Below are 57,671 nucleotides of genomic sequence, written 5' to 3'. Positions count from 1 at the left end.
GCCAGCATCCCGAAAAACGCCCCCAAGCCGCGTACCCTGCTCGATGCGGGCGCCGTGCCGGAAACGGAAGTGACCGTCATCATGGATGGCAACCACACCACCTTCACGATGGACAAGGACAAGGAATCCATCCTCGATGCGGGCCTGCGCCATGGCATCGACATGCGCTACTCGTGCAAGGGCGGCGTATGCTCGACCTGCCGCTGCAAGATCCTCGACGGCAAGGTCGAAATGGACGTCAACTACGCGCTGGAAGACTATGAAGTGGCGCGCGGCTTTGTCCTCAGCTGCCAGAGTTTTCCGCTCACCGACAAAGTCGTGGTCGACTTCGACCAGGCAGAATAAAGCCGGCGCAGGGCTAACGTGACGCCCTGCCGTACCCATTAAAAAGCGAGACGCCATGAGCTACCAGAACATCCTCTTTACCATCGAGCAGGGCATCGCCACGCTGACCCTGAACCGTCCCGACAAGCTCAATAGCTTTACCCAGGCCATGCACGAGGAAGTGCGCGACGCGATTGCGAAAGTAAACGCCGACAGCTCCGTGCGCGTGTTCGTGCTGACGGGCGCGGGCCGCGGCTTTTGCGCGGGCCAGGATTTGTCCGACCGCGCCGTCGAACCAGGCTCGAAGGGCGTGGACCTGGGCGAGTCGGTGGAAAAAAACTACGCGCCGCTGGTGCTGGCCTTGAAGGCCTTGGCGATGCCCGTCATTTGCGCCGTCAATGGCGTGGCGGCAGGTGCGGGCGCCAACCTGGCGCTGGCCTGCGACATCGTCATCGCCGGCAAGTCGGCCAGTTTCGTGGAAGTGTTTTGCAAGCTGGGCCTGATCCCGGACACGGGCGGCACCTTCTTCCTGCCACGCCTGATCGGTTCGGCGCGCGCCATGGGCCTGGCCATGCTGGGCGAAAAACTGACGGCGGAAAAGGCCGAGGACTGGGGGTTGATCTGGAAATGCGTGGACGACGCGCAGCTGGCCGAAGAAACGCGCAAGCTGGCCGTGCACTTTTCCACGGCGCCGACCAAGGGCCTGGCGTTCACCAAGCAGGCGCTGGCCGCCAGCGGCGCCAACACCCTGCCGCAGCAGCTGGCGCTGGAAGCGCGCATGATGAGCGAACTCGGTAACAGCGACGATTACCGCGAAGGCGTGGCCGCCTTCATGGAAAAGCGCGCACCGCAATTCAAGGGACACTGATATGACCGAATTGGCAAACAAACTGGCAAACAACAGCATCATCGCCGTCATCGGCAGCGGCGCCATGGGCGCCGGCATCGCACAGGTGGCCGCGGCAGCCGGCTACAGGGTCAAACTGTACGACACGCGCGCGGAAGCGTTGAGCAAGGCGCTGGCCGACATCGGCAAGATGTATGCGAAGCTGGCCGAAAAGGGCCGCATGACGGCTGACGAAGCCACGGCCGCCACGGCGCGCCTGCAGGCGGCAGGCAGCCTGGCCGACGTGGCAGATGCCGCACTGGTGGTGGAAGCCATCGTGGAAAACCTCGACGTCAAGCGCGGCCTGTTCGCCGAACTGGAGGCCGTGGTCAGCGACGATTGCATCCTGGCGACGAACACGTCGTCGATCTCCGTCACGGCAATCGCCGCCAAGCTGCGCCGCCCTGAACGCCTGGTCGGCATGCACTTCTTTAATCCCGTGCCCCTGATGGCGCTGGTCGAAGTGATCAGTGGATTGGCCACCAGCGAGCAAGTCGCCGCCACCGTGTATGACACGTCCATCGCCTGGGGCAAGAACCCCGTGCATGCCAAATCGACACCCGGCTTCATTGTCAACAGAGTGGCGCGTCCGTTTTACGCGGAAGGCTGGCGTTTGCTGAGCGAGCAGGCGGGCGACCCCGCCACCATCGACGCGGTGCTGCGCGAAGCGGGCGGTTTCCGCATGGGGCCCTTCGAGTTGATGGACCTGATCGGCCACGACGTCAATTTCTCCGTCACGCAATCCGTGTTCGGCGCCTATTTCAACGACCCCCGTTTCACGCCGTCCGTGCTGCAACAGGAAATGGTCAACGCCGGTTTCCTGGGCCGCAAATCGGGCCGTGGCTTTTACCTGTACGGCGAAGGCGCTCCTGCCCCTGTGGCGAAGGCGGAAAGCGCGCAAACGACCCCGGAATTCGTCGCCCTGTCGGCTGCCATCGGCGGCGATGGCCGTGGCCACAGCGGCGTCATTCGCAGCCTGGTGCAGCGGCTGGAGCAGGCGGGCATCACCGTCAGCCGCCGCGTGACGCAGGAAGGCCAGGCTCACGACGAGGCGCCGGCCCTGCATTGCCATGGCGCCGCGATTTATCTCACGGACGGCCGCAGCGCCACCCAGCGCGCACACGACAACCAGCATCCGGACACGGTGCTGTTCGACCTGGCACTCGATTACGCCGGAGCCAGGCGCATTGCCGTGGCCCGTGCCGACCAGTGCAGCGATGCCGCCTACGCCGCCGTCGTGGGCCTGTTCCAGGCGGCCGGCTTTATCGTCACGCGCCTGGATGATGTGCCTGGACTGGCCGTCATGCGCACGGTCGCCATGCTGGCCAACGAGGCGGCCGACGCCGTCAACCAGGGCGTGTGCACGGTGGCTGCCGTCGATATCGCCATGCAGAAAGGCGTCAATTATCCGCGCGGACCGCTGGCCTGGGCCGATGCGGTGGGCGTCGCGCACATCGTGACCGTGCTGCAGCACCTGGCCCAAGGCTATGGCGAAGACCGCTACCGTGTCTCGCCGCTGCTGCGCCGCAAACTTGCCACTGGAGCCCGGTTTTATGCCGAATGAAGATCACAACATGACGGCACAAGCGTTGGCGCAGGCGGCTGCCGCCTCCATGCTGTCGCGCGATAACGCCACCGCTGCCATGGGCATCGCCCTGGCCGAGGTGGGACCCGGCCATGCGCGCATGACGATGACGGTGCGAGCCGACATGCTCAACGGCCACCAGACCTGCCACGGCGGCTTTATCTTTGCCCTGGCCGACAGCGCTTTTGCGTTTGCCTGCAACAGCTACAACCTCAATACCGTAGGCGCGGGCTGCACCATCGACTACCTGGCGCCGGGCCGCGAGGGCGACGTGCTGACGGCGCACGCCGTCGAACAGGCGCTGGCCGGCAAGAGCGGCGTCTACGACGTCAAAGTCAGCAACCAGGATGGCCGCGCCATCGCGCTCTTTCGCGGCAAGTCGATCCGCGTGGCGGGTGAAGTCATTATCGGTTGAGGTTACAAGTGAGCTTACAAGAGCAGCTTTGAACTGCCAGTACCGATTGAATAGTTAAGGAATTAAACAGGAGACAATGATGGTCCAACGTACGCCTTCCCCAAATGAGCTCGAGCCGATCGAGCGCGCCAGCAAGGATGAACTGCAGGCGCTGCAGCTCGAACGCATGAAATGGACGCTCAAGCACGCGTATGACAACGTGCCCCATTACCGCGCCGCTTTTGACGAAGCGGGCGTGCATCCGGACGACCTGAAGTCGCTGTCCGATCTGTCGAAATTCCCGTTCACCGATAAAAAAGTCTTGCGCGATAATTACCCGTTCGGCCTGTTTGCCGTGCCGCGCGAGCAAGTGGTGCGCATCCACGCGTCGAGCGGCACCACGGGCAAGGCCACGGTGGTTGGCTACACGCAGAACGACATCGATACCTGGGCCAATGTGGTGGCGCGCTCGATCCGCGCCGGCGGCGGCCGCGCGGGCGACATGGTGCATATCTGCTACGGCTACGGCCTGTTCACGGGCGGCCTGGGTGCGCACTATGGCGCCGAACGCCTGGGCTGCACGGTCATCCCGATGTCCGGTGGCCAGACGGAAAAGCAGGTGCAATTGATCCAGGATTTCAAGCCCTCCATCATCATGGTCACGCCGTCGTATATGCTCAACATCATCGAGGAATTCACGCGCCAGGGTCTCGATCCGGCTGAATCGTCGCTGAAGGTGGGTATCTTCGGTGCCGAGCCGTGGACGGACGCGATGCGTTCGGAAATCGAAGCGCGCGCCGGCATCGATGCCGTCGACATTTATGGCCTGTCCGAAGTGATGGGGCCTGGCGTGGCATCCGAATGCATCGAAAGCAAGGACGGTCCCGTCATCTGGGAAGACCATTTTTACCCGGAGATCATCGATCCGGAAACGGGCGAAGTACTACCGGACGGTGCAGAAGGCGAGCTGGTCTTCACTTCGCTGTCGAAAGAAGCGCTGCCCATCATCCGCTACCGCACGCGCGACCTGACCCGTTTGCTGCCGCCGACGTCGCGCTCGATGCGCCGCATCGGCAAGATCACGGGGCGCTCCGACGACATGCTGATCATCCGCGGCGTGAACGTCTTCCCCACGCAGATCGAAGAGCTGATTTTGAAGATGCCGAAGCTGGCGCCGCAATACCAGCTGGTGGTCACGCGCGACGGCCACCTCGACAAGCTTGAAGTGGTCGCCGAGCTGCGCATCGACCTGACGTCCACCGTCTCGGCTAGTGAAACGGACGCCCTGGCGCGCGAGCTGGAACACCGCATCAAGACGCACGTGGGCGTGAGTACGCGCGTGCGCCTGGTGGCCGCTGCCGGCATCGAACGCACCTTGACGGGCAAGGCCCGCCGCGTGGTCGACCAGCGCCCGAAGATTTTCTCCTGATAGCCCGAACAAGGAACCAAACATGAACGATGCTTTTATCTGTGACTTTGTCCGCACTCCGTTCGGCCGCTATGGCGGCGCGCTGTCCAGCGTGCGCGCGGACGACCTGGGCGCGCTGCCGATTGCCGCGCTGATCGCCCGCAACCCGTCCGTCGACTGGTCCGCCATCGACGACGTATTTTACGGCTGCGCCAACCAGGCGGGTGAAGACAACCGCAACGTGGGCCGCATGGCCGCGCTGCTGGCTGGCTTGCCTGCTGCCGTACCCGCCAATACCATCAACCGCCTGTGCGGTTCCAGCCTGGATGCCGTCGGCATGGCTGCCCGCTCCATCAAGGCGGGCGAGGCGGAGCTGATCATTGCCGGTGGTGTGGAAAGCATGACGCGCGCTCCTTTCGTGATGGGCAAGGCCGACAGCGCGTTTTCGCGCGCGGCGAAAATCGAAGACACGACCCTGGGCTGGCGCTTCGTCAACGGCAAGATGAAAACGCAGTACGGCATCGACACCATGCCGGAAACGGCGGAAAACGTGGCCGTGGAATTTGGCATCAGCCGCGCCGATCAGGATGCTCTGGCACTGCGCAGCCAGCAACGCTGGGCTGCCGCCCATGCGGCCGGCGTGTTCGAGCGTGAAATCGTGCCTGTCGCCGTGCCGCAGAAAAAGGGCGAGCCGAAGATGGTGACGATGGATGAACATCCGCGCCCCGACACCTCGCTGGACATGCTGGCAAAGCTTAAGGGCGTGGTCAAGCCGGATGGCACGGTCACGGCCGGCAATGCCTCGGGCTTGAACGATGGTGCCTGCGCCATCCTGCTGGCGTCCGCCGCCGCCGTGGATAAATACAAATTGACGCCACGTGCAAAAGTACTGGGCATGGCCACGGCAGGCCTGGCACCGCGCATCATGGGTTTTGGTCCCTCGCCCGCCTCGCGCAAGGTGCTGGCCCAGACTGGCCTCACCATCGAACAGATGGATGTCATCGAACTCAATGAAGCGTTTGCGGCGCAGGCGCTGGCCGTCACGCGCGACCTGGGTCTGGCGGACGATGCGGCCCACGTGAACCCGAATGGCGGCGCGATAGCCATCGGCCATCCGCTGGGCGCATCGGGTGCGCGCCTGGTGATGGCGGCCCTGAACCAGCTGGAACGGACTAGCGGGCGCTATGCACTGTGCACCATGTGCATCGGCGTGGGGCAGGGTATTGCCGTCGTGATTGAACGCGTATAACAAAGTAAAAAAAAAAGGCGCAGGCTTGCAAAAAAGCGCCAACCCTACATTGACCGTAGTGCCAACCTGGTGGAGACCACAATGATTGCCAATATCTTCAAGAAAACCCTGATCGCCGGCGTGCTGGCCATGTCCGCCGCGGGCGCGTATGCGGCCGAGAACATCAAGATCGGTTCCGTGCTGTCCGTCACGGGACCGGCCGCCTTCCTGGGCGACCCTGAACTGAAAACCCTGCAGCTGTATATCGAGAAAATCAACGCAGCCGGCGGCGTGCTGGGGCGCAAGCTGGAACTGGTGCACTACGATGACGGCAGCGATGCGGCCAAGGCCAACGGCTTCACGAAACGCCTGATCGAGTCCGACAAGGTCGACGTGCTGATCGGCGGCACCACCACCGGCGCGACGATGGCGATGGCACCGCTGGTGGATCGCGCCAGCATGCCGTTCATTTCGCTGGCCGGCGCCGTGGTGATCATCGATCCCGTGAAAAAATGGGTATTCAAGACGCCGCATACGGACCGCATGGCGGCCGAGAAGGTGTTCGAGGACATGAAGAAGCGTGGCATCAGCAAGGTGGGCCTGCTGTCTGAAACGAGCGGCTTCGGCGCCTCGGGCCGCAAGGAATCGCAGATCGTCGCCTCAAAATATGGCATCACTCTGGTGGCCGATGAAACCTACGGTCCGAAAGACACGGACATCACGGCGAAGCTCACGCGCATCAAGAACACGGCTGGGGTGCAAGCCGTATTCGTGTTCGGCCTTGGCCAGGGGCCGGCGGTCGTGACCAAGAACTACGGCCAGCTGGGCATGTCCGCGCTGCCGCTGTACCAGTCGCATGGCGTGGCGTCGGACGAGTATCTGAAGTTGTCGGGCAAGGCCGCCGAAGGCGTGCGTCTGCCAACGCCGGCGCTGCTGATCGGCGCCATGCTGCCGGACAGCGATGCGCAAAAGGCCATCGTGGTCGGCTACGACAAGACGTATAAAGAGCGCTACAAGATCGATCCGTCGACCTTTGGCGGCTATGCCTTGGACGCCTTGAACCTGTCGGTGGACGCCATCAAGCGCGCCGGGGGAACGGACCGCGAAAAAGTGCGTATGGCGCTGGAACAGACCAAGGGTTTTGTGGGCACCACCGGTGTCTTCAACATGTCGGCCAAGGACCACATGGGCCTGGACCTGTCGGCGTTCCGCATGGTGGAAGTGAAGAACGGCGAATGGCAATTGTCGAAATAATGTAAGCCAGAAGTAGCTGCGCGGACTGCCCTCGAAGTCGGTCCGCGCGTAGCCGAACATAATGGAGACACCATGGAAGTCGCTCAATTTCTACAATTTCTGTATTCCGGGATGACGGTCGGTTCCGCCTACGCGCTGGCGGCGCTGGGCTTTACCATCATCTACAACACCAGCGGCGTGATCAACTTCGCCCAGGGCGAGTTCATCATGCTGGGCGGGATGCTGGCCGCCGTGATGTCCGCCGCTGGCGTGCCGCTGCCGCTGGCCATCATCCTGGCCGTCATCGCCACGGGCCTGGTTGGCCTGTTGATGGAAAAAACCGTGATCGAGCCGGCGCAGAACGCGCAGGTCATCACCCTCTTGATCATCACCATCGGCGCCTCGCTGGTGCTGCGCGGCCTGGTGCAAATCTGGCTGGGCAAGGATACGCATACACTGCCTGCCTTTTCCGGCGACGCACCGATCGAATTCCTGGGCGCCAGCCTGCTGCCGCAAAGCCTGTGGGTGCTGGGTGTCACCGTCGTCATCGTGCGGGTGCTGGGCTGGTTTTTTGGCCGTACGCTGATGGGCAAGGCCATGCTGGCCACCTCGCACAACAAGCTGGCGGCGCAACTGGTGGGCATCAACACGCGCAAGGTGCTGCTGTTTTCGTTCGGCCTGTCGGCCCTGCTGGGTGCGGCCGGCGGCATCCTGGTCGCACCGATCACCTATACGTCGTATGACGCGGGCATCATGCTGGGCCTGAAAGGCTTTGTCGCCGCCGTACTCGGTGGCCTGGGTGGTGGTGCCGGCGCGATTGCCGGTGGCCTCATTCTCGGCATTGCCGAAGCCATGACGGCCGGTTACATCTCTTCGGCCTACAAGGACGCCGTGCCTTTTGTGCTGATCTTATTGATTCTGTTCTTCCTGCCGCAAGGCTTGTTTGGCGCTAAAAATTCGGAGCGAGTATGAAGACGTTCTTTACCCGTTCGCGCCATGGCGGGCTGCTGGTGCTGGCCCTGGTGCTGGCCATCCTGCCGCTGTTTCTCACCAACGCGTTCTACTATGACGTGGCGATCCGCATCGCGCTCAACGCCATCGTCGTCATTGGCCTGAACCTGCTGATGGGCTACACGGGCCAGATCAGCCTGGGCCACGCGGGTTTCTATGGCCTGGGCGCGTATGCGTCGGCCGTGCTGACCACGCATTACGGCTGGCCGCCGCTGGCCGCGCTGGCGGCGGGCGCCGTCGCTACTGGTCTGCTGGCGCTTTTGTTAGCCCGCCCTGTACTGAAGCTCAAGGGCCATACCCTGGCCATGGCGACCCTGGGGCTGGGCATCATCATTTCCATCGTCATCAACAACGAGACGCAATGGACTGGTGGTCCCGATGGCATCGGCGTGCCCGCCTTCACGGTGGCAGGCCTGGAAATCGCCGGTGAAAAATCGTGGTACCTGGTGTGCGCCGTGCTGCTGTTGCTCGTCACCTGGCTGGGCCTGAACCTGATCGACTCGCCCGTTGGGCGCGCGCTGCAGGCCATCCACGGTTCGGAAGTGGCGGCCCGCGTGGTCGGCGTCGACACCACCCGCTTCAAGGTGCGGGTGTTCGTGCTGTCGGCCGTCATCGCCAGCATTGCAGGGAGCATCAGCGCCCACTACATCGGTTTTATTACGCCTAACCTGGCCGGCTTCTTCCACTCCATCGAGCTGGTGACGATGGTCGTGGTGGGTGGCATGGCATCGATCTTCGGTTCTATCATCGGCGCGGCCCTGTTGACGATCCTGCCGCAACTGCTGTCCAGTTTTGAAGGCTGGGAAACGGTGGTGTTCGGCGCGATCCTGATGGCCACCATGATCTTCATGCCGAAAGGCCTGGTACCTAGCCTGGCCAGCCGTTCGCGCAAGCGGGCCGCCACGCCCAAGGCGCCCGTCAAATCCGCGCAGGAGGTGTGAGATGTTGACGATTAATAATCTGAGCAAGAGCTTTGGCGGCGTGCACGCGGTGCAGGACGTGAGCTTCACCGTCAAGGAAGGCAATATCCACTCCGTGATCGGGCCGAACGGCGCCGGCAAGACGACCTTGTTCAATTTGATCACGGGCGTCTACACGCCGACCAAGGGCGAGATTTTGCTGAATGGCGAAAACGTGGCTGCCATGCCGCCCGATGCGCTGGCGCGGCGTGGCATGAGCCGCACTTTCCAGAATCTACAGGTCTGCATGAACATGACGGCCATCGCCAATGTGATGGTGGGCGCGCATCTGCGCCTGAACCAGAACCTGTTTTCCTCCATGCTGCGTTTGCCGTCCGTGCGTCGTGCCGATGCGGCCTGCCGCGACGAGGCGGCCAGCCTGATGGAGTTTGTCGGCGTGGGGCGGCATATCGACGACGAGGCGGGACAGATGTCGTATGGGGCATTAAAACGCCTGGAAATCGCGCGCGCGCTGGCGGCCAAGCCGAAAGTGCTGCTGCTCGATGAACCGGCGGCTGGTTTGAACCATACCGAGACGGGCGAGATCGAAGCATTGATACGCAAGGTGGCGCAATCGGGCGTGACGGTGGTGCTGGTCGAGCATGACATGAAACTGGTGATGAATCTGTCAGACCATATTCTGGTGCTCGACTATGGCAAGAAGCTGGCCGAAGGGACCGCCGCCGAAGTGCGCGCCAATCCCGACGTGGTGGCGGCATATCTGGGAGTGGCTGCATGATGCAAAATGAAATTCAGGCTCCGCTGGTGCTCGATATCAAAGGGTTGACCAACCATTACGGCCGCATCCAGGCCCTGCACGGCATCGACCTGCAGGTGCGCCAGGGCCAGTTGGTGGCGCTGGTGGGCGCCAACGGCGCCGGCAAGACGACCCTGTTGCGGGCGATTTCGGGCGTGCAGCCGATCAGCGCGGGCAGCATCGCTTTCGCCGGCCAGGACGTCAGTCGCATGAGTGCGGACAGACGCGTGCGTGCCGGCATTTGCCAGGTGCCGGAAGGGCGGCAAGTGTTCGGCCCCATGACGGTGGAAGACAACTTGCGCCTGGGCGCCTTCACGCGCCCCGCACAGGACGTGGCGGGTGACATGGAGCGCATGTACGGACTGTTTCCCATCTTGAAGGAAAAGCGGCTGCTGCTGGCCGGCACGCTGTCCGGTGGACAGCAGCAGATGCTGGCCATGGCGCGCGCGCTGATGGGCCGCCCGCAACTGCTGCTGCTTGATGAGCCCAGCATGGGCCTGGCGCCCTTGCTGATCGCCGAAATCTTCCGCATCGTGGCCGAGTTGCGCGACCAGGGCATCACCATCTTCCTCGTCGAGCAGAACGCGCACGCCGCCCTGTCGATTGCCGACGTGGGCTATGTGATCGAGACTGGGGCCATCACCTTGTCCGGTCCCGGTCCCGAATTGCTGCATAACGAGCAGGTACAAAGCGCCTATCTGGGCATGTAAGGAGTCTGTATGGTCAAAGTGTATGAAATCAACGGCCTCACCCCCGTCGTCCACCCCAGCGCCTATGTGCATCCGAGTGCGGTATTGATCGGCGACGTGATCGTCGGCCCGCGCTGCTATATCGGTCCGCTTGCCTCGATCCGCGGCGACTTCGGCCGCCTGATCCTGGAAGAGGGCGCGAATTTGCAGGATACCTGCGTCATGCACGGTTTCCCCGGCTGCGACACGGTGGTCGAGACCGATGGCCACATCGGCCACGGTGCCGTGCTGCATGGCTGCCGCATCGGCCGCAACGCGCTGGTCGGCATGAACGCCGTGGTGATGGATAACGCCATCATCGGCGAGGAATCCATCGTCGCCGCCATGAGTTTCGTCAAGGCCGGCATGATCGTCGCGCCGCGCAGCATGGTCGTGGGTACGCCGGCCAAGGTGATACGGTTGCTCACCGACGATGAAATCAAATGGAAAAGCTCGGGCACCAGCCAGTATCACGAACTGGCCGTGCGCTCGATGCAGACGATGCGCGAAGTGGACGCCCTGACGGAAGTTGAGGCGAACCGCCAACGCCTCAATTTTGAATCCGCATTGCCGCTGCATTTGCACAAGAACGCCGCAGCGCAGTAAGCACGCAGTAAACCAACATAGGAGTAGTACACATGGTTCACATATCCACCCTGCAAAGCCTGATCGCCGGCCGCTGGCTGGGCGAAAACGCCGCCGTGCCCCTGCATAGCGCCTTGAACAACCGCGTGATCTATCACACGCATGCCGAGAAGATCGACTTCGACGAAGCCGTCACGTATGCCCGCAAGACGGGCGTGCCGGGTCTGATGGCGCTGGACTTCCAGCAGCGCGCCGCACGCTTGAAGGCGCTGGCCCTGTACCTGGTCGAGCGCAAGGAAGAACTGTATGCGATTTCGCACCTGTCGGGCGCCACGCGCGCCGACAGCTGGGTCGACATCGAGGGCGGCACGGGCACTCTGTTCGCCTACGCCAGCATGGGCAGCCATGAGCTGCCATCGTCGAACGTGCTGCACGAAGGCCCGGCCATCGCGCTGGGCAAGAAGGGCGGCTTCGCCGGCACGCACATCCTGGTGCCGCGCGGTGGCCTGGCCGTGCATATCAACGCTTTCAATTTCCCCATCTGGGGCTTGCTGGAAAAATTCGCGCCGAGTTTTCTCGCCGCCATGCCCTGTATCGCCAAGCCGGCCACGGCGACGAGCTATCTGACGCAAGCCGTCGTACGCATGATGCATGAATCGGGCTTGCTGCCGGCTGGCAGTTTGCAACTGGTGATCGGCTCCACGGGCGACTTGCTGGACCGTTTGAATGGACAGGACTTCGTCACGTTCACGGGATCGGCCGCCACGGCTGCCAAGCTGCGCACCAATCCGAACCTGATCGCCCAGTCCGTGCCCTTCAATGGCGAGGCCGATTCTCTCAACTGCGCCATCCTGGCGCCGGACGTCACGCCCGACGATGTGGAGTTCGACCTGTTCGTCAAGGAAGTCGTGCGCGAAATGACGGGCAAGTCGGGCCAGAAGTGCACGGCGATTCGCCGCATCATCGTGCCCGAGCACCTGATGGATGCCGTCGGCAGGCGCTTGCGCGAGCGCCTGGCCAAGGTGGTGGTGGGCGATCCGTCCATCGAAGGCGTGCGCATGGGCGCGCTGGCCTCGAAAGAGCAGCAGAACGATGTGGCGGAGCGGGTTGCTACGCTCTCGCAGGGTAATGAGGTGGTGTTTGGCGCGGCCGACGGCTTCCATCCCCTGGGTGATGGGGCACAGGATGGCAGCTTCTTTTCGCCGACCCTGCTGCTGTGCCGCGATGCCTTCGGCAACGACGCCGTGCATGATGTGGAGGCGTTCGGCCCCGTCAGCACCATGATGGGCTACACGGATATCGACGAGGCGCTGGCGCTGGCCGCGCGCGGCAAGGGCAGCCTGGTGAGTACGCTGGTGACGCGCGATCCGAAGATCGCCGCGCGCATGGTGCCGCAGGTGGCGGCCACGCATGGTCGCGTACACGTGCTCGAGCGCGTGGCCTCTGTCGATTCGACGGGCCACGGTTCGCCATTGCCGCAACTGAAGCACGGCGGCCCTGGCCGCGCGGGCGGCGGCGAAGAGCTGGGCGGCGTGCGCGCCGTGCGCCACTACCTGCAACGGGCAGCGGTGCAAGGTTCTCCGACCATGCTGGCGGCGATCACCGGCGAATACGTGCGCGGCGCGGACGTCAACGAAAGCCCGATCCACCCGTTCCGCAAGCATTTCGAGGATTTGAAGACGGGCGACTCGCTGCTCACGCACCGCCGCACCGTCAGCGAAGCGGACATCGTCGCCTTTGGCGGCATCTCGGGCGACTTCTTCTACATGCACTTCGACGAAATCGCGGCCAAGGAATCGCAGTTCGGCAAGCGCATCGCCCACGGCTATTTCGTGCTGTCGGCTGCCGCCGGCCTGTTCGTCTCGCCCGGCGTCGGCCCCGTGCTGGCCAACTATGGCCTGGATAACCTGCGCTTCGTTGCCCCCGTCGCCATCGGCGACACCATCCGTGCCCGGCTGACCTGCAAGCGCAAGGTCGACCGCAATCGCAAGGACGTGTTTGGCGTAGGCCAGGGCGTGGTCGCGTGGGACGTGCAGGTGACGAACCAGAACGAGGAACTGGTGGCCAGCTACGACATTTTGACCCTGGTGTCGAAGCGCGAATAAAGGTTTCTGGCAGGACCGGTTTGAACGGCGCCACCCGCGATTTTTGAGCGGATGGCGTTTTTTTTTAGCCGAGTTCTTTTTGTCTTGATTTATGCATAAGTGTATGAAAAATATAGCGAAAGTGTGGTTTTTCCCGCCTGCCCTTTAGATAAAATCCTCTAGAAAGCGTGTTTTTTGCATGAAAAATGGCGGAATCGTTAATTGCCTCAAGAAAACTTTCCAACGTAAAACCTTTTCTCTGTAGCATGGTTCCACTCACTGGTCACACCGTCATTCACGCCATGCATGGCGACGGCGGCGCAAAAAGGACCCGGCCTGTTATGGCCGGTGAGCCATCGACCTCGAGCCCAACTCCACGATTAACGTTCACCGCTACGGGTATTTAATTACTATGAATAAACACGTCCTGATTTTCCTGCTGGCCATGCCTCTGGCCATCAGCCATGCCTATGCCGAAGATGCTGCCAGCGGCCCTACCGTCAAGATCAGTGGTTACGGCACGGCCGCGCTGACCATGGCCGATACCGACAACGCGCAGTTCGCGCGTCCGAACCAGGCTGCCGGTGCGGGCCGCACTGCCCGCACCGGTGTCGATTCCAACCTGGGCTTGCAGGCGAACGTCACCGTCAACCCGTGGCTGTCGGCCACCGTGCAAGGCCTGGCGCGCAAGGATGGCGAGGATGATTTTGGCGCCGAACTTGCCTGGGCTTTTGCCAAGGCCAAGGTGTCGGACAGCTTCAGCGTGCGCGTTGGCCGCATGGGCCTGCCCATCTTCATGATTTCCGATTACCGTAACGTGGGCTATGCCAACACCATGCTGCGCCCGCCGGGAGAAATGTATTCGCAGGTGCCCCTCAACAGCATTGACGGCATCGACGGCACCTACCAGTTCAGCGCGGGCGACACCAGCATCACCACGCAGTTGGCGCTGGGCCGCACCAAGGCCACCCTGGCGACAGGGCCGGATTCGACCGTGCACGTGGAAGGCAAGTCCATCGTCGCTCTCAACGTGGTGGCCGAACATGGTCCCTTGACCCTGCGCTTCGGCCGTGCCGAAACCAAACTGACCATCGACGATTCCACCAGCCAGAATGCGCTGATCGGGGCTTTGCGCGCGGCTGGCGCCGGCTACAAGTTCGCCCAGCTGGGTGCCCTGGCCGACGCGCTGGTGGTGAAGGACAAGAAGGCATCATTCACTTCCGTGGGCATGGGCCTGGACTGGAACAATGTCCTGGTGCAGTCCGAGTATGCCAAGCGCAAGACGGACAGTTATATCAGCGACAGCACCTCGTGGTACGTGATGGGCGGCTACCACATCGGCGCCTTTTTGCCGTATTACAGCCATGCCAGCCTGAAGGCCGATGAGCGGGTGAATAACACCGTTCCGGCTGCCTGCCCGGCCGGTTATCCAGCCGCCTGCACGCCGACACTGCGCGCGCTGTCGGCCGGCGTCAATACCATGGCCAACACGCGCAACCAGCTGGAGCAATCGACGGACAGCATCGGCGTGCGCTGGGACTTTCACCGTTCGGCCGCCTTGAAGGTGCAGATCGACCGCATCAAGCCTAAGAATGGCCAGGGCCTGTTCGTGCAAGCCAAGCCGGGTTTCAGCGGCCCCGTCACGGTGGTGGCTGCCGCCATCGATTTCGTTTTCTAAGGAGCGCCGCATGAAACCATTTATTTTACATATGGCTGCCTTGCTCGCCTTGTCGATGAGCGTTCCCGCCATGGCCGAAGTGGTCGTGGTGGTCAATCCCAAAAGCGCCGCCGGCGCCATGACGAATGAACAGGTAGCGCAGTTCTTCCTCGGTAAATCGACGGCCATGACGCCGATCGACCAGCCGGAAGCTGCCGCCGTGCGCGCCGAGTTCTACAAGAAGGTGACGGACAAGGAACCGTCGCAGGCCAAGGCCCTGTGGTCCAAGCTGGTCTTCACGGGCAAGGCGACCTTGCCGAAAGAGGTGGCCAATAGCGCCGACGTGAAAAAGGCCGTGGCCGCCGATCCGAAAGCCATCGGCTATATCGAGAAGAGTGCCGTCGACGGCACCGTCAAAGTAGTGTTGACGGCGCCATAAAGCCGGCTCGGGCCGCGCGCCATGCGGCGGCCCGATAATTCATCAGAATCAGGAGACAGCAATGAGCATCAAACGCAAGATATGGGCGCTGCCCGTCGTCTCGGCCGTGATCTTCGGCCTGGGACTGGCCGTCAGTGCCTACCTGTCTACGGCCGCGCTCAATTCCATTCACGCCACTGAAAGCGCCGACTATCCCGTGCTCGACATGGCCAAGTCGCTGACGCTGGACGTGGCCTCCGTCGGTGATGGCTTGCGCGACGCCGTCAGCGAAGGCGACAAGGAGCGCATCGCGCAAGTCGATGGCCAGGCCGTCAAGCTGCGCGCCAAGCTGGCCGCCTTTGCGGCCATTCCCGGCCAGCGCGAGCACGGCCAGCAACTGGCGAAGGAGTTCGACGCCTACTATGTGCCGGCCCTGAGTGCGGCGCGCATTATGCTGGAGATGGAGCAGGGCGACCCGCAAGCCACCGTGGCCCGCATGCAGGGCGCGCTGGCGGCCCTGAGTGCCGACCTGGCCAAAACCAACGAGCAGGCGCAATTGCAATTCAAGGATGGCATCGCCCGCAGCGCGGCAAATGTGCGCCATGCCCTCAATACCAGCATCGCTGTGGCGCTGGCCGTCATTGTTTGCCTGGCGGCCGTGTCGCACTTTGTTGTGCGCGCCATCTGGCAGCAACTCGGCGGCGAGCCGGAATATGCGCGCCAGATCGCGCGCGCCGTGGCCGATGGCGACCTGTCGATGGAGATTGCCACCGAGGCGGGCGACCAGGCCAGTCTGCTGGCGGCCTTGAAGGAGATGCGCGGAAAATTGGGCGGCATGGTGGCCGATATCAAGGCTTCTGCTGAAACCATCCAGGTGGCCAGCGCGGAAATCGCGCAAGGCAATGCGGACCTGGCCGCGCGCACGGAGTCGCAGGCGGGCAGCTTGGACCAGACGGCGCGCGCCATGGATAGCCTGACGGTGACCGTGCGCGACAACGCGGCCAATGCGGGCCAGGCGCATGAACTGGTGGTGTCGGCTTCTTCTGTCGCCGTGAAAGGCGGGCAAGTGGTCAGCCAGGTGGTGACCACCATGGGTGAGATCAACGATTCGTCCAGGCGCATTGTCGACATCATCGGCGTCATTGACGGCATCGCCTTCCAGACGAATATCCTGGCCTTGAACGCGGCCGTCGAAGCGGCGCGCGCGGGCGAGCAGGGACGCGGCTTTGCCGTTGTGGCGTCCGAGGTGCGCAATCTGGCGCAGCGCAGCGCCGGCGCGGCCCGCGAAATCAAGGAATTGATTGGCGACTCGGTGGCCAGGGTGAATGTCGGCTCGAAGCTGGTCGACGAGGCGGGGCTGACCATGGGGCAGATCGTCGATTCCGTGAAAAAAGTGGCCGACATCATGGCCGAGATCAGCGCCGCAAGCCAGGCGCAAAGCGCCGGTATCGGCGATATCGGCGTGGCCATCGGCAGCATGGATCAAATGACGCAGCAAAACTCCGCGTTGGTGGAAGAGGCGTCAGCGGCGGCCGAATCGCTGCAGGAACAGGCCGTGCAACTGGGCACGGCGCTGGCCGTGTTCAAGCTGGTCCAAGGGCCGGCCGTTCCGGCGACACGGCGTTTGGCGTTGCGCTAATGCCGGGATCAGCGTTGTAAGCCGAACGGATCGTCGATGCTGTGTGCCGGTTCGGTGAACCAGCGCGGACCGCTTTCCGTCATGTAGAAATGGTCTTCGTGGCGGATGCCGAATTCGCCGGGGATGCAGATCATCGGCTCGTTCGAGAAACACATGCCCACGTCGAGCGGCGTGGTGTCATTGCCCACCAGGTAAGGCCATTCGTGGATATCGAGGCCGATACCGTGGCCCGTGCGGTGCGGTAGGCCCGGCAGCTTGTAACCGGGACCAAAGCCGTCTGCTTCCAGCGAGACGCGGGCGGCGCGGTCCACATCGCCGCAGGGCACACCCAGCTGTGCGGCGGCGAATGCTGCGGCCTGCGCCGCCTTTTCGCTGTTCCACACGCTGCGCTGGCGCGCGCTGATGGCGCCAAACACATAGGTGCGCGTGATGTCGGAGATGTAGTTCATCACCTGGCAGCCCGTGTCGATCAGCACCGTGTCGCCAGCTTTTAACGTTTGCACATAATTGACGCCATGCGGGTAGGCCGTCGCTTCGCCGAACAGCACGATGCAAAAATACGAGCGGGGCGCTCCCACCTTGCGGTGCGCGCGCTGGATGAATTCCTCTACTTCCACCGTCGTGATGCCTTCGTACAGCATGCTGGCCGTGGCCACGTGTACGGCCAGGGTCATGTCCATCACGCGCTGCATCAGGGCGATTTCCGCCGCTGACTTGCGGCTGCGGCAGTAGGCTGTCACGGCGCGCGCGTTTTCCAGTGCATAGCCGGCGGCCAGCGGGCGGATGCCGTCATAGATGAAGAAGGCGGCGCTTTCGCAGATGCCCACGCGCGGCGGCTGGTTCGCGTCTTGCGCTACGCCCATGCGCGCCAGCACGTCGACGAACAGCTGGTACGGGCTCTCATGCTCTTCCCAACAATTGACACGGCCTTCGATGAGCATGACGCCTTGCAAGGTGCTTTCCTCGAAGGCGGGGGCGATGTATTCGAGCGCGCCATTGGCCGGCAGGATGGCGCCTACCATGCGCTCGCTGGCATACCATTTGGTGCCCGTGAAATAGGTGAGGTTGGCGCCCGCGTTCAGGTAGATCGCGGCGATGCCTTGCTTGCGCATGAACGCTTGCGCCTTGGCGATGCGCCGTGCATGTTCGTCCTTGCCGATGGCGACCATGCCGCCCGTCATGTCCGACAGCGATGCCAATGCCTGTTCGATGGAAATGCCACCTATGCTCATGCCTGCCCCTTTGTTCGATGTGTGATACGGAAAGGACGCATGTTATCAGTTTGCGCCTTTCGGCTTGAGTCCGGGCGCGCCGCCGGCGGCATCGGGTGGGGCCAGCACCAGGTCGTGCGGATACGTGAAGTGCCAGTCCGCGTAGCGCTGCTTGCGGCGCAGGCTGGCGTCTTCGTCGAGAAAATTGTCCTGCTTGATGGGGATCTGCGGCGACAGCGAATGGATGCCGACGATGCGTCCTTCCTGCCGCAGCACGCCCCATTCCGCCTTGCCTGTGACGGGGTCCGCGTACAGACGGCGCAAGTGCCGTCGGGCGTTGGCAAAGCGGGGATCGCGCAGCAATTCCTGCAAGGTCAAGGGGTAGCGGGGCCGGCCATCGCCCGGCGTGCTGTCGTAGTAGCGCCCCAGCGCGTTGCGGAACTCATGGCCGATGAACAGCAGTTCGCGCTCCTTGTCGCGCCGCGCAGCCGTGGCATGCAATTCGCTGGCCAGTACCATGCCCACGCCCATGAAGGCGACCAGCATCAGGGTCCAGATATACGCGAAGCCCAGTGCACGGCGCCGGAACCTAGAGCTGCTCAAAGGGTATGCCCTCGCGTGTCTTGCCCTTGGCGCCGCTGCGCACGTCGGCCACGCCGCCGATTTCGCCATTCGGCGAAGGGATCAGCTGCCAGGTGGCGGCGGACTCCGTGACGGGATCCAGCGGCACGCTGCGGAAGTAATGGTGGGTCACCAGGTCGGCCAGGGCGGCCGGATACTCGCCCTTGTCGGCATAGTATTTATCCAGGCCGCTCCTGAGCACCTGCAGGTTTTCCTTCAGTACGACTTCCTTGGACTTTTCCACCGAGCCGAAATAGCGGGGAATGGCGATCGTCAGCAGCAGCGAGATGATCGCCAGCACCACCAGCAGTTCGACCAGCGTAAAACCGCGCCGCGGGGATGAATAAGGCATCGACATCACCATTCCTTGAGCGGCACGCCGTTCAGGCCCACCTTGGTCGAGCGCGAGGCGACGTCGAACACGTCTTCGCCTTCGCTGGGATTGTCGGGCGGCGAGGCATAGGCGCGCTTGTTCCAGCTATCGGCGGCACTGCCTTCTTCCCTGGGCTGTAACGGGTCGCGCGGCAGGCGGCGCAAAAAATAGATGTTCTGCTTCGAAACGCTGCGCTGGTCGGGCACGCCCTCGACCAGTTCATCGAGTTTTTTCGGATAACCGGATCCTCCCAGCGACAGCTTGATGCGGCCATTGTCCGAGGCGCGCTTGTAGGCATCGATAGCCTCGCGTATCTCGATCAGGGCGCTGCGCAATTGCTGTTCCTTCGCCCTTTGCTGCGCCACTTGCACCATCGGCACGGCCACCGTGGCCAGGGTCGCCATGATCGCCAGGGTGATCATCAGCTCGATGAAGGTAAAGCCCTGTTGCTTCACTGGCCACCTTTGCTGGCCTTGTCGCCGGCGGCCGGCGCTTCGTCGCCGCCCGTCATGGACGAGCCGCTGCGCGGGGCGGCCTGCTCGGGCGCGACGATAGCCTCAGGGCTGCCGCCCACGCTGGCGCGGCCGCCCACGGATGCTTCGGTGCCGGAGTTGAATTCGGCCGTCATCAGGTCCGGACGGCGGATGCTGCGCAGCAGGCGCGGCGTGATCGACAGCACGATCTCGCTGCGCATGGCGTCATCCTTCTGGCTGCCAAACAGGCGGTTCAGCATCGGGAGCTCGCCTACGCTGGGCACCTTGTTGGCCGTACCCCTGTCCTCGTTGCTGATCAGGCCCGCCAGCACCTGCGTCTCGCCATCCTTCAGGCGCAGCACGGTGGAAGCACTGCGCGTGCCGATCTGGTACGCCTGCGTGCCCGTCTTGCTGATCACTTCCTTGACCACGTTCGACACTTCCAGGTTGATCTTGATGGCCACCTCGTCGTCCAGGTAGACGTTCGGCTCGACGTCGAGCTTCAAGCCCACGTCGATGTAATTGACGCTGTCGGAACTGACGCCGTTATTCGTCGTGACGGTAATGACGGGCACGCGGTCGCCGATCAGGATCTTGGCCTTTTCCTTGTTGCGCACGCGGATGCGCGGGTTGGCCAGGATGTTGCTGTCGCTATCGGTCTTGTTGGCGTTGAGCGTCACGCCGCCGATGCCCAGGTTGATGTTCTCGCCATTGATGCGGTGCAGGTCGGCCACTTTCAGGCCGCCCAGGCCTCCCGTGCTACCTGCGATGCCGGCCAAGGTCAGGCTGGCCTGGTCTGGCCAGCGCACGCCCAGTTCCATCAGGCGCGTGCGCTTCACTTCCAGCACCTCCACTTCCAGCATCACTTCCGGGTCGGCCAGGTCCTGCACGTTGATGATGCGTTCGGCCATACGCACCATTTCCGGCGTATCGCGCAGCATGATGATGCCCAGGCGTTCATCGGTGACGACGTCCTTGGCCTTGAGCAGGGTCTTGATGGAAAACGCCACCGTCTTGACGTCGGCATTGGCGAGAAAGAAGGTGCGTACCACCAGTTGCTGGTACTCCTTCACCTTTTGCGGCGTGTTCGGGTAGATCGTGATCGACTTGTCGCTGGTGACGCTTTGTTCCAGCTGGTTGGCGCCCAGCAGCATGGCAATCGCTTCTTCGATGCTGGTGTCGCGCACGGAAATGGTGGCGCGCAGGGTCGGGTCGACTTCCTTGTCGAAGACGAAGTTCAGGCCCGACACCTTGCTGAGAAGATCGAAGACGGAGCGCAGGGGCGCGTCGCGAAATTCGAGGGTCACAGGTTTGCGATAGGCGGCCGCCAGCTTGCCGCCGGCCGGCCGGGCGCTGGCCTGCGCGTCGCCGATGCGGCTTTTCAGGGCCAGCGCCTCGCGCTGCGCGGGGCGTTCCTGCAACACCTGGCGCAAGGCTTCCTGCGCCTGCGCGATATTCGCTTCGCCGCCGCGCTGATAGCTGGCCTGCGCTTCCTGCACCAGCTTGCGGTGCCGCTCATCCTGCGCCACGCCGGCCAGGCCCCGCTGCGCCACGTCATTGCTGGCGTCCAGCGTCAGCGCCTGCTGGTACAGCGCTTGCGCTTCGGGCAGCTTGCCCTGCTGGCGCAGCGCCTCGGCGCGTCCGTTCAGGCTATTGAGCGCGCGCATCCTGCCGTTGGTGACGGCGATGCGGTACTTGGCGTTGGTCGGCTCGGCTTGCGCCGCCTGTTCCAGCAGGGCCAGGCCCTGTTCCGTGCGGCCTGCGCCCAGCATGGCCTGGCCGTCGTTGTAGGCTTGGTTACCGGCGCAGGCGGCCAGCAGGGATAGCATCGGGAGCAGGGCGAAGGTGGCTGACATGCGTTGTGCGCGTTGTTTCAATTGAGATCCCCTACGGCGAGTGTCTGTTTCAGGTTGAGCGGCAGATAGGTAAATTGCAGTGCGCCTTGCACCACACCGTCGAAGCGGTAGCGCTCTTCGAGCATGTCGCCGGGGCGCGCCACCACGTTGCGTTCGCCCGCCTGCAGGAAGTAGGCTGCCTTGCCTTCGTCGACGAAGCGGCCGAGGAATTGAAAGGGCAGCGGTGGCGGCGCGTTCGCATCGACGCGGGCAGCGGGGTGTGCCGCCTGGGCTGCCTGCTGGTCGAGCATGATCTTTTTCGGTGTCTCCGGCTGCCAGCTTTGCTTGGCGAACAAGGTGGCCGCTTCCTCGTCCTCGAGCGCACGACGTGGATGGATGGCCAGCGCGCGATCGGTTTGCGCAGCGGCGACTGCAGCGATAGGCGCGACCGCCACCCGCTCCACCTGGCGCGTGGTGGCCGTGGCCGGGCCCACGATGCTGCCCTCGTCTTCGGGGGCGAAGAGGGCGGCCAGCAAGGTCGCCACGGCGGCGGCTCCCAGTACGGATTTTTTCATCGGCGTACCTCCGCCTTTTTCACCAGCAAGATGAACTGGATGCGCGCATCGATCTCGCCCGCCTCGATCTGCTCGCGCTTGAAGAGCACAGAGTCGAGCGTCAGGGTGGGCAGCGCCTGCAGGGCATCGACGATAAAGGTTTGCAGCTGCGCGTATTCAGCCTTCACGGGCAGGGTGATCTGGTAGCGCAAAAAGGCCGTGCTGCCATCCTCCTGCGGCTTGTAGTCGGCCTTGGACAGGGTGACGCCGCTCTTTTGCGCCACCTCCAGCAATGCCTTCAGTTGTTCGGGGATGCTGTCATGCGCGGGCAGGTAGGCGTGGAAGGCGGCCAGGCTGTCCGCATCGGCATCGAGCGTGACGGCCGCCGGCGGCAGCGCCGCCTGTTTCGCCATCATGGCCAGCTGTGTACGTAATTGCTGCTGGCGTTCGGCCAAGGCGTCGCCCTGCCACACGCAAAAGATGGCCAGCACCAGGCAGGCCGCGCCGACGGCGCAAGGCCAGCCCAGGCTACGCCACAGCCGTTGCGCTTCCCACTGCAAGCGCGTCGGCATGCGCAGCTGCAGGCGTGGACGGGCCATGGCTGCGCTGGCTTTTGACACGGGTTTTATTGCCGCCATTGTGCCTCCAGCTGAAAACGATACGCGTGCTCCGGCGTATTGGCGTTCATCTCGTGTTTGAGCAAATACACGGAGCTGAACATGGGTTGCTGGTTCAGGAAGGCCAGGTAGTTGAGCATGTCCTGCGGCGTCTCCGCTTCGGCGGCGATTTTCAGGACACTGGCGCCATCCTGTCCCTGCTGCGCATTCAGGTCCAGCCCCAGGAGCGCCACGCGCACGTCGCGCGGCGCCTGCACCGTCCTGACCAGGCGTGTGACGGGCAAGTTAAGCTGGCGCACGGCGGCAGCCACCTGTTTCAGTTCGAGGTCGCGTTCGCGCTGCTGGCTCGCCGAGAGAGGGGCGCGCATGGCGCGTGCGGGCTGCAGCTGCGCAAGCTGCGCTTCCAGGCGCCGCGTTTCCTGCGCCTGCACCAGCCAGTACACGGCGGCCGGCAGAAGCATCAAGCCGCCCGCCAGGCACAGGGCCAGGCGCCAGCCCTTGAAGGTCTGCTTTGCTCCGGGCGGCAAGAATTCCAGATGGCTCAGGCCCATGCGGCCTCCCGCATCAGGTGCGCGGCGCCGGCCACGGGAACGGGCTGGAAGCGTTCGGGCACGTTCGCTTGCGGCACGCCGCTCAAGTCGAGCAGCGCCACGTGTTCGATGGCGTCGAGCTGCGGCGCGCGCAAGTTCCAGCGCCGCCACGCGCTATCCAGTTCGTCGCCCCAGGCGGCGCCGCAGGACTGGCTGTGCAGGGCCGTGATGCGCCCGCCGCTCGTCGTTGCCAGCAGCAGCCGTCCCATTTCCACGAGGGCGAAGGCGTTTGGTTTGCCGCCGGCGATGCTGCGCCAGGCCGGCCCGACGATGGGTTCGATGGACAGGCAGCGCCGGCCATGCGCGGCCGCCACCTCCTGCACGCCTTGCAGCAAGTCCCCATCGATGCCGCAGGCCAGGCGCGGCTTGCCATAGGGCGCGTCGTCGGCAGCCAGGCGCCAGGCGCGCGCGCCGTCGCCATAGACGGCAGCGAACTGGCTGTGCAGGAAGCGCTGTGCGCTGCTCCGGTCGAGCAAGGCGCCGCTCCACGGCACCACCAGCATGGCGCACCAGCGGCTGGCCAGGCTGACGGCCAGCGGCAGTTTTTTGCCGCCATCCTGTTCGAGCCAGCCGCGCAGGGCGGCCAGCGCCACTTCCCAGCTGGCGTCGGGGTTCGGGATCGGCAGGTGGAAGGCGCTGTCGGGCAAGGGACGGCCGGCGCGGCGCAGCACGCCGTGCAAGCCGTGTGGCGCCAGGTGCAGGCACACGGTGGCGCGGGTAAGGCGTTCAATAAGTGACACGATTGAGCTCCGCTAAAGTGGTTTCGCCGCGCCGCACCAGGTCCAGACCCGCTTCGCGCGCCAGGCGAAAACCGTTGCGCGCCGCTTCTTCCTTCATCTGGCTCAGGGGCGCGCGCGTGCAGATCATTTCGCGCATGGCATCGCTGAGCATCAAGACCTCGGCGACGGCCTTGCGGCCCTTGTAGCCGGTGCCACGGCAATGGCCGCAGCCCTTGCCGGCCATGAACTGCCAGTCCTGCACCTGATGCAGGGCCAGACCGCTGTCGCGCAATTGCTGCGCATCGGCCAGTACCTCGGCGCTGGCGTCGACGGCGCAATGGGCGCAATTGAGGCGCAGCAGGCGCTGCGCCACGATGCCGTTCAGGGCCGCCGCAAAGCTGTAGGCATCGACCCCCATGTGCAGGAAGCGGCCCACCACATCAAAGACATTGTTCGCGTGCACGGTGGTAAACACCAGGTGGCCCGTGAGCGCGGCCTGCACGGCGATCTGCGCCGTTTCGTCATCGCGGATCTCGCCGATCATGATCTTGTCGGGATCGTGGCGCAGGATGGAGCGCAGGCCGCGCGCAAACGTCAGTCCCTTTTTTTCGTTGACGGGGATCTGCAGCACGCGCGGCAGCCGGTATTCGACGGGGTCTTCGATGGTGACGATCTTGTCGCGCCCCGTGTTGATTTCCGTGATGGCCGCGTACAGGGTGGTGGTCTTGCCCGAGCCCGTGGGCCCCGTCACCAGCAGCATGCCGTGCGGCTTGGCGGCCAGGCGGCGTATCTGCTCGATGGCATCTTCGTTCAGGCCCAGGCTTTCCAGCCGCAGCGCCTGCGCCGCCTCCGTCAGCGCGCGCCGGTCCAGCAGGCGCAGCACGGCATCTTCGCCAAAGATATTGGGCATGATGGAAACGCGAAAATCGATCTCCGCCCCTTTCACGCGCACCTTGAAGCGGCCATCCTGCGGGACGCGCCGTTCTGCGATGTCGAGATCGGCCATGACCTTGATGCGCGAGATGATCTGCTCGGCCATCGCCAGTCCCTGCACCTGGCCCGCCTGCACCAGCACGCCGTCGACGCGGTATTTGATGACCAGGCTGGCCACGTCGCATTCGAGGTGGATGTCGCTGGCCTGGAATTTCAGGGCGTCGTAGATGGTGGAGTTCACCAGTTTCACCACCGGGCTGCTGTCCTCGCTGATGCGAATAAGCGAGATGTCTTCGATGCTCTGGTCGAGTCCCGGCACGTCATCGCCATGTTGCATCTCCTGCATCGCCTGCTGCACGCTTTCCTGTTGCAGCAAATAGGCGGCCAGGTCGTCCGGGTGGGCCAACGCCACCGTGAAGGGCGTGGACAGGGCAAAGTCCGCCCATTGCAGCAAGTCTTCGGCAAACGGGTTGCCGATGATGAGCACGGGCGGCGCGCCGGGAACGCCCGGTTGCAGCAGCACGCAGTCGCGTTGGGCGCAATCGGTGTAGGGCAGCAGGGCAAAGGCGGGCAAGGCGGCCTGCAGCTCGGCCATCGTCCACGCCGGGTAGCGGAACAGGGCGGCCAGCTGGCGCAAAAAGACTTCAGGCGGCAGGGCCGCCGTTTCCTGCAGCACGGCCATCTGCGGACGACCCTGTTCCAGCGCGCTGGCGTGGGCCCGGCGCAGCATGGCCGCATCGAGCACGGTGCGTTCTTCGTCGCGTGCGTTCATGACATGAACTTCAAGATAAGCTCCCGGCCAGTTCAAAGATAGGCATGTACATCAGCACCACTACGCCGCCGATCACCACGCCGATGATGGTCATCAGCAGCGGTTCGAGCAGGCGCGACGCCCAGTCCACCCAGCGGGCGAATTCCTCGTCGTGGAACTTGGCCGAGCGTTCCAGCATGTCGCCCAGGCGGCCCGTGTTCTCTCCGACTTTCAGCAGCGATTGCGCCACCGGCGTGGCCATGCCGGCGTGTTCCAGCGCTGTGGAAAACGGCATGCCCTCCTGCACGGCGCGGCGCGCCTGCGCCAGCTGTTCCTGCTGCGCCGGCAGCAGCATGGGGCCGACCATGGCCAGCGCCTTGTGCAGCGGGATGCCCGCGTGCAGCAGCAGGCTCAGGGCGCGGTAGAAGCGGGCCAGGCGAAATTCTGCCGCCTTCCCGGCCAGCACGGGCAGGCGCAAGAGGCGCAAGACCATGGCCTGGCGCGCACCGGCACTGGCGATGCCGAAGACCACGGCGGCCACCACAGCGGCCAGCGCCGTGGCGCACAGCAGCGGATGCGCGGCCAGGGTCTGGCCAAAGCCCAGCAGCATTTGCGACATCCAGGGAATTTCGCGGCCCGAGCTTTCATAGACGACGCTGAATTTGGGCACCACGTAGCCGAGCAGGAACAGCGTCACCAGGCCCCCGACGACGAGCAGCATGCACGGATAGATGGCGGCCGAAATGAGTTTTTTGCGGATGGCGTCGAATTGCAGCTGGTAGCCGACAAAGCGCGCCAGCGCCTCGGGCAGGTTGCCCGAGCGTTCGGCCGCATGCACGGTGGCGATGTAAATATCGGGGAAGATGTCGGGGAAACCGGCCAGGGTGTCGGAAAAGCTTAGCCCCTGCTGCAAGGTGAGCACGATGGCGGCCAGGGTGGCCTTGGCGCCGGTGCGCGTTTCCTTGTTGTGCAGGGTGGCCATGGCCTCGCCCAGGTTCAGGCCCGCTTCGAGCAGGGCCAGCAGCTCCTGGCTGAATTGCAGCAGGGGCAGGCCCTGTTTGCCCGGGCGCAGTGCGATGCCCACGTCCTGCGCACAGTCATCATCGACGGCCAGCACGCGCCAGCCACCGCGCACGGCCGCGCGGATCGCCTCTGCCTCGCTGGCGGCGTCGATGGCCAGCGCCTGGCTGCCCGCCGGACCCTGCACCTGGAGGTGGAACTGCATCGCCGGCTCAAGCGAGCATGATGGCGGACGAATAAATGGATAGGCTGGAATGAGGGAATGCGCGTGCGGACAAGGTCGAAGTAGGCATCGGTCAGGAACAATCCAAAAGAAGTTCAATTCGTCGCGGGTACCGGCAGCAGCAAAATGCAATCACTACCTCAGGGTAGACTGGAATTGCCAGAAAATCAATCGTGCGGTGTTGCATGCGCGGGCAAGCCCTTGTATCGATGGCTTGCCCGCATGTTCAGCCGCTTACTGGGTGACCAGGCTGACCTTGTCGATCACGAACGAGGTTTGCAGTGATGCATCCTCGGTCGCGGCAAACGAGATTTGCACGCTCTGGCCTTTGTAGGCGATCAGGTTAAACGTGCGAATCTGGTAGCCGGACGCCTTGTTCACGTTCGAGTACGAGGCCAGGGTGCCCAGCACCGTACCGGCGCTGTTCTTCACGGTGACGACCAGCTTGTCGTACACGGTATTGCCCGTTTCAGCCGTGTCGATATGCAGCGCGAAGCTCAAGCTGGCCGAGGTGGCGGCAGCCGGAATGGTCACGCTTTGCGTCAGCGATTCGCTGGCCGTGGTGCCATTACCGCCCAGCCAGGCGTACTTCGTGCCTTCGTACGCGGTTTGGCCCGTGAAGGTGCCGATGGCGCCCGTGGTGCCGCTCCAACCCGTGGCGCCGGACTCGAAGCCGCCGTTCGTCACGCGTTCGGTGGCCGAGCTGCTGCCGACCGTCAGGGTGGCGCTGTTCGACGTGGCCGTCACGGCGGACGAGGAGGAATCCGTCACCGTCGCCTTGAAGACGGCGCCGTTGTCGGCCGCCACAGTGGTGAAACTGTAGGCGGGTGACGTGGCGCCGCTGATCACGGCGCCGTTGCGGTACCACTTGTAGGTATACGGCGCCGTGCCGCCACCCGCGCCCACGGCGAATGAAGCGGTGGCGCCCGGTGCGACGGTGATGCTGGCCGGCTGGCTGGTGATGGTCACCGCCCCGCCCGTGGTCGATTCATCGACGTCGGCGCCCACGTTGATGGCTGCATAGGCGCGCTTGACGGCGATAGCCGCGGCGCTGCCCACGCCATACAGTTCTTCGGCGGCCAGCAGCACCTTGTTGCGCGCGTCGGCATAGTTGGTCGACGAGGTGAACTTGGTGGTGGCGGCCTTGAACCAGATGCGGTAAGCCTTGTCGCTGCCGATGCCGGTCATGGCCAGCGGACTTTTGTTCAGGTAGGAGCTGTAGTAGTCGCTGCTGGACGTGGAGTTCGAGCCTTGCGACAGGAAGTAGAACATGCGGTTGTTCGGGCCGCTGCTGTAGTGGACGTCGAGGTTCTTGATGGTGCTGCTCCACGCATTCGGGCTGCTGCCATCCTTGCTTGGCTTGTACAGCCAACGTAGCGGCTGGCCGTTCTTGGCGATTTCCTTGCCCGTCATCCAATCGTTGCCCGTGTTGGGGATGCTGGTGCCGGTGCCGCCGGCGCGCGCATACGCCTCCACCATTTCACCGGCGATGTCCGAGCTCGATTCGTTCAAGCCACCCGATTCCTGCGAGTAGATCAGGCCGGAAGTGGCGTCCGTGATGCCATGGCCCATTTCATGGCCGATCACGTCGATGGAGCCGAGGTTGTTGAACGAGCTGCCGCCGTCGCCGATGTACATGCACTTGCAGTTGCTGTCGTAATAGGCGTTGTCGTAGGCCGTGTTGACGTGGGCGGCGATGTGGGTGGCCGTGTTGTTGCCGTCCAGGCTGGACCAGCCCAGTACATTCTTGTGCGTGTCGTAGGTGTTCATCAAGCCCCACATCGCGTTGACGGCCGCCGTCTGGCCGTTGGCGTTGGTGGTGCTGCCGCCGTTGACGTATTGCTGGCCGTCCCCCCAGGTATTGCTGGTGCTGCTGTACACGCTGCCCGAGCTGGTGCCGTGGTTGGCATTCGTGATGGCCATGCCGCCGAAACTGCCACCCGTGCCGCGGCTGGGGTCCTTCATGGTGTAGGTGCTGCCCGTGAGCGTGGTGTTGAGCGGTACCTGGCCGTTGTACTGGCTGTTGCCGATGCCTGCCACGGTTTTCAGGGCTTTCCATTGACGCAGGATGCGACCATCTTTGGCGCTGACGACGGTGTCGTAGTAGACGGGCTTGTTACCGCTGATCATGCGCGTCTGCACCAGATAGGCGAGCTCGTAATGGTCGACCACGTCCTCTACGTCGAGGGCGTTCAGCGCGGCTTCCGACTTGTTCTCGGCGCCAGCCACGCGCACCGTTTTCATCACGGGGTAGATCAGTAGTTGCGCCTGTGGCGGCACGTGGTCGACGGCCGGCACGCCGATGCTTTTCACGGCGGCCGCGATGGCGGCGGCGGCGCTGATGGCCGGCGTGGTGTCGATATCGGTGGTGGCGCTGCGGGTGACGGTATTGACGCCGCCGCTACCGAGGCCGGACGCGCGGTCCGACAGCGATACACTGACGATGTCGCCGGCGCTGTTGCTGACCACTACTGTCTCGGAACCGAAGACTGGCAAGCCCTTGTATGTGTGCTGTACGCGGCTCACGCGCGTGCCGCTGACGCCCGGATGCTGGGCGCCGACGGCAAAGCCATGTTCGGTATTCAGGCCACGGCTGCGCGCCTGCGCGGCCAGTTTGTTGACCAGGCTGGCGTTCTCTTGTGGAGAGGCCAGGGTGACCGGGGCCGCCATCAGGGTCTGTGGCAGCGGCGTGGCGGCATCGGCTGGGGTGACCATCAGCGGCAGGGCGGCGATGGATGCGGCAACTATCGTCAAACGTAAATTCATTTCTGCTCCATGGTATCGGTTAAGGAAATGGTGAATGAGCTGGCCGCGATGCCTGATGGCCACCCCGGCGTGCCTGACGGCGGGCGGATAGCCTGCCGTGTTGTGGTGGCATGACGCCGAGTAGGGGGACACTAAACTTGTCGATATCGCCATGTCAAAAAATTCAAGAAATGGGTCACGACGCGAATTTTTGTTAAGAATTGAACATTCACCGACGCTGCATCAGCCGAAAGTTTGATCTACCACAAACTGCAACTTTTGTTTTGGACGACTTCCCCAAATGGCGTGTTCTGTTGGAAAAACACTGTTGCCTTTTGTGAATGTTGCGATCTACACTAGCTTTTCGCCTTGTTCCCAGTGGACTAAGCGAAGACAAAAAAGCGCACGCGGCTATGACCGCGTCCAGATACAGCGCATCGGGAAAAAAATCGGGAGTTTCACATGACATCAATTCTGTTTTCTGCTGTTGGTTTCAGCCATTTCCACTCTGCAGCGGCCTTCACGCTGCGTCCGCCATCCTAGCCGCCGCTACCCGGCCCATCCCCCGCAAGGGGGCTTTTCAGTGAGTCCGGCCGCGCCACCCGGCGCGGCCGATGGCGCAGTGCATCCTTTTTTCAGGAAGGGGTGCCGGCTACTGGTGCGTGCACCAGAATCACCGGCCCGAGGAACTATGCTTTCGATAGCGACCAAAGTGGAACAGATCGTGATGGAATCGGCCTTTCTCAGTGAGGGATTGGGCCGCGGCTTGCTTAACCTGTCGGAAGTGGCGCGCCAGCTGCAGCCGCAATTGCAGAGCGACTTATGGAAACCGGTGGGGCAGGCCGCCGTGGTGATGGCGCTGCGCCGACTGGCCGAACGGATGCCGCTGCAGAAAAGCGGCGAGATCGTGCTGGTGCACCGTGCGGGAGAATTGAGCACGCGCAGCGAGCTGATGATTTTTACCTACCGCTACTCCGACCAGACGTATGCCTGCCAGCGCCAGTTGCTGGCACTGGCAGCGCCCCAGCGCGGCACCTTCATCACGGTGACACGCGGCGTCAACGAAGTGATGGTGATCTGCAGCCGTTCGCTGCATGCGCTGGTGGACGAGGTCTTTGGCGGCGAGCAGGAACTGGCGCGCCTGGAGCGGGTGACGGCCGTGACCTTGCACCTGGCGCCCGAAACCTGTTATACGCCGGGCGTGTATCACGCCATCCTCAAGCGCCTGGCCTGGGAACGTATCAACCTGATCAACATCATTTGCACGTACACGGAGCTGACCTTGCTGCTGGAAGCGTCGCAGACGGGGGCCGCTTTTGGCGTGCTGTCGAAAATCGTCGCGCAATGAAAAACGCCCCGCTGCAGCGATGCAGCGGGGCGCCGGCGGGAAGCAGTCCGTTTATTTTTCCAGCTGCGTACGCACGCGGGCGATTGCGGAGCGTACCTGGCGTGGCGCGGTGCCGCCCACGTGGTCGCGCGCGGCGACGGAGCCTTCCAGGGTCAGCACCTCGAATACGTCTTCACCGGTCAGGGGCGAGAAGGCGCGCAGCTGTTCCAACGACAGGTCGGCCAGGTCGCAACCGGCGTCGACGCAGGCGCGCACGGCCAGTGCCACCGCTTCATGGGCGTCGCGGAACGGCAAGCCCTTCTTGACCAGGTAGTCGGCCAGGTCGGTTGCCGTGGCATAACCCTGCAGGGCTGCCGCGCGCATCGCTTCCGGTTTTACCGTGATGCCGCCGGCCATGTCGGCGAAGATGCGCAGCGTGTCGATGACGGTGTCGACGGTGTCGAACAGCGGTTCCTTGTCTTCCTGGTTGTCCTTGTTGTAGGCCAGCGGCTGGCCTTTCATCAGGGTCAAGAGGCCAATCAGGTGGCCATACACGCGGCCTGTCTTGCCACGGGCGAGCTCGGGCACGTCCGGGTTTTTCTTTTGCGGCATGATCGACGAGCCGGTGCAGAAGCGGTCGGCGATGTCGATGAAACCGATGCGTGGGCTCATCCAGATCACCAGTTCCTCGGCCATGCGCGACACGTGCATCATCAGCACGGCGGCAGCGGCGCAGAATTCGATGGCGAAGTCGCGGTCCGACACAGCGTCGAGCGAGTTGTGGCAGACGTCGTCGAAGCCCAGCGTCTTGGCCACGCGCAGGCGGTCGATGGGGAAGGTGGTGCCGGCCAGGGCGGCGGCGCCCAGCGGCAGGCGGTTGACGCGCTTGCGGCAGTCGGCCATGCGCTCGGCATCGCGGCCGAACATTTCCACGTAGGCCAGCATGTGATGGCCGAAGGTGATCGGCTGGGCCACCTGCATGTGGGTAAAGCCCGGCATGATGGTGTCGGCATGCTGCTCGGCCAGGTCCGTCAGCGCGCTGCGGAACGTCGTCAGCAGGATGGTGATGTCGTCGATGGCGGAACGCACGTACAGGCGGATGTCGGTGGCCACCTGGTCGTTGCGCGAACGGCCCGTGTGCAGGCGCTTGCCCGCATCGCCTACCAGTTCGGTCAGGCGTTTTTCGATATTCAGGTGGACATCTTCCAGGTCGAGCAGCCATTCAAACTGGCCGGCGTCGATTTCCTGCGAGATTTGCGCCATGCCGCGCTGGATTTCCGCGTAGTCGGCCGGGCTGATGATGGCTTGCGCATGCAGCATTTCCGCATGGGCCAGCGAACCTTCGATGTCGAACAGCGCCAGGCGCTTGTCAAAAAATACAGAAGCTGTGTAGCGCTTGACGAGGTCCGAGACCGGTTCGGAAAACCGGGCCGACCAGGCTTCGCCCTTTTTGGAGAATTGATCTGTCATGAAAGAAGTCCTTTAGTGTAGGGCGATTATAAACAAGGTTGGCGTGCGGTAGGGCTTTTAGGGGCTTGCAGGGCGCTGAAATGGCCAGGAATGGGGCTGGCAAGCGTCAAATGGCAGGTCAGGGCGGTATTGCGCGTTTCATCCGGGCTTTTTGTATTCTGTCCCGCAAATCATGCGTTTTGTCGCAATCCGATGGCAGTTCAGGGGCGATCCGCCTACAGTTCAATCATCGCAGCACACAACCAGCCACTCAAAGGACATCATCATGAACATCGCTAAAAACATGGAAGCCATCTTCGTTGCCATCATCGCCATTGCCGCCGCTACCAGCCTGGCTACCGCCGCCGTGCCGAAGTTGCGCGCCGCGCCAGCAACCATTGTTGCCAGCGCCGATCAAGCCACCATGCACACCGTGTATGTCAGCGCCAAGCGTTTGAGCGCCGAAGAAAAAGCCGCGCTGTAAGCGTGGCGATGCGATGCAAGCAGGACGCAAGATATTCGCCGAAAACAGCAGTACCGCATAACGGACAGTCAGGACGGGCGGCTCCCCCGCTTCTTTCCAGCCCAGGTGACAGCAGCAGAAAAAAGACCGATGATCGTGTTTCCAACGATAGCAAGGCCAGCGCAATGCCAACTTTGACCATCAGTACCGACAAGGCGGAACTCGACGTTCCGGCCATCCACCAGTTTCTCAGCACGCAATCGACATGGGCCATCGGCATCCCGTTGGCTAGCGTACAGCGCGCCATTGACCATTCGCTGTGTTTTGGCGGCACGCTTGACGGTCGCCAGGTGGCCTTCGCCCGCGTGGTCAGCGACTACGCCACGTTTGCCTATCTGGTCGACGTGTATGTACTGGAAGAGTACCGCGGCTGCGGCTACAGCAAGCGCCTGATGGAGGCCGTGATGGCACATCCCGACTTGCAGGGCTTGCGCCGTTTCATGCTGGCCACCAGCACGGCGCATGGCTTGTATGCGCGCCACGGTTTTACGGCCCCGCTCAGGCCGGAGACGCTGATGGAACGGTATTTCCCCGATATTTATCGGTGTTGAACAGCTGCAGCAGTGTTGCGCGCGGCCCTGGTCTTGCCCTGATATCTGCGTTTTCTTGATCAACAACGCGACAACCCCTACCGGACTGTGACTCCATGACCTCTTCTTTTCTCTGGCCTTTCCTTGCCGTATCGCTTACGGCGACTGGCGCACCCGCACCAGATGCATTCAGCCCGGCGCCTTGCGAGACGGGCATTTTCCGCCAGGACCAGAAGGGTTTTGTTGCGATCACAAAAGGGGGTAAAGGGTACAGCTATACCTTCAGCGACGGGACCGTTGGCAACACGCAGGATGCCGGGGCACCGGTCGCTTGCGGAAAGGGCGCCGTGCTTGTCAGCGGCAAGGAGCGCTGGCCGAAAGTGGCCCTGGCCGAATCGAATACGCGTTTTGAATCAAACGGCGTCATGCTCGCAGGCCGCTTGATGGAAGCGCCGGGCGCAGGCAAGGACACGCCGCTGGTCGTGTATGCCCATGGTTCCGAAGGTAGCGGCTGGATCGACCGCGCGCGCGATCCTTACCAGATGGTTGGAAGGGGCGTGTCCGTTTTCGTGTATGACAAGCGCGGCACGGGGCTATCCGAAGGCGAATATACGCAGAATTTTCCGCGCCTGGCCGATGACCTGGTGGCCGCGTCGCGCGAAGCCAAACGGCTGGCGCAAGGCCGCTACGGCCGCTTCGGCCTGATGGGGGTGAGCCAGGGCGGCTGGATCGCGCCGCTGGCGCAGGCGCGCGCCAAGGCGGAATTTCTTGGCATCGGTTATGGTCTGGTGCTTGATATCACGGAGCAGGATGCGGCGCAGGTCGTCAAGGAATTGCGGGATCGCGGCTATGGCGACGACGTCATCGCCAAGGCTCGGACGATGACCGATATCACGGCAAGACTCGTCAAATCCGGCTACAAGGATGGCCTGGACGACTTGTCCGGGGTCCAGCAGCGATTCGGCAAGGAGCCCTGGTTCGCGCTCATCAAGGGAGGCTACACGGGCGTGTTCCTGGGGATGCCGGTCGATGCCTTGCGCAAGAATGGCATACCGCAGTTTGACAAGCTCGATATTGACTGGTCGCTCGATCCCTTGCAGGTTTTGAGTCAAGTCACGGTGCCGCAGCTATGGGCCTTGGCAGAGGACGACCGTCAGGCGCCGCCAGCTGTCACTGTGGAGCGCTTGACGGCGTTGCGCAGCCAGGGCCAGGCCATCTCGGTTTACCTCTTCCCGCAGGCCGATCACGGCATGCGCAGCTATGATCAGGCATCGGATGGAACGCGCAAACCCACCATCATCACACCAGGGTTTTACGATCTGATGGCCGACTGGGCAAAGGGCGGCGTCCATGGCACTTATGGACGGGCGTACCGCAAATAAGAAAGCCACGGCGACTGTGCATCGCCGTGGCTTTTTTTACTGCCAGTGCATCAGGCAGGGGGGAATCAGCAGCAGTAGCGCCAGCGCCAGGTAAATCAGCTGCAGCGGGATCATCCACTTGGCCCACGTAATCCAGGGCACGCGCGCCAGCGCCAGCACGCCGACGGTGATGCCGGAGGTGGGGATCATCGGCGTGGTGAATTCGCCGAACTGGAAAGCCAGAATGGCCGTCTGGCGCGTCACGCCCACCAGGTCGGCCAGCGGCGCCATGATGGGCATGGTCAGCGCGGCCTGGCCGCTGCCGGAATGGATGAAGAAGTTGATCACCGACTGCATGAAAAACATTTTTTGCGCGGCAAAGACGGGGCTTGACGACGCCACCAGGGGCGTGAGCGCATGCAGCATGGTGTCGATGATCTGCGCATCGCGCGCCAGGATCATGGTGCCGCGCGCCAGCGCGATGACCAGCGCCACGCTGACCATGTCGCGCGCGCCCTGCACGAACGACGCTACCAGGCTGTCCATGTCGAGCCGGCCGACCAGGCCGACGACGATGGCCATTACCAGGAACAGGGCGGCGATTTCATCGATGAACCAATCGTACTTGACGACGCCGACGACCATTGTCAGCAAGGTCGCCATGAAAATCCACAACACCGCGCGGTGCGTGCGGGTCATGCCGGCAAAGCTGTCCAGGTCCATCGAATGCTCGCTGCGCTTTTCGATATCGAGCAAATAGGTTGGGCTTTTTTCCGGATGGCGCTTGATGCGCGCCGCATACCACATCAAAAACACGATGCTGACCGCTGTGGCGATGGCCCACACGATCAGGCGGTAGCCGATGCCGGAAAAGATCGGCACGCCGGCGATGCCCTGCGCGATGCCGACGTTGAACGGGTTCAGGAAGGCGGCGGAAAAGCCCACCTGTGAGCCGATGAAAGGAATCGAGACGCCCGTGATGGTGTCATAGCCCAGGGCCAGCGCCAGCGGCACGAAGATCAGGATGAAGGGGATCGCTTCCTCGTTCATGCCGAAGGTGGCGCCGCCCAGCGAAAACATGGTGAAAAAGACGGGGATGATGGCGGCGCGCACGAAGCGCGAACTGGTGTGCGCCTTGGCGATGGCTTTGATCAGCGAATCGAAGGCTTCCGTCTTTTGCAGCACGGCGAAGGCGCCGCCGACGATCAGGATGAAGCCGATGATCAGGCTGGCGTCGACGAAGCCCTTGATGGGCGCCATCATCAGGGCGGCGAGTCCCTGCGGCTTGTTGTCCACGTAATGAAATGTGCCGGGGATGATCAGCTGCTTGCCGTTCACCAGTTGCGTATCGAATTTCCCGCCCGGCACCAGCCATGTCGCCAGGGCGATCATCGCCAGGATGGCGCACAGCAGGACGAAGGTGTTGGGGAGCTTGAATTTTCTCATGGCGCTTTTTTGTGACATTTATTGGCTCAACAGGCTGCCGCCGCGGAAGGCGACGGCGCCGGCGACCTTGCCGACGTTCATGCCGCGCAAGACGTGGCGGTGGGCACTGCGCGCAAAGAAGACGCCGGCGACCGTACAGCGCAAGGTCGTCGTCTCGCCGCTGACGGGATCGATCAGGTCGGCTATCGCGTCGCCGGCGGCCAGCACCTCGCCCACTTCACGCAGGTAGACCAGTACGCCGTGATGCGGCGCGAGGATCGGTTCCACGCCGGCCAGCGGCGTTGGCTGACATTGCGGCGCTGGCAGGTCGTCGCCGGCGCCGGCTATCTCCAGCACGCCTGCGATGGCGAGAAAGCGCAGCAGGGCGGTGGCGTCGCGTTCGGCCAGGGCGTAGCTCACTTCCACTTCGCCGCGCAATTCGACGGTGCTCGACAGGCAGGCGGCGGGAATCGGATAGCGTCCCTGGAAGTGCGCGTCGAGGTCCCACCACAATCGGCTGCAGGCTTCGTCGAACGGCTCTTCGCCGGCTGCCAGTTCCAGCAGCACGGCGCGCGCGCCCAGCAGCGCGGACAGGGGCGCGATTTGCGCCGCCAGCGGCGTGCCTGTGTAAATGTGCAGGGCCGCCTCGTTATCGCAATGCAGGTCGAGCATGATGTCGGCATCGATGGCCATGCCCAGCAAGGTCTTTTTCAGCGTCTCCGCATCCGTGGACGGCCGCCAGGCGGCGACGGCATCGCGCGCATGCTGGCGTATCAGCGCCACGTTGGCCTTCGCATCCTGTCCCAGCTGGCCATCGAGCGTGGTTTTCAGTTCATCTGCCACGTGGCGGTAGGCGCGGTTGAAGTTGATGCCGGTGGTCAGGTCGAAGCGACCGAACGGCGCGCCATGGATGGCTTGCGCCAGGCCGATGGGATTGGCGGCCGGCACGAGAATCACTTCGCCGTGGATCTTGCCCGCCGCCTCCAGTGCCAGCAATTCGCGGCGCAAAAATTGCGACACCAGCATGCCCGGCACTTCGTCCGCGTGCAGCGCCGCCTGGATATACACCTTCTTGCCGCTGCGGCTGCCGGCCGCCGCCGTGCCAAAGTGAAAGCTGCTCAACTGGCACGTTACGCTGGCGTGCGCGGTGGAGATGGGATGCTGTTGTACTTGCATGGTGAATTCGCCCCAAAACGGGGCGCGGTTGATGGATTTCGGTCGATTATGTAGCATTATTTTCACGAAGTAAATCAATGAAAATCCTTTTACAAATATTTCTTGAGTTTTCTTTTTGATATGAGTAGAGTAAGTTCCAGCGACCCGTTTTTGCCTTTTTATCCGTCATCCGCCATACACAAGAATACAGGCCGCCAGTGATATGAAATCATCCGCCAGTCCTGCCCGTAACAGCTCCCGCACGCCAGTGGCCGCCGCCCTGTCGTCGCCCGATGCCGCTTTCGCGCAAGCGCCGCTGGGGCAGGCGCTGAGGCACGTGCTGGCCAGCGGTTCGGCGTCGCAGCGACAGATCGCCGATTACCTGCTGCGCAACCAGATGCGCGTGACGGCGCTGGGCATCGAGGAACTGGCCGACAGCTGCCAGGTATCGACGGCGACCATCAGCCGCTTCGCGCGCGACATCGGCCAGAAAAATTATTCGGCCATGCGCAGCGCCATGGCCGAAACCCTGCAATCGCTGTTGCAGCCAGTCGACAAATTGCGCCGCACGATAGAACGGCGCGCGCGCGCCACATCACCCGTCACGGAAAGCATGGAATATGCGGCCGCGAACATCGCCGCCACGTCCGATGCCCTGTTGCCGCCTGCTATGCAGGCCGTGGTGCGGCGCCTGACGCGCGCCAAGGTCGTGTATGTGATGGGATTCGGCCTGTCGGCCAACCTGGCAGGCATGCTGGTGCAGCATCTGCAGCCGTTTTGCCCGCATGTGGTGGAAGTGGTGGGCATCGGCGGTTCGGAAGTGGCGGCTGGGCACCTGGTCAATCTGACGGCGCAGGATGTGCTGGTGGTGATCTCGTTCCCCCGTTACACGCTCGATTGCATCGGCCTGGCCAGCTTCGCGCGCGACCGCGGCGCTTGCATCGTGGCGCTCACCGACTCTCCCGCATCCCCTTTGGCCGAACTGGCCGATCATGCCTTGTATGCGCAAAGCACGCATCCCGTCCTGCCCAGCAGCGCCAGCACGGCGCTGGCCATGATCGAGGCGCTGGCCGTGGCGCTGATGGTGTCGAACAAGAAGAACGTTGAAAAAGCGGCCCGCCTGAGCGAAGTCATTGCCGCCTATCTTTACGGCGGCGAGCATGGCGTGCCAGGGACCCGGAAAGCAGTATCCAGGCAGCGCAAGGCAGTGCAAAAATCATGATAAAAATCAGGTATATACCATCGGGGAGAGTTGCAATGTACATGAAAAGACAAGATGGCAGTTCCGTATTGTTGCGCGAGTCGGTGCTGGCGCAAGGCGTGCGCCTGGCGCTGGGCGCCTTGAGCGTGTCGGCGGCGCTGGGCATGCTGGCCAGCGGCGCGCAGGCGCAGGAGCAGGGGCCGGACGGGGAGCCGGCGCCGAAAAAAATGCAGCGCGTAGAGATCACGGGTTCGGCCATCAAGCGGCTGGAGTCGGAGACGGCGTTGCCGGTGCAGGTCATCACGCGCGCCGATATCGAGAAGGCGGGCGTGACGACGGCGGCCGAGCTGATGGCGCGCGTGTCGGCCAACGTCGGGGGCTTGACCGATGGCGCCAGCATCAACGTAGGCGGTGACCAGCGCGGTTTCAACAGCGCCAACTTGCGCGGCGTAGGCACTTCGTCCACGCTGGTACTGCTGAATGGCCGGCGCATGGCCAACTTTGCCTCGCCGGGCGACGATGCGGGCGTGGACTTGAATAATATTCCTGCCGCCGCCCTGCAGCGCGTGGAAGTGCTGCTCGACGGCGCCTCGGCCCTGTACGGCACGGACGCCATCGGCGGCGTCATCAATTTTATTACGCGCAAGGATTACCAGGGGGTGGAGCTGAACGTCTACGGCAGCCGTACCGATGAAGGGGGCGCGGGCAAGCGCACGGCCAGCATCACGGCCGGCACGGGCGACCTGGCGGCGGATGGCTACAATATCTTTGCCGTGGTCGACCTGCAAAAAACCGACCGCCTGAGCTCCTCGCAGCGCAAGTTCATTCCGAACCTGCATGTGCCGGAACGCCTTGGTCACCTCTTGTCCGGGTACACAAGCCCTGCGAACATCATACTGTCGGATGAACAGTTTGAGGCGCTCAAGGGCTTTCCGCTCAACGGCCGGCCAATTTCCCAGGGGACGATCAATACCGGTGCTCCCGGCTGTAATCCACCGGCCAACCTGCACTTACCTAATGGTACCGGTGGCGTTAACGGCTGTACCTATGATTACATGGGCGATACAGAGCTGTATCCGAAATCCGACAAGCAGAATTTCCTTACGCGTGGAGTGTTGAAGCTGAACGCCGACCATCAGCTATATGCGGAGGTTGCCTTGAGTCGTTCGCGTACTTATTATGTAGGTTCTTCCGCGCGCGTGCGCGCCTATGTCGATGCGAGCCGGATTCCGCAATTGGCAGGTTCGGGCCTTTTCACTGCTGTTGATGAGGATGGCGAGCCGATCGACACAGAGCTGGAATTGCGTATCCGACTGAACGAAGGTGGCATGCGTACCAGCGAGCTGACCAGCGAAAGCCAGCGTATCGTGGTGGGGGCGACCGGTACGGCGGCGGGATGGGATTACGATATAGGTGTCAACCATAGTGTGAATACTGTACGCGACAGAGATACGCATGGATACCTGCTGTATAAAGAGCTCAAGAAGGGTATCGCCGATGGCCATATTAATCCTTTTGGCCCCTCGGGAGCCGAAGGCAAGGCGCTGATTGACAGCCTTCAGGTCAATGATGAAGTGCGTCATGCGCGTGGCACCATGGATGCCCTGGATTTCAAGCTGTCGCGCGCCTTGATGGCCATGGGTGGCGGCGATATGGCGCTGGCCGTGGGCGGCGAAGTGCGGCGCGAGCGCACGGACTTCCGTCCTTCCGAACTGTTGATGAGTGACAACATCAATAACGATGATGCCCCCGAAGGCGGCAAGGCCACCAGCGACAGCCGCAACGTGCAAGCCATCTACAGCGAGCTGCTGCTGCCGTTTACCAAGCAGTGGCAGGCGCAGCTGTCGGGTCGCTACGATCACTACCAGCAGGTGGGCGGTGCCCTCAGCCCCAAGATCGGGCTGACCTATATGCCCAGCAAGCAGGTGCTGCTGCGCGCGTCGGCCGGCAAGGGCTTCCGCGCGCCTTCCATGTCCGAGTTGCACCGTCCCACTGTTTACAGCAGTACGGCGACCCTGCCTGATCCCGTGTATTGCGCGTCTATCGATTACGATTACACGCGATGCGCGTATAACTGGGACACGCGCCGCTACAGCAACGACAAGCTGAAACCCGAACGCAGCCGCCAGTTCACGGCCGGCCTGGTGCTTGAACCCAGCCAGCACTGGACCTTCAGTGCCGACTACTGGAACATCAAGCGCACGGACCTGATCAGCGAAATCGGCGACGACATCATCCTGGGCAACCTGGGCAAGTACGGTGACCTGGTGCACCGCGATGAAGACAATGAAATCGACTACATCGAGCTGCGCAAGGAAAACCGCGGCGCGCAAAAGGCTGCGGGCATCGATATCACGGCCGACCTGCATGGCGTGAAAACGGCGTGGGGGCGTTTCGGCGGACACCTGAGCGGCACGTATGTGCTCGACTCGAAAATCCAGACCAGCCCTGGAGACGTTTTTATCAGTAACTTGAATAAATTTGTCACGGACGGCGTGGTGCAGCGCTGGCGCCATACGATCACGCTGGACTGGGATAACGGCCCGTATTCGGCCAGCCTGTCGAACACCTATTCGAGCGGCTACCGGGATCAGAACTCGGCCATCAACACGGACGATGGCAGCGTGGTCAAACCGAACCGGGTGAAGGCGTACACGCTGTGGGACATGTCGGGCGCGTATGCGGTCAGCAAGCAGTTCAAGCTGCGCGCGGGCATACAGAATCTGTTCAATACCAGTCCTCCGTATTCGAACCAGGCGTACTTTTTCCTCTCCGGCTATGACCCGACCTACACGGACCCGCGCGGCCGGCGCTTCTATGCCAGCGCCAATTACAGTTTCAAATAGAGAGGCAAAGCAGGAGATGGCGCAATGCCGCTGTCACACGCAGCGGCTAGTATCGTAGTTCGAAGGCGTTGGGTTGCAAGCAGCAGTGTTGGCAGCAAGGGCGCGCGCCAGGCGCGTGCCCCTTTTCATGTATTCGAGAGGCACCATGAAATCATCTTCAAGCCTGTATCACACCTTCCGCGCCGCGCTGCTGTTCGCGCTGGCATTGTGCAGCGTTCATGCCGTGGCGGCGCCTGGCGGCAGTGCCATCGGCAGCGCGCCGCAGGGCACCCTCGTCATCATCGGCGGCGGCCTGCGCGCCGACAATGCCGAAGTCTGGCAGCGCATCGTCAAGTTGTCGGGTGGGCCAGGCGCGCGCATCGCCGTGCTGGCTTCGGCCGCGATGAACCCGGAAAAATCGGGTGAAAGCATCATCAAAAAACTCAATCAATATGGCGCCGATGCCTTTTTCGTGCCACTGGCCGTCAAGCTGCCCAATCGGGATTACCGCAAGGCAGCCGAAGATCCGGCCATCGTCACGCAGATCAAGTCGGCTACCGGCATCTATTTTGCCGGCGGTGACCAGGGCCGCATCACGCAAGCCTTGCTGCGCCCGGACGGCAGCCGCACGGCCGCGCTGGAAGCCATCTGGTCGGTTTATCGCAACGGCGGCGTGATCGCCGGTTCCAGCGCCGGCGCCGCCATCATGAGCACCACCATGTTTTACGATGCCAAGCCCGTGCTCGACATGCTCAAGATGGGCGTGACGGATGGCCGTGAAATCGCGCCAGGGCTGGGCTTCATCGGCAGCGATGTCTTCGTCGACCAGCATTTGCTGGTGCGCGGGCGTTTTGCGCGCATGATTCCCGTGATGCTGAAAAAAGGCTATCACCTGGGACTGGGCATCGATGAAAACAGCGCCATGGTGGTCGACGCCATGCGCGACGTGGAAGTCATCGGCTACAGCGGCGCCTTGCTGATCGACTTGTCGGGCGCCATCAGCGACCGTGGCGTGAAAAATTTCAATATCAGCAACGCGGCCATCAGCTATCTGGACCGGGGCGACAAATTCAACCTCGTCACGCGCGTGTTTACGCCCTCGCCGGACAAGGCCGACAACAAGCTCGATCCGAACCAGCCCGACATGCGCGAGCCTGTGTTTACCAACGATATCCTCGGCAATAACGCCGTGCTCGACCTGATGGGTAACCTGATCGACAATGCGCAGCAGGAAGCCATCGGTATCGCTTTCGGCAACCCGCGCGATCCATATCCGGACCTGGGCTTCGAGTTCCGCTTCAGTAAAACGGTCAACAGCGTCGGCTACAGCTCGACCGAGGCGGAAGCGTATTCGGTGCTGAAACTGCGCCTCGATATCCGTCCGATCCAGCTGCGCCAGCCGCTGTACCGCTACAAGTAAGTGCTGCGTTACCGCCGCCAGCGCGGCCACGCGGCAATCGTCAATGCCCGGAGCAGCCATTCGACGGGGCCATACGCGTGGTTGCGCAGCCACCAGCGGCTCAGTGGCAACTGCACGCAGAAGAGGATGACTGCCAGCGCCAGGGCACCCAGCGGCGAGACGCTGCCCATCAGCCGCGCGCCATACGCGAGGAACAGCCAGGCGCAGACGGCCGACTGCAGCAGGTAGTTCGACAGGGCCATGCGGCCCGTGTCGGTCAACAGGGCAAACAGCGTGCCGTCGCGCAAGCGCTCGAACAGGGCCAACGCCAGCGCCAGGTAAGCGCCCGCCAGCAGCGGCGCGCTCGCCAGGCCCACGGCCAGCCCCGCCACCTGCCATGCCTGGTTGTCACCATACACCGAGGTCCACGCATAGATGGCGGCGCCGGGCAGGCCCGCCAGTACGCCCGCCCACAGCAGGCGGCGCCGCAGCGGCAGGTAAGCGCTTGCGTGCAGCAGCATCTCGCGCTTGCCGGCGGCCAGGCCACACAGGAACATGGCCAGCGCGCAGGGCGCTTGCACCAACAGCAGGACGATCCAGATGTCACTCAGTTCGCGCAGGTGCTGATGGACGACGGCCGCTGGCGTGGCGCGATAGGCGGTCAGCGCGCCTGCCGCTTTCTGTGCCATCGCCACGGCGTTGTCCGCAGCGTCGCCCGCCGGTTGCAGGCTTTGCAGCCAGGCCATGCCGGCCCAGAATGCCACGCAGACGGCGACGAGAGTCACGGCCAGGGACAGTGCCTGGCGCTCGCCGCAGCGATGCAGCGTCAGCAGCACGATGCCCAGCACGGCATAGGTGGTGAGTATGTCGCCATGAAACAGGAATACGGCATGCAAGGCACCGATCAGCCACAGGCCCGCTTGCCGGCGCAGCATGCGCGGCATGAACGGCGCGCCGGCGCGCGCCGCCGCCTGCATCTGCAAGGTGAAGCTGTAGCCGAACAGGAAGGAAAACAGCAGGTAGAACTTGGTCTCGAACAGCAGGGCGACGGAGAAGTGCGTGGCGCGGTCCACGTTGCCGTGAAAGGCCGGATCATCCATGCCCAAGCCGAACCAGGGCGTGGCGAAGGCGCCGATATTGACGACCAAAATGCCGAACAGCGCGCAGCCGCGCAGGGCGTCGACATCGGCGATGCGCGTCGATGTTGCCGTCATGGCGCCACTCATGACAGGGCAGGGCGCAGGAAACGCGCCAATAACAGGTGCAGGCTGGCCCGCTGCGCCAGCGGCGCGTAATGGGGATCGACGGCGACCCGGTTGAAGATACCGTCGATCAGCGCGGCGATCCAGCTGGCCGTTTGTGCGGCGTCCAGTGCGGCGTCGATCTGGCCCCGCGTGGCCGCCTTTTCCAGCAAGGTTTGCAGGCCGCCGCGCAGGTTGGCGTCATTGCGCGCCACCCTGGCCGCGACATCCGTGTCGCGCATCGCTTCGGCGGAAATTTCCAGTACCAGTGCCGCAAAATCCGCGTCGGCCGCCAGCGCCAGCACCAGGTCCATGAAGTCGAGCAGGGCACCATGGGGATCGGTGCTGCCTTGCGCGCCGGCGAAATAGGCAGCCGTTTCGCCGCCTTCCTGGTCGACGATGGCGGCGATGATGGCTTGCTTGGTGGGGAAGTAATGAAACAGGTTGCCAGGGCTCATGCCTGCTTGCGCGCAGATGGCAGCGGTGCTGGTCTGGTGAAAGCCCTTGCGCACAAAGCAGCTGCGCGCCGCAGCGAGAATGGCGTCGCGGCGCGCCGCGTGTTTGCCGGGGTCGATGGTGCGCATGGTTCCGTCCGTCTTCTCTGTTAATTAATTAATCGACTAATCAATCTAATATAAATCGGTTCGCGCGCATGGTCAAGCGCAGCGACTGAAATGGCTGCTTTGCACGCTCGCTTGCTCTCGCTACAATGTGACGCAGCGGTTTTCCCTGCGCCTGCCGACAGGCCCGCCGATTGTTTGGAAAACCGTTCCCTCCACCTGTTTTTCTACTGTTTTAGGAATGACATGCAGCAGACCCCGATTCGATCCTTCTTCTGCGCGCTGGCGCTGGCCGCCGGCATCGCACCTGTCGCACAGGCTGCCAATGCCGTCCAGCCGGCCACCATGCGCCTCGACTACCAGCACAGTGGCAATGCGCTGGGCGAACATTATGCGGTCGAGCGCGTGCTGGTCGAACCCCTGCCGTGGCCGGGCAATCCGGCGCGTCCCATCGACGACAGCAACCGCGGCAACAACCTGCTGGAAGTGGTCGATATCAAGTCGGGCAAGGTGCTGTATTCGCGCGGTTTTTCCACCATCTTCGGTGAATGGGCCAGCACCGACGAAGCGAAAACCACCACGCGCGCTTTCCAGGAATCCGTGCGTTTCCCGCAGCCGGAGCAGCCCGTGCGTGTGCGCATCCTCAAGCGCGACGAGCGCGGCCTGTTTTCCATTGTCTGGAGCACCGATGTCGACCCGGCCGCGCAGGATGTGATCCGCAAGCAGCCACCGGCGCCCGTCAAGCCGATACCGATACGCATCAGTGGCCCCTCGTCCGAGAAGGTCGACCTGCTGATCATGGGCGACGGCTACACGGCGGCCGAAATGGGCAAGTTCGAAGCGACGGCGCGGAAACTGGCCGAGCACCTGTTTACGGTCTCGCCATTTCGCGAGCGGGCCAATGACTTCAATGTGTGGGCCATGGCCGCGCCGACGCAGGAATCGGGCGTGTCGCGTCCATCGACGGGCGTGCATCATGCTTCGCCCCTGGGCACGCGCTACGATATCTTCGGCAGCGAGCGCTACGTGCTGACGACGGATAACCGCGCCCTGCGCGACCTGGCGCAGTATGCGCCGTATGAATTCATTGAAATCCTCGTCAACAACGATACCTACGGTGGCGGCGGCATCTTCGGCCAGTTCAGCACGGCCGCAGCGAATAACGACTGGGCCAATTACCTGTTCGTGCATGAATTTGGCCACCATTTCGCCGGCCTTGCCGATGAGTATTACACCTCACCCGTGGCTTATCAGTCGAATGGCGAGCGTCAGGAACCGTGGGAGCCGAACGCCACGGCGCTACGCGATCCGGCCAGGCTGAAATGGCAGAACCACGTCAAAGCCGGCACGCCGCTGCCCACGCCGTGGCCGAAGCAGGCGTACGACAGCCATGCGCGCGAGTACCAGAAGCAGCGCGCCGCCCTGCGCGCGGCCAACCGCCCGGAAAGCGAGATGAGCGACTTGTTCAAGGCCGACCTGGCGTACACGCAGCAGCTGTTCTCCAAGGCGCCGCAGCGCCATGCGGTTGGCGCCTTCGAAGGCGCGAACTATGAGTCGTCCGGCTACTACCGGCCCGCGATGCAATGCATCATGTTCGACCGCAGCGAGACGTTCTGCTCCGTATGCCAGGATGGCATCAGCACCATCATCGACCTGTATTCGCGTCCCGCCGCGGCGCCGCGCAAATAAGGCCTTTCAGCACAGTTCCGTAAGACATGGTGGGCCATGTTGCAACGCAATAGCATGGCCTCCATTCTGTCTCTCCCCCGCCATCCGCCGCCCTGCACCACCGAGCATTGATTGTTTTTAAGGCAATATCCATCTCCGCGGGAAAAGCCCCTTTTCTTCCCGTCAGCCCAGAGATATTGTCAAATGAACATTCCTGCACGCTTGCCTGAAAAATATTTCATTTAGATAATATTGAGGTAAAATTTGACTTACATCAATGCTGCATTGCCGCAATCGCACTTATAGTTGACCTAACTCAAAGCGTCATGGAATGCGGATCGGACTCATCACCAATCACGCGTCTAAATGCTGTAGAGTAATTTCGCCCCGTACCAGTTCCCCGAGAATGCATTGGTGCTGGCCTCGAATTTCAGTGACGGAAGCCCGATTCATGAAGATGCAGATCCCCGCGCCTGACGCGTGCAGTACCTTACATCCCCCCACTCCCATTGCCTTGCCGTATGCGCGCGCCGGTGGCGTCACCCTGGTCATGTGCGCTGCCGCCTTGCGTCCAGTCCAGGCATGACGGCCGACTTGCACCAGTACTTGCCTTTGCAGGGCAAGCGGGGCCTGGTGGTGGGTATCGCCAACGCGCAAAGCATCGCCTGGGGCTGCGCCAGCGCCTTGCGCGCGGCCGGTGCCGAACTGGCCGTGACCTGGCTCAATGACAAGGCGCGTCCGCATGTGGAGCCGTTGGCGCAGCAAGTGCAGGCGGCCATCATGGCGCCGCTCGACGTGGGCGTGCCGGGCCAGCTCGAAGCGCTGTTCGCGCAGATCGCGCAGCAGTGGGGGAAGCTCGATTTCGTCGTCCATTCCATCGCCTACGCGCCGAAGCAGGACTTGCATGGCCGCGTCACGGACAGTTCAGCAGACGGCTTTGCGCAGGCGATGGATATCTCCTGCCACTCCTTCATGCGCATGGCGAAGCTGGCCGAACCCCTGATGCCGCACGGCGGCAGCTTGACCACCATGAGTTATCTGGGCGCCGAGGAGGTCATCGCCGACTATGGCCTGATGGGTCCCGTGAAGGCTGCGCTGGAAGCATCTGTGCGCTACCTGGCGGCCGAACTGGGCCCGCAGGGCATCCGCGTCAATGCCATCTCGCCGGGGCCCCTGGAGACGCGGGCCGCTTCCGGCATTGCCCATTTTGACCGCCTGATGGCCGACGCCATCGAACGTGCGCCCATGCGGCGCCTGGCCACCATCGAGGACGTGGGCGCGCTGTGCGCCTTCCTCGCCGGCGACGGCGCGCGCGCCATCACGGGCGGCACCTTGTATGTCGACGGCGGCTATAACATTCTGAATTGACTGGAAGAAGATGATCATGCCTGTTCCCGCTTTATCTGCGTGCGCCAGGATGGCCGCGCTGGCCACTGCACTGGCCGCCACGCTGGCCCTGGCTGGCTGCGCCTCGATGGCGCCGCCGTACGCGCCACCGCCGCTACCGGTAGCGGCGCAGTATCCGGAAACCGATCCGGCCGGCGCGCGCGCTGCGGACATCGCCTGGCAAGCCTACTTTGCCGACGCGCGCCTGCAGGCGCTGATTGCGCAGGCGCTGGCCAGCAACCGCGATATCCGCATCGCTGCCCTGCGCGTGGCAGAGGCGCGCGCCGCATATGGCATGCAACGCGCCGAACAGTTTCCCACCATTGCGCTGGGAGCCTCCGGTAGCCGTGCGCGCGTGCCCGGTGACCTGAGCGTGACGGGGCGGCCCATGACGAGCGCGCAGTACCAAACGGGTTTGAACGTGAGCGCCTGGGAGCTCGATTTCTGGGGCCGCGTGCGCAGCCTGAAGGACAGCGCGCTGCAAACCCTGCTGGCCAGCGACGAAGCGCGCCGCGCCGTCGGCGTGGCCCTGGTGGCGCAGGTGGCCAATGGCTACCTGGGCTTGCGCGAACTCGATGAACGCGTGGCGCTGGCGCGCGCCACGGTCGACAGCCGCGCCGAGTCGCTGCGCATCTTTACGCGTCGCTTCGAAGTGGGTTCGATTTCCAAGCTGGACTTGACGCAGGTGGAAACCCTGCTCAGCCAGGCCTTGTCGCTGTCGGCGCAGCTGGAGCAGGCGCGTGCCATACAAGCGCATGCGCTGGCCCAGCTGGTGGGCGGCCCGGTCGACCTGACGCCGGTGGCTGGTGATGCGCGCCGCTTCGACGACGCCAGCGTGCTGCAGCCGCTGCATGCGGGCCTGCCCTCGGCTTTACTCACGCAACGCCCCGACCTGGTGGCGGCCGAGCATCAGCTGCACGCCGCGCAAGCCAATATCGGCGCCGCGCGCGCCGCCTTCTTCCCCACGATTTCGTTGACGGCTGCCTACGGCACGGCCAGTGCGGAATTGCGCGGCCTGTTCGACTCGGGCAGCGGCGCCTGGAATTTCGCGCCGCGCCTGGTGCTGCCGATCTTCGACGCGGGCCGCATCCGCGCCAACATGGACCTGGCCGAGGTACGCCGCGACGTGGCCGTGGCCAATTATGAAAAGAGCGTGCAGGGTGCCTTCCGCGAAGTGGCTGACGCGTTGTCGAACCGGCGCTGGCTGGCGCTGCAAGTCGACATCGGCAAGACCACCCTGGCCGCGCAGAGCGAACGGGCGCGCCTGGCCAAGCTGCGCTACGACAACGGCGCCGCGCCCTACCTGGAAGTACTCGACGCGCAGCGCGACCTGCTGTCGGTGGAGCAGCAACTGGTGCAGACGCGCCGCGCGCTGCTATCGAGCCAGGTCAGCCTGTATGCCGCGCTGGGCGGCGGCGCGCCCGCCGTCACCACGTTCTCCAATAAATTGCGATTGCCTACACCATGACTCCACAACTGAAGAAAAAACTCATTCCCGCCGCACTGATCGTGGCCGTTCTCGTGCTGGGCTATGCGGCCTGGCAAAAAATGCGTCCCACCGGCCCCGGAGAAGGTTTTGTCAGCGGCAATGGCCGCATCGAAGCCACCGAGATCGACGTCGCCACCAAGCTGGCTGGCCGCGTCAAGGACATCCTCGTGCGCGAGGGCGACTTCGTCAAGGCGGGGCAGTCGCTGGCCACCATGCAGGTGGATTCGCTGACGGCGCAGCGCGACGAAGCGCGCGCGCGCCAGCAGCAGGCGTCCGACGCGGTGGTCGGTGCGCAGGCGCAGGTGGCCGTGCGCGAGAGCGACAAGGCGGCCGCGCTGGCCCTGGTGGCGCAGCGTGAAAGCGAACTCGATGCGGCCCGGCGCCGCCTGGCCCGCTCGGAAACCTTGTCGAAAGAGGGCGCTTCCTCGGTACAGGAACTCGACGATGACCGCGCCCGCGTGCGTAGCGTGGCTGCGGCCCTGAATGCGGCCAAGGCGCAGGTCACGGCGGCGCAGGCGGCCATCGACGCGGCGAAGGCGCAAGTGGTCGGTTCGCGTTCCGCCGTGACGGCCGCCGAAGCGACCACCGCGCGCATCGACGCCGACCTGGCCGACGGCCAACTGGAAGCGCCGCGCGACGGCCGCGTGCAGTACCTGGTGGCGCAGCAGGGCGAAGTGCTGGCCGGTGGCGGGAAGGTGCTCAACCTGGTCGACCTGTCGGATGTCTACATGACCTTCTTCCTGCCCGAGACGGCGGCCGGCAAGGTGGCGATGGGCGGCGAAGTGCGCATCATCCTCGACGCAGCGCCCAATTACGTGATTCCGGCGACGATTTCCTTTGTCGCTGCCAGCGCGCAATTCACGCCGAAGACGGTGGAAACGGCCAGCGAGCGCCAGAAGCTGATGTTCCGCGTGAAAGCGCAGATTAGCCGCGAGCTATTGCAAAAGCACCTGGCGCTGGTCAAGGTGGGCTTGCCCGGCGTGGCGTGGGTGCGCCTCGATACTAAGCAGGCATGGCCCGCTGAACTGACGTCCAAGGTTCCGCAGTGACCATGGACGTGACCCCATTTGTCGTCAGCATCAAGGGCGTCAGCCAGCATTACGGCAAGACGGTGGCGCTAGCCGCCATCGACCTCGATGTGCCGACCGGCCGCATGGTGGGCTTGATCGGTCCCGATGGCGTGGGCAAATCGAGCCTGCTGTCGCTGGTGGCCGGCGCACGCGTCGTGCAGCAGGGCAGCGTCATGGCGCTGGGTGGCGACATGCGCGATGCGCGCCATCGCGACGACGTCTGCCCGCGTATCGCCTACATGCCGCAAGGCCTGGGCAAGAATTTGTATCCGACCCTGTCGGTCGAGGAAAACCTGCAGTTTTTCGCGCGCCTGTTCGGCCACGATGCCGCCGAACGCCGCCGCCGCATCGACCAGCTGACCCGCAGCACGGGCTTGTATCCCTTCCTGGCGCGCCCGGCGGGCAAGCTGTCGGGCGGCATGAAGCAGAAACTGGGCCTGTGCTGCGCGCTGATCCACGATCCCGACCTGCTCATTCTCGATGAACCGACCACCGGCGTCGATCCGCTGGCGCGGGCCCAGTTCTGGGACCTGATCGCCGGCATTCGCGTGCAGCGCCCGCAGATGAGCGTGATAGTCGCCACGGCCTATATGGATGAGGCGCAGCGCTTCGATTGGTTAGTGGCCATGGATGACGGCAAGGTACTCGATACGGGTACGCCGGCCGAACTGCTGGCGCGCACGCAAAGCGACAACCTGGAAGCGGCCTTTATCAAGCTGCTGCCCGAAGCCAAGCGCGCTGGCCACCAGCCCGTGGTCATCACCCCGCTCGATGCCGCCAGCGCGCAGGATGTGGCCATCGAGGCGCAAGACCTGACCATGCGCTTCGGCGATTTTACGGCCGTCGACCATGTGAATTTCCGCATCGGCCGCGGCGAGATTTTCGGCTTCCTGGGTTCGAACGGCTGCGGCAAATCGACCACCATGAAGATGCTCACGGGCCTGCTGCCGGCAACGGAAGGCAAGGCATGGCTGTTCGGCAAGGAAGTCGATTCCAACGATATCGACACGCGCAGGAGAGTCGGCTACATGTCGCAGGCGTTCTCGCTGTATAGCGAATTGACGGTGCGCCAGAACCTGGTGCTGCACGCGCGCCTGTTCCACGTGCCCAAGAGCGAAATCGGGGCCCGCATCGACGAAATGGCGCAGCGTTTCGACTTGCGCGAGGTGATGGACGACCTGCCCGACAAGCTGCCGCTGGGCATACGCCAGCGTTTGTCGCTGGCCGTGGCGATGGTGCACAAGCCGGAGATGCTGATTCTCGACGAGCCCACGTCCGGCGTCGACCCCATTGCGCGCGATAATTTCTGGCGCCTGATGATCGAGCTGGCGCGGCGCGACCGCGTCACCATTTTCATCTCCACCCATTTCATGAACGAGGCGGAACGTTGCGACCGCATCTCGCTGATGCATGCGGGTAAAGTGCTGGTCAGCGATGCGCCGGCCGAACTGGTGCGCAAGAAGGGCGCACCATCGCTGGAAGCGGCATTCATCGCCTACCTGGAAGAGGCGGGTGGCGGCACGGCAGCGGCGACAGCGGAGGAAACGCCGGCTCCCGTGCAGGAAGCGGTAGCGCAGGCGCCGCAGCAGAAGCAGCAGCGCAGCCGCTTCAGTCTGGGCCGCATGCTCAGCTACATGTGGCGCGAAACGCTGGAATTGCGCCGTGATCCCGTGCGTCTGACCCTGGCGCTGGGCGGTTCCGTGCTGCTGCTGTTCGTCATCGGCTTCGGCATCAGCCTGGATGTGGAAGACCTCAGTTACGCGGTGCTCGACCACGACCAGACGACCTTGAGCCAGAATTACACGAACAATCTGGCCGGCTCGCGCTACTTCGTCGAGCACCCGCCGCTGCGCGACTATGCCGATATCGACAAGCGCATGCGCAGCGGCGAATTGTCGCTGGCCATCGAGATTCCGCCCGGCTTTGCGCGCGACGTGCAGCGCGGCGCGCCAGCGCAGGTGGGAGCGTGGATCGATGGCGCCATGCCGATGCGCGCCGAAACCGTGCAGGGTTACGTGCAGGGCATGCATCAGCTGTGGCTGGCCGATCAGGCCTTGCACCGCTATGGCATCACGCTGAGCAACCCGGTCGCCATCCAGACGCGCTATTGCTACAACCCCGACGTGAAAAGCCTGCCCGCCATGGTGCCGGCCGTGATTCCCCTGTTGCTGCTGATGCTGCCGGCCATGCTGGCGGCGCTGTCCGTGGTGCGTGAAAAGGAACTGGGCTCCATCATCAATCTGTACGTGACGCCCGTCACGCGCCTGGAATTCTTGCTCGGCAAGCAGGTGCCGTACGTCGTGCTGGCGATGTTCAACTTCACCCTCATGGCCCTGCTGGCGGTGACCGCCTTCGGCGTGCCGATCAAGGGCAGCTTGCCGACCCTGATCGCTGCCACCTTCATCTTCAACATCTGCGCCACCGGCATCGGCCTGTTCGCCTCGACGTTTACGCGCAGCCAGATCGCGGCCCTGTTCGTGACCATGATCGGCACCATGATCCCGGCCATCCAGTTTTCCGGCCTGCTCAACCCCGTCTCGTCGATGGAAGGCGTGGGCAAGGCCATCGGCCTGATGTACCCGGCCACGCACATGCTCAATATCAGCCGGGGCGTGTTCAACAAGGCGCTGGGATTCGGCGACCTGCACGCCTCGTTCTGGCCCCTGATCGTGGCGATCCCCGTGATCCTCGGCCTGACGGTAGCGCTGCTGAAGAAACAGGAGTCGTAAGCGTATGCGCCATCTTGAAAATATCTACCGCCTGGGCATGAAGGAAATCTGGAGCCTGATCCGCGACCCGATGATGCTGGTCCTGATTTTGTATACCTTTACGCTGGCGATTTACGTGGCTGCCACGGCCAAGCCGGAAACCCTGCACATGGCCTCGATTGCCATCGTCGACGAGGATGGTTCGCCGCTTTCCGGACGCATCGCCTCGGCCTTCTTCCCGCCGCAGTTCACGCCGCCGGCCATGATCAACCAGAGCCAGGTCGATGCGGGCCTGGACGCGGGCCAGTACACGTTCGTGCTGACGATACCGCCCAAGCTGCAGGCGGACGTGCTGGGCGGGCACCAGGCGGAGCTGCAACTGAACGTGGATGCCACGCGCATGAGCCAGGCTTTCAGCGGTAGCGGCTACATCCAGCAGATCGTCGCCGGCGAAGTGGCCGAATTCGCCAAGCGCTATCGCGGCGCGACGGTCTCGCCGGTGGAGCTGGTGATGCGCGCGCGCTTCAATCCTTCGCTGAGCCAGGCGTGGTTTGGCTCGCTGATGGAAATCATCAACCAGGTGACGATGCTGTCGATCATCCTCACGGGTGCGGCCCTGATCCGCGAGCGCGAACACGGCACCATCGAGCACTTGCTGGTGATGCCCGTGACGCCGGCCGAAATCATGCTGGGCAAGGTATGGTCGATGGGCCTCGTGGTGCTGCTGGCCGCCGCCCTGTCCCTGAACCTGGTGGTGCGCGGCATTCTGCATGTGCCCATCGAAGGCTCGATCGCACTGTTCCTGTGCGGCGCGGCCCTGCACTTGTTTGCCACCACCTCGATGGGCATTTTCCTGGCCACCGTGGCGCGCAGCATGCCGCAGTTCGGCATGCTCCTGATCCTCGTGCTGCTGCCGCTGCAGATGCTCTCGGGCGGCAGCACGCCGCGCGAAAGCATGCCCGAACTGGTGCAGAACATCATGCTGATCGCGCCGACCACGCATTTCGTCGAATTGAGCCAGGCGATCCTGTACCGGGGCGCCGGCATCGACGTGGTATGGAAACCGTTCCTGGCCCTGCTGGCAATCGGCACGGTCCTGTTTACCTTCGCTCTGGCGCGTTTTCGCAAGACCATCAGCCAGATGGCGTAGGCCCCGCGCCGGAATGTTCCGGCGCCTGTTCGCATGAAAAGGATAGTCATGAAGATCGAATCTGCTCCATTTTTTTCCACCGGCGGCTTGCCGTCCCTGGGCATGCTGGGCGACTATGCGCGCGACTCGTGGCAGCGCATCGTGCTGTACGCGGACGTGATGCGCCGGCGCGGCAACCAGTACCAGGAGCATCTGGCGGAGGAAGTGCCGAACGTGCTGGACTTCCCCGCCGAACTGGTGATGTCCGGCCTGGAACTGGCGTGTCCCGTCAACTACGGCCTGGCGCGCATATTGACGCCCGATGCACCGCAGCCCGATCAAGCCAAGCGGCCATTCGTCGTCGTCGACCCGCGCGCCGGCCACGGTCCCGGCATCGGCGGCTTCAAGGCGGAAAGCGAGATCGGCGTGGCCCTGCGCGCCGGCCACCCGTGCTACTTCATCGGCTTCCTGCCCGATCCCGTGCCGGGGCAGACGGTGGAAGACGTGATGCACGCCGAGGCGGCCTTCCTGGAGAAAGTCATCGCCCTGCATCCGCTCAGCGAGGGCAAGCCCGTCGTCATCGGCAATTGCCAGGCGGGTTGGCAAATCCTCATGACGGCGGCCATGCGCCCGGAGCTGTTCGGTCCCATCATCGTGGCCGGCGCGCCCGTGTCGTACTGGGCTGGCTGGCATGGCCGCAATCCGATGCGCTATGCGGGTGGGCTGATGGGCGGCAGCTGGGCCACGGCGCTGGCGGGTGACCTGGGCAACGGCCGTTTCGACGGCGCCAGCCTGGTGCAGAATTTCGAGAAACTGAACCCTGCCAATACCCTGTGGAGCAAGCAGTACAAGCTGTACGCAAACATCGATACGGAAGCGCCCCGTTACCTGGAATTTGAAAAATACTGGGGCGGCCACGTGTTCCTCAACGATGTCGAGATGCAGTACATCGTCGACAATCTGTTCATCGGCAACCGCCTGGCCACGGCGGAGTTGATCACCGCCGACGGCGTGCGCCTGGACTTGCGCAATATCCGTTCGCCCATCGTTGTGTTCTGCTCGAACGGCGACAACATCACGCCGCCACCGCAGGCGCTGGGCTGGATCACGGACCTGTACCTTGACGATAACGATGTGCTGATGCACGACCAGACCATCGTGTATGCGGTGCATGACAGCATCGGCCACCTGGGTATTTTCGTGTCGGCCAAGGTAGGACACAAGGAACACCAGAAATTCGCCAGCAATATCGACCTGATCAACCTGCTGCCGGCCGGCATCTATGAAGCGCGAATCGTCGACAAGACGCCCGATACGCCGAACGCCGACCTGGCCAGCGGCGACTATGTGCTGCAGGTCGAACACCGCGGCATCGAGGATGTGCGCGCCATCGTGCAGCCTAGCGTGGAAAACGACCGCAAGTTCGCCGCTGCGGCGCGCGTGTCCGAAGTGAACCTGGCGCTGTACCGTACCTTCGCGCAGCCGTGGGTGCGCGCCATGGTCACGCCGCAGTCGGCGCGCTTCCTGCAGCTCACGCATCCGCTGCGCGTATCGTACGAGCGCTGGACGGACCACAATCCGCTGGCCAAGCTGGTGGCCAAAGAGGCGGAAAAAGTGCGCGCCCATCGCCAGCCGGTGGCGCCCGACAATCCGCTGCTGGCCATGCAGGAGGCCATCTCCGGCGCCATCACTGCCGGCTTGAACAGCTGGCGCGACTGGCGCGACACGGTGCAGGAAACGACCTTCGACCTGGTGTACGGTTCTCCCCTGGTGCAGGCGCTGACGGGACAAGCCATCGGCGATACTACGCCGCCGCGTCCTCATCCCGGTATCTCGCCCGAGCATTGCGAATACGTGCGCTGCGAAACGCGCAAGATGGGCGAGGAGATGCAACACGGGGGTCTGGTGGAGGCGGCCGTGCGCGCGCTGTTCTACATCTACCGCTTCCGCATGATCGCCGACGAGCGCCGGGTCAACCTGGCCCTCAAATTGGTCAAGCCGCAATACACGCAGGGTTTCAGCATGGAAGAATTCCGCGGCATCGTGCGCCAGCAGGCGCGATTGATGCTGCATGATTTCGATGCCGCCATCGCCGCCTTGCCGACCTTGCTGTCGCGTGCCGAACCGGATGCCATCGGCGCGCTGGGCGAATGGCTGCAGCAAGTGCTGCAAGTGCCCGAAGCGCCGACGCCGGACGAGGAAGCGAGCCTGCAGCAGATGCTGGAGGTCTTCGAGCGCGCGACCAAGGCCCAGCTCAAGGCGCTGCCGCAAGCTAGACCCGAAGCCAAACCTGCCAAACACATTACCTCTGCCTAGAAGACCAAGATGACTACTATCCAAGACGATGATTTGCATATCGTGCGTAACCGCACCTTCGACCAGATCGCCATCGGCGACACTGCCAGCATCACGCGCACCCTGAGCATGGATGATATCGCCCTGTTCGCGGTGATGTCGGGCGATGACAATCCACAGCACCTGGATGCCGAATTTGCCGCCTCCAGCCGCTACCAGGGCGTCATCGCGCACGGCATGTGGGGCGCTGCCCTCATCTCTGCTGTGCTGGGCACGCGCCTGCCCGGCGCCGGCACCGTCTACACGGGCCAGACCCTGCGTTTCCTGCAGCCCGTGCGCGTGGGTGATACGCTGGCCATCAGCGTCACCGTCACCGCGCTCGAGCTGCGTAACCGCCACGTGACGCTGGCCTGTCGCTGCGTCAACCAGCATGGCGCCGTGGTGCTCGATGGCGAGGCGCAGGTGATCGCGCCCGCCGAACAGATCGAAAGAGTACGCGCCACCCTGCCCGAAGTGCGCCTGCATAACGGCGACGGCACGCGGCGCCTGCTGGAACATGCGCGCACGCTGGGTCCGATCAGGGTGGCCGTGATTCACCCCTGCGATGAACTGAGCCTGTCGGGCGCGCTCGACGCGCATGCTGCCGGCCTGATCACGCCCGTGCTGGTGGCGCCGCGCGCGCGCCTGGAAGCGGTGGCGCTGGAAGCGGGCCTGAGCCTGGCCGGCATCGCCATCGAGGATGTCGAGCATAGCCATGCTGCCGCCGCGCGCGGCGCCGAACTGGCGGGCAAGGGCGAAGTCGAGGCGCTGATGAAGGGCAGCCTGCACACGGATGAACTGATGTCGGCCGTGCTGGCCGCCAGCGCCGGCCTGCGCACCAAGCGCCGCATCAGCCACTGCTTCCTGATGCAGACGCCCGCGTATCCGCGTCCTTTCATCATCACGGATGCGGCCATCAATATCGCGCCGAACCTGGCCATGAAGGCCGACATCGTGCGCAACGCCATCGACCTGGCGCACGTGATCGGCGTGGCCAGGCCGCGCGTGGCCATCCTGGCCGCCGTGGAAACGGTGAACGCGGACATGCCGGCCACCCTGGACGCGGCCGCCCTGTGCAAGATGGCTGACCGTGGACAAATCACGGGCGCCATCCTCGATGGCCCGCTGGCCTTCGACAATGCCGTCTCGATCGCCGCCGCCACCGTCAAGGGCATCGTCTCGGAAGTGGCGGGCCGCGCCGACATCCTGCTGGTGCCCGACCTGGAAAGCGGCAACATGCTGGCCAAGCAGCTTGAATACATGGGCGACGCGGACAGCGCCGGCATCGTGCTGGGCGCGAAAATCCCCGTCATCCTCACCAGCCGCGCCG

Annotated in this window: 49 protein-coding genes (2 of these 49 cut by a window edge); 32 read left to right on the top strand and 17 right to left on the bottom strand. The window is 63.5% G+C overall.

The window, feature by feature from the left end; all coding sequences use genetic code 11:
- The 16 genes from paaE to CSZ94_RS00655 form a co-directional block, all read left to right on the top strand.
- On the top strand, positions 1–345 hold the 3' end of the coding sequence (paaE, locus tag CSZ94_RS00730) for a 1,2-phenylacetyl-CoA epoxidase subunit PaaE (RefSeq protein WP_102119726.1). It extends 735 nt beyond the left edge of the window; the window shows 345 of its 1,080 coding nt (coding positions 736–1,080); its start codon lies beyond the left edge, outside the window; it ends in the stop codon at positions 343–345.
- A 55-nt stretch (positions 346–400) separates the two neighbouring features.
- Positions 401–1,192: a 2-(1,2-epoxy-1,2-dihydrophenyl)acetyl-CoA isomerase PaaG gene (gene paaG / locus CSZ94_RS00725; RefSeq protein ID WP_102119725.1), complete on the top strand. Its 792-nt coding sequence runs from the start codon at positions 401–403 to the stop codon at positions 1,190–1,192.
- A 1-nt stretch (position 1,193) separates the two neighbouring features.
- Positions 1,194–2,774, top strand: coding sequence for a 3-hydroxyacyl-CoA dehydrogenase PaaH (gene paaH / locus CSZ94_RS00720; RefSeq protein ID WP_102119724.1), 1,581 nt, complete (start codon positions 1,194–1,196; stop codon positions 2,772–2,774).
- Positions 2,764–3,210, top strand: a complete 447-nt coding sequence (paaI, locus tag CSZ94_RS00715; RefSeq protein WP_102119723.1) for a hydroxyphenylacetyl-CoA thioesterase PaaI — start codon at positions 2,764–2,766, stop codon at positions 3,208–3,210. Before paaH ends, paaI begins: the two co-directional genes overlap by 11 nt.
- Before the next feature lie 79 nt (positions 3,211–3,289).
- Positions 3,290–4,618: a phenylacetate--CoA ligase PaaK gene (gene paaK, locus CSZ94_RS00710; protein ID WP_102119787.1), complete on the top strand. Its 1,329-nt coding sequence runs from the start codon at positions 3,290–3,292 to the stop codon at positions 4,616–4,618.
- Positions 4,619–4,640: 22 nt separating this feature from the next.
- Positions 4,641–5,846 (top strand): 3-oxoadipyl-CoA thiolase, encoded by a 1,206-nt coding sequence (pcaF, locus tag CSZ94_RS00705; protein WP_102119722.1) that lies wholly within the window; start codon positions 4,641–4,643, stop codon positions 5,844–5,846.
- A gap of 81 nt (positions 5,847–5,927) precedes the next feature.
- Positions 5,928–7,079 (top strand): ABC transporter substrate-binding protein, encoded by a 1,152-nt coding sequence (locus CSZ94_RS00700; RefSeq protein WP_102119721.1) that lies wholly within the window; start codon positions 5,928–5,930, stop codon positions 7,077–7,079.
- Positions 7,080–7,151: 72 nt separating this feature from the next.
- A complete protein-coding gene (locus tag CSZ94_RS00695) occupies positions 7,152–8,030 on the top strand; it encodes a branched-chain amino acid ABC transporter permease (protein WP_102119720.1) in 879 nt (292 codons plus the stop codon).
- Positions 8,027–9,010, top strand: a complete 984-nt coding sequence (locus CSZ94_RS00690; RefSeq protein ID WP_102119719.1) for a branched-chain amino acid ABC transporter permease — start codon at positions 8,027–8,029, stop codon at positions 9,008–9,010. The genes CSZ94_RS00695 and CSZ94_RS00690 overlap by 4 nt, the downstream gene beginning before the upstream one ends.
- A 1-nt stretch (position 9,011) precedes the next feature.
- Entirely contained in the window at positions 9,012–9,767 is a 756-nt protein-coding gene (locus tag CSZ94_RS00685) for an ABC transporter ATP-binding protein (RefSeq protein ID WP_102119718.1), read from the top strand.
- On the top strand, positions 9,767–10,495 hold the full coding sequence (locus CSZ94_RS00680; protein WP_102119786.1) for an ABC transporter ATP-binding protein: 729 nt from the start codon (positions 9,767–9,769) through the stop codon (positions 10,493–10,495). The genes CSZ94_RS00685 and CSZ94_RS00680 overlap by 1 nt, the downstream gene beginning before the upstream one ends.
- Before the next feature lie 9 nt (positions 10,496–10,504).
- Positions 10,505–11,119: a phenylacetic acid degradation protein PaaY gene (paaY, locus tag CSZ94_RS00675; protein ID WP_102119717.1), complete on the top strand. Its 615-nt coding sequence runs from the start codon at positions 10,505–10,507 to the stop codon at positions 11,117–11,119.
- 32 nt (positions 11,120–11,151) lie between these two features.
- Complete coding sequence (gene paaZ / locus CSZ94_RS00670; RefSeq protein ID WP_102119716.1) at positions 11,152–13,203, top strand: phenylacetic acid degradation bifunctional protein PaaZ; 2,052 nt, start codon at positions 11,152–11,154, stop codon at positions 13,201–13,203.
- 391 nt (positions 13,204–13,594) lie between these two features.
- Positions 13,595–14,860 carry a hypothetical protein gene (locus CSZ94_RS00665; RefSeq protein WP_102119715.1) on the top strand — a complete coding sequence of 422 codons (1,266 nt, stop codon included), beginning with the start codon at positions 13,595–13,597 and terminating at the stop codon, positions 14,858–14,860.
- Between the two features lie 10 nt (positions 14,861–14,870).
- On the top strand, positions 14,871–15,278 hold the full coding sequence (locus tag CSZ94_RS00660; RefSeq protein ID WP_102119714.1) for a hypothetical protein: 408 nt from the start codon (positions 14,871–14,873) through the stop codon (positions 15,276–15,278).
- A 61-nt stretch (positions 15,279–15,339) separates the two neighbouring features.
- Entirely contained in the window at positions 15,340–16,896 is a 1,557-nt protein-coding gene (locus CSZ94_RS00655; protein ID WP_102119713.1) for a methyl-accepting chemotaxis protein, read from the top strand.
- 8 nt (positions 16,897–16,904) lie between these two features.
- Here CSZ94_RS00655 and CSZ94_RS00650 read toward each other — a convergent pair whose 3' ends face one another.
- The 12 genes from CSZ94_RS00650 to CSZ94_RS00595 form a co-directional block, all read right to left on the bottom strand.
- Positions 16,905–18,128: a M24 family metallopeptidase gene (locus CSZ94_RS00650; protein WP_102119712.1), complete on the bottom strand. Its 1,224-nt coding sequence runs from the start codon at positions 18,126–18,128 to the stop codon at positions 16,905–16,907.
- A gap of 45 nt (positions 18,129–18,173) precedes the next feature.
- Complete coding sequence (locus CSZ94_RS00645; RefSeq protein WP_258000698.1) at positions 18,174–18,710, bottom strand: type II secretion system protein; 537 nt, start codon at positions 18,708–18,710, stop codon at positions 18,174–18,176.
- Entirely contained in the window at positions 18,697–19,086 is a 390-nt protein-coding gene (locus CSZ94_RS00640; protein WP_219725952.1) for a type IV pilin protein, read from the bottom strand. The genes CSZ94_RS00645 and CSZ94_RS00640 overlap by 14 nt, the downstream gene beginning before the upstream one ends.
- Complete coding sequence (locus tag CSZ94_RS00635) at positions 19,086–19,556, bottom strand: type II secretion system protein (RefSeq protein ID WP_258000697.1); 471 nt, start codon at positions 19,554–19,556, stop codon at positions 19,086–19,088. Before CSZ94_RS00635 ends, CSZ94_RS00640 begins: the two co-directional genes overlap by 1 nt.
- Positions 19,553–21,430, bottom strand: a complete 1,878-nt coding sequence (locus tag CSZ94_RS00630; protein ID WP_102119709.1) for a general secretion pathway protein GspD — start codon at positions 21,428–21,430, stop codon at positions 19,553–19,555. The genes CSZ94_RS00635 and CSZ94_RS00630 overlap by 4 nt, the downstream gene beginning before the upstream one ends.
- A gap of 17 nt (positions 21,431–21,447) precedes the next feature.
- The gene (locus CSZ94_RS00625) at positions 21,448–21,984 is read right to left on the bottom strand and encodes a hypothetical protein (protein ID WP_102119708.1); all 537 of its coding nucleotides are present in this window, start codon (positions 21,982–21,984) and stop codon (positions 21,448–21,450) included.
- The gene (gene pilO, locus CSZ94_RS00620) at positions 21,981–22,601 is read right to left on the bottom strand and encodes a type 4a pilus biogenesis protein PilO (protein WP_102119707.1); all 621 of its coding nucleotides are present in this window, start codon (positions 22,599–22,601) and stop codon (positions 21,981–21,983) included. The genes CSZ94_RS00625 and pilO overlap by 4 nt, the downstream gene beginning before the upstream one ends.
- Complete coding sequence (locus CSZ94_RS00615; RefSeq protein ID WP_102119706.1) at positions 22,589–23,131, bottom strand: hypothetical protein; 543 nt, start codon at positions 23,129–23,131, stop codon at positions 22,589–22,591. Before CSZ94_RS00615 ends, pilO begins: the two co-directional genes overlap by 13 nt.
- Complete coding sequence (locus CSZ94_RS00610; RefSeq protein WP_146009704.1) at positions 23,122–23,910, bottom strand: hypothetical protein; 789 nt, start codon at positions 23,908–23,910, stop codon at positions 23,122–23,124. Before CSZ94_RS00610 ends, CSZ94_RS00615 begins: the two co-directional genes overlap by 10 nt.
- On the bottom strand, positions 23,897–25,594 hold the full coding sequence (locus tag CSZ94_RS00605) for a GspE/PulE family protein (RefSeq protein ID WP_102119704.1): 1,698 nt from the start codon (positions 25,592–25,594) through the stop codon (positions 23,897–23,899). Before CSZ94_RS00605 ends, CSZ94_RS00610 begins: the two co-directional genes overlap by 14 nt.
- A gap of 10 nt (positions 25,595–25,604) precedes the next feature.
- Positions 25,605–26,798: a type II secretion system F family protein gene (locus CSZ94_RS00600; protein ID WP_102119703.1), complete on the bottom strand. Its 1,194-nt coding sequence runs from the start codon at positions 26,796–26,798 to the stop codon at positions 25,605–25,607.
- A 252-nt stretch (positions 26,799–27,050) separates the two neighbouring features.
- On the bottom strand, positions 27,051–29,582 hold the full coding sequence (locus tag CSZ94_RS00595) for a M4 family metallopeptidase (protein WP_102119702.1): 2,532 nt from the start codon (positions 29,580–29,582) through the stop codon (positions 27,051–27,053).
- Between the two features lie 670 nt (positions 29,583–30,252).
- Here CSZ94_RS00595 and CSZ94_RS00590 point away from each other — a divergent pair.
- Positions 30,253–30,909, top strand: coding sequence for a hypothetical protein (locus tag CSZ94_RS00590; RefSeq protein ID WP_102119701.1), 657 nt, complete (start codon positions 30,253–30,255; stop codon positions 30,907–30,909).
- A gap of 51 nt (positions 30,910–30,960) precedes the next feature.
- Here CSZ94_RS00590 and argH read toward each other — a convergent pair whose 3' ends face one another.
- A complete protein-coding gene (argH, locus tag CSZ94_RS00585; protein WP_102119700.1) occupies positions 30,961–32,358 on the bottom strand; it encodes an argininosuccinate lyase in 1,398 nt (465 codons plus the stop codon).
- A 265-nt stretch (positions 32,359–32,623) separates the two neighbouring features.
- On the opposite strand from argH, the gene CSZ94_RS00580 reads away from it, so the two are divergent.
- The 3 genes from CSZ94_RS00580 (at position 32,624) to CSZ94_RS00570 (ending at position 34,772) form a co-directional block, all read left to right on the top strand.
- Positions 32,624–32,821: a hypothetical protein gene (locus CSZ94_RS00580; RefSeq protein WP_102119699.1), complete on the top strand. Its 198-nt coding sequence runs from the start codon at positions 32,624–32,626 to the stop codon at positions 32,819–32,821.
- Between the two features lie 164 nt (positions 32,822–32,985).
- Positions 32,986–33,411 carry a GNAT family N-acetyltransferase gene (locus CSZ94_RS00575; RefSeq protein ID WP_102119698.1) on the top strand — a complete coding sequence of 142 codons (426 nt, stop codon included), beginning with the start codon at positions 32,986–32,988 and terminating at the stop codon, positions 33,409–33,411.
- Between the two features lie 326 nt (positions 33,412–33,737).
- A complete protein-coding gene (locus CSZ94_RS00570; RefSeq protein ID WP_180977306.1) occupies positions 33,738–34,772 on the top strand; it encodes an alpha/beta hydrolase family protein in 1,035 nt (344 codons plus the stop codon).
- A 36-nt stretch (positions 34,773–34,808) separates the two neighbouring features.
- Here the strand turns inward: CSZ94_RS00570 and CSZ94_RS00565 are convergent, their stop codons facing one another.
- Positions 34,809–36,197 (bottom strand): YfcC family protein, encoded by a 1,389-nt coding sequence (locus CSZ94_RS00565; RefSeq protein WP_102119784.1) that lies wholly within the window; start codon positions 36,195–36,197, stop codon positions 34,809–34,811.
- A gap of 18 nt (positions 36,198–36,215) precedes the next feature.
- The gene (locus tag CSZ94_RS00560; protein WP_102119783.1) at positions 36,216–37,352 is read right to left on the bottom strand and encodes a succinylglutamate desuccinylase/aspartoacylase family protein; all 1,137 of its coding nucleotides are present in this window, start codon (positions 37,350–37,352) and stop codon (positions 36,216–36,218) included.
- A gap of 202 nt (positions 37,353–37,554) precedes the next feature.
- On the opposite strand from CSZ94_RS00560, the gene CSZ94_RS00555 reads away from it, so the two are divergent.
- From CSZ94_RS00555 to CSZ94_RS00545, 3 genes are all read left to right on the top strand, one after another.
- Positions 37,555–38,553 carry a MurR/RpiR family transcriptional regulator gene (locus CSZ94_RS00555; protein WP_102119696.1) on the top strand — a complete coding sequence of 333 codons (999 nt, stop codon included), beginning with the start codon at positions 37,555–37,557 and terminating at the stop codon, positions 38,551–38,553.
- A gap of 35 nt (positions 38,554–38,588) precedes the next feature.
- The gene (locus CSZ94_RS00550; protein WP_102119695.1) at positions 38,589–41,378 is read left to right on the top strand and encodes a TonB-dependent receptor; all 2,790 of its coding nucleotides are present in this window, start codon (positions 38,589–38,591) and stop codon (positions 41,376–41,378) included.
- Positions 41,379–41,523: 145 nt separating this feature from the next.
- Entirely contained in the window at positions 41,524–42,777 is a 1,254-nt protein-coding gene (locus CSZ94_RS00545; protein ID WP_102119694.1) for a cyanophycinase, read from the top strand.
- An 8-nt stretch (positions 42,778–42,785) separates the two neighbouring features.
- On the opposite strand, the gene CSZ94_RS00540 is transcribed toward CSZ94_RS00545, so the two are convergent.
- Positions 42,786–43,970: a DUF418 domain-containing protein gene (locus CSZ94_RS00540; RefSeq protein WP_102119693.1), complete on the bottom strand. Its 1,185-nt coding sequence runs from the start codon at positions 43,968–43,970 to the stop codon at positions 42,786–42,788.
- Positions 43,971–43,978: 8 nt separating this feature from the next.
- Positions 43,979–44,581 carry a TetR/AcrR family transcriptional regulator gene (locus CSZ94_RS00535; RefSeq protein WP_102119692.1) on the bottom strand — a complete coding sequence of 201 codons (603 nt, stop codon included), beginning with the start codon at positions 44,579–44,581 and terminating at the stop codon, positions 43,979–43,981.
- A 222-nt stretch (positions 44,582–44,803) separates the two neighbouring features.
- Here CSZ94_RS00535 and CSZ94_RS00530 point away from each other — a divergent pair, with 222 nt between their 5' ends.
- The 9 genes from CSZ94_RS00530 to CSZ94_RS00495 all read left to right on the top strand — a co-directional run.
- Positions 44,804–46,246: an IgA Peptidase M64 gene (locus CSZ94_RS00530; RefSeq protein ID WP_102119691.1), complete on the top strand. Its 1,443-nt coding sequence runs from the start codon at positions 44,804–44,806 to the stop codon at positions 46,244–46,246.
- Between the two features lie 430 nt (positions 46,247–46,676).
- Positions 46,677–46,811 carry a hypothetical protein gene (locus CSZ94_RS28410; protein WP_258000696.1) on the top strand — a complete coding sequence of 45 codons (135 nt, stop codon included), beginning with the start codon at positions 46,677–46,679 and terminating at the stop codon, positions 46,809–46,811.
- Positions 46,808–47,593: an enoyl-ACP reductase FabI gene (gene fabI, locus CSZ94_RS00525; protein WP_102119690.1), complete on the top strand. Its 786-nt coding sequence runs from the start codon at positions 46,808–46,810 to the stop codon at positions 47,591–47,593. The genes CSZ94_RS28410 and fabI overlap by 4 nt, the downstream gene beginning before the upstream one ends.
- Before the next feature lie 10 nt (positions 47,594–47,603).
- A complete protein-coding gene (locus tag CSZ94_RS00520; RefSeq protein ID WP_102119689.1) occupies positions 47,604–49,079 on the top strand; it encodes an efflux transporter outer membrane subunit in 1,476 nt (491 codons plus the stop codon).
- Complete coding sequence (locus tag CSZ94_RS00515) at positions 49,076–50,149, top strand: HlyD family secretion protein (protein WP_102119688.1); 1,074 nt, start codon at positions 49,076–49,078, stop codon at positions 50,147–50,149. Before CSZ94_RS00520 ends, CSZ94_RS00515 begins: the two co-directional genes overlap by 4 nt.
- 2 nt (positions 50,150–50,151) lie before the next feature.
- Complete coding sequence (gene rbbA / locus CSZ94_RS00510) at positions 50,152–52,899, top strand: ribosome-associated ATPase/putative transporter RbbA (protein WP_102119687.1); 2,748 nt, start codon at positions 50,152–50,154, stop codon at positions 52,897–52,899.
- Positions 52,900–52,903: 4 nt separating this feature from the next.
- The gene (locus CSZ94_RS00505) at positions 52,904–54,028 is read left to right on the top strand and encodes an ABC transporter permease (RefSeq protein ID WP_102119686.1); all 1,125 of its coding nucleotides are present in this window, start codon (positions 52,904–52,906) and stop codon (positions 54,026–54,028) included.
- Between the two features lie 48 nt (positions 54,029–54,076).
- Entirely contained in the window at positions 54,077–56,323 is a 2,247-nt protein-coding gene (locus tag CSZ94_RS00500) for a DUF3141 domain-containing protein (RefSeq protein ID WP_102119685.1), read from the top strand.
- 9 nt (positions 56,324–56,332) lie between these two features.
- A protein-coding gene (locus CSZ94_RS00495; protein ID WP_102119684.1) for a bifunctional enoyl-CoA hydratase/phosphate acetyltransferase crosses the window boundary here: on the top strand, positions 56,333–57,671 show its 5' portion. The gene runs 77 nt beyond the window's last position; 1,339 of the gene's 1,416 nt are visible here — the first part of the coding sequence; it begins with the start codon at positions 56,333–56,335; its stop codon lies off the right edge, out of view.

The sequence above is a fragment of the Janthinobacterium sp. ROICE36 genome, assembly GCF_002869965.1.
Classification (GTDB): domain Bacteria; phylum Pseudomonadota; class Gammaproteobacteria; order Burkholderiales; family Burkholderiaceae_D; genus Janthinobacterium.
The sequence above is the reverse complement of the archived record's forward strand: the minus strand, read 5'-3'. Positions and strand labels throughout refer to the sequence as shown.

Bases quoted from the DNA above. Each gene is read 5' to 3' on its own strand.
- CSZ94_RS00520 (WP_102119689.1), top strand. From the start codon at position 47,604: ATGATCATGCCTGTTCCCGCTTTATCTGCGTGCGCCAGGATGGCCGCG.
- CSZ94_RS00660 (WP_102119714.1), top strand. From the start codon at position 14,871: ATGAAACCATTTATTTTACATATGGCTGCCTTGCTCGCCTTGTCGATG.
- argH (WP_102119700.1), bottom strand. From the start codon at position 32,358: ATGACAGATCAATTCTCCAAAAAGGGCGAAGCCTGGTCGGCCCGGTTT.
- rbbA (WP_102119687.1), top strand. From the start codon at position 50,152: ATGGACGTGACCCCATTTGTCGTCAGCATCAAGGGCGTCAGCCAGCAT.
- CSZ94_RS00640 (WP_219725952.1), bottom strand. From the start codon at position 19,086: ATGTCGATGCCTTATTCATCCCCGCGGCGCGGTTTTACGCTGGTCGAA.
- paaZ (WP_102119716.1), top strand. From the start codon at position 11,152: ATGGTTCACATATCCACCCTGCAAAGCCTGATCGCCGGCCGCTGGCTG.
- paaY (WP_102119717.1), top strand. From the start codon at position 10,505: ATGGTCAAAGTGTATGAAATCAACGGCCTCACCCCCGTCGTCCACCCC.
- CSZ94_RS00580 (WP_102119699.1), top strand. From the start codon at position 32,624: ATGAACATCGCTAAAAACATGGAAGCCATCTTCGTTGCCATCATCGCC.
- CSZ94_RS00555 (WP_102119696.1), top strand. From the start codon at position 37,555: ATGAAATCATCCGCCAGTCCTGCCCGTAACAGCTCCCGCACGCCAGTG.
- CSZ94_RS00500 (WP_102119685.1), top strand. From the start codon at position 54,077: ATGAAGATCGAATCTGCTCCATTTTTTTCCACCGGCGGCTTGCCGTCC.
- CSZ94_RS00565 (WP_102119784.1), bottom strand. From the start codon at position 36,197: ATGAGAAAATTCAAGCTCCCCAACACCTTCGTCCTGCTGTGCGCCATC.
- CSZ94_RS00665 (WP_102119715.1), top strand. From the start codon at position 13,595: ATGAATAAACACGTCCTGATTTTCCTGCTGGCCATGCCTCTGGCCATC.
- CSZ94_RS00690 (WP_102119719.1), top strand. From the start codon at position 8,027: ATGAAGACGTTCTTTACCCGTTCGCGCCATGGCGGGCTGCTGGTGCTG.
- CSZ94_RS00595 (WP_102119702.1), bottom strand. From the start codon at position 29,582: ATGAATTTACGTTTGACGATAGTTGCCGCATCCATCGCCGCCCTGCCG.
- CSZ94_RS00540 (WP_102119693.1), bottom strand. From the start codon at position 43,970: ATGACGGCAACATCGACGCGCATCGCCGATGTCGACGCCCTGCGCGGC.
- paaK (WP_102119787.1), top strand. From the start codon at position 3,290: ATGGTCCAACGTACGCCTTCCCCAAATGAGCTCGAGCCGATCGAGCGC.
- CSZ94_RS00590 (WP_102119701.1), top strand. From the start codon at position 30,253: ATGCTTTCGATAGCGACCAAAGTGGAACAGATCGTGATGGAATCGGCC.
- CSZ94_RS00630 (WP_102119709.1), bottom strand. From the start codon at position 21,430: ATGTCAGCCACCTTCGCCCTGCTCCCGATGCTATCCCTGCTGGCCGCC.
- CSZ94_RS00575 (WP_102119698.1), top strand. From the start codon at position 32,986: ATGCCAACTTTGACCATCAGTACCGACAAGGCGGAACTCGACGTTCCG.
- fabI (WP_102119690.1), top strand. From the start codon at position 46,808: ATGACGGCCGACTTGCACCAGTACTTGCCTTTGCAGGGCAAGCGGGGC.
- CSZ94_RS00650 (WP_102119712.1), bottom strand. From the start codon at position 18,128: ATGAGCATAGGTGGCATTTCCATCGAACAGGCATTGGCATCGCTGTCG.
- CSZ94_RS00625 (WP_102119708.1), bottom strand. From the start codon at position 21,984: ATGAAAAAATCCGTACTGGGAGCCGCCGCCGTGGCGACCTTGCTGGCC.
- CSZ94_RS00680 (WP_102119786.1), top strand. From the start codon at position 9,767: ATGCAAAATGAAATTCAGGCTCCGCTGGTGCTCGATATCAAAGGGTTG.
- CSZ94_RS00560 (WP_102119783.1), bottom strand. From the start codon at position 37,352: ATGCAAGTACAACAGCATCCCATCTCCACCGCGCACGCCAGCGTAACG.
- CSZ94_RS00535 (WP_102119692.1), bottom strand. From the start codon at position 44,581: ATGCGCACCATCGACCCCGGCAAACACGCGGCGCGCCGCGACGCCATT.
- pcaF (WP_102119722.1), top strand. From the start codon at position 4,641: ATGAACGATGCTTTTATCTGTGACTTTGTCCGCACTCCGTTCGGCCGC.
- CSZ94_RS00550 (WP_102119695.1), top strand. From the start codon at position 38,589: ATGTACATGAAAAGACAAGATGGCAGTTCCGTATTGTTGCGCGAGTCG.
- CSZ94_RS00515 (WP_102119688.1), top strand. From the start codon at position 49,076: ATGACTCCACAACTGAAGAAAAAACTCATTCCCGCCGCACTGATCGTG.
- CSZ94_RS28410 (WP_258000696.1), top strand. From the start codon at position 46,677: ATGAAGATGCAGATCCCCGCGCCTGACGCGTGCAGTACCTTACATCCC.
- CSZ94_RS00655 (WP_102119713.1), top strand. From the start codon at position 15,340: ATGAGCATCAAACGCAAGATATGGGCGCTGCCCGTCGTCTCGGCCGTG.
- CSZ94_RS00685 (WP_102119718.1), top strand. From the start codon at position 9,012: ATGTTGACGATTAATAATCTGAGCAAGAGCTTTGGCGGCGTGCACGCG.
- pilO (WP_102119707.1), bottom strand. From the start codon at position 22,601: ATGGCGGCAATAAAACCCGTGTCAAAAGCCAGCGCAGCCATGGCCCGT.
- paaH (WP_102119724.1), top strand. From the start codon at position 1,194: ATGACCGAATTGGCAAACAAACTGGCAAACAACAGCATCATCGCCGTC.
- paaI (WP_102119723.1), top strand. From the start codon at position 2,764: ATGCCGAATGAAGATCACAACATGACGGCACAAGCGTTGGCGCAGGCG.
- paaG (WP_102119725.1), top strand. From the start codon at position 401: ATGAGCTACCAGAACATCCTCTTTACCATCGAGCAGGGCATCGCCACG.
- CSZ94_RS00505 (WP_102119686.1), top strand. From the start codon at position 52,904: ATGCGCCATCTTGAAAATATCTACCGCCTGGGCATGAAGGAAATCTGG.
- CSZ94_RS00600 (WP_102119703.1), bottom strand. From the start codon at position 26,798: ATGCAGTTCCACCTCCAGGTGCAGGGTCCGGCGGGCAGCCAGGCGCTG.
- CSZ94_RS00695 (WP_102119720.1), top strand. From the start codon at position 7,152: ATGGAAGTCGCTCAATTTCTACAATTTCTGTATTCCGGGATGACGGTC.
- CSZ94_RS00615 (WP_102119706.1), bottom strand. From the start codon at position 23,131: ATGGGCCTGAGCCATCTGGAATTCTTGCCGCCCGGAGCAAAGCAGACC.
- CSZ94_RS00605 (WP_102119704.1), bottom strand. From the start codon at position 25,594: ATGAACGCACGCGACGAAGAACGCACCGTGCTCGATGCGGCCATGCTG.
- CSZ94_RS00545 (WP_102119694.1), top strand. From the start codon at position 41,524: ATGAAATCATCTTCAAGCCTGTATCACACCTTCCGCGCCGCGCTGCTG.
- CSZ94_RS00530 (WP_102119691.1), top strand. From the start codon at position 44,804: ATGCAGCAGACCCCGATTCGATCCTTCTTCTGCGCGCTGGCGCTGGCC.
- CSZ94_RS00700 (WP_102119721.1), top strand. From the start codon at position 5,928: ATGATTGCCAATATCTTCAAGAAAACCCTGATCGCCGGCGTGCTGGCC.